Here is a 56,434-nt window from a genome sequence, read left to right as displayed (position 1 = left end):
GACGAGAATGGCAACAAAAAGCTCGACACGCTGATGGGCATTCCGCGCGAAGGTTTCGGCTTCAGCCGCAACCCGGCGATCGGTTTCGGCCCCCCCAAATTCGCCGCCGCGCGCTTTCCGCTCGATGATGCCGCAAAGCCACAACGAGTGCGGATGCGGTATCTGCTCTAGGGTTGCGGCACCGGCCCGCTCCCCCACCCTTGCCACCCACAGCGTATAATCGAATGGGTGGCCGGGGTGGGGGAGCGGGCCGGTGCCGAACAATAACAAAAGCGCTTGCATCCATTTGTGCGATGCGGCGTTGCGAACCTGAAACAATTTCAGGAAGTTGCCCGTATGCGTCTCGCTTTTGCCCTCCTCGCCGCTACTGCGTTCACCGCTCCCGCTTTCGCGCAGGACGCGCCGCCAGCTGAATCGGTGAACCCGTCCGGCGCGGCGGCCGAGCCGACCGACGCCACCCCGGAACAGGCGGCGGCGGCACAGGAGGGCGCGGCGCGCCTCAGCATCGGCGCTGGCGCGGCGTGGCTTCCCGATTATGAGGGCTCGGACGACAAGCGCTTCACCCCGCTGCCCGCCGCCAACGGCACGATTGCGGGAATGAGCTTCACCGTGCTCGGCAACCGCGCCAGCCTCGACGTGATCCCCGACATCGCCGGACCCGGCTGGAACTTCCAGCTCGGTCCGACCGCCGTCATCAACTTCAACCGCACCAACCGCGACGCGATCGAGGATCCGCGCGTCCGCGCACTGGGTGAGATCGACACGGCGGTCGAGGTCGGCGGCTATATCGGCATCGGCAAGACCGGCCTCATCACCAGCGATTACGACACGCTGTCGCTCAGCCTGTCCTACCGCCACGACGTGACCAAGATCCACAAGAGCGGCATTTTCACCCCCTCGGTGAACTACACGACGCCGCTCAGCACCAAGGCGCTGGTCGGCTTCTTCGCGTCGGCCGAGATCGTCGAGGATCGCTATGCCCGCACCTATTTCGGCGTGACGCCAACGGGCAGCGTCGCCAGCGGCCTGCCGGTGTTCACGCCAAAGGGCGGGCAGAAGAATATCAGCTATGGCGGCCTGTTCACCTATGCGCTGACCGGTGACCTGACCAAGGGCTTGGCGCTGGTCACCGGCTTCAACTACAGCAAGCTGCTCGGCGATTTCGCGGACTCGCCGCTGGTCAGCATCGCGGGCACGCGGCACCAGTGGACCGTGGGCGCAGGGCTGGCGCTGACGTTCTGAGCGACCACCCCGTCACGCCCGACGGACGTTATTTCGTCGTGCGTGGCCGCTTGTGGCGGACCAGCAATCCAGCGCTGTCCCCGGAACAACGCGAGCGCCTCGTCGCCGAACTCATGTCCGCCCGCCGCGCAGTTGGGGCGCGCGAACTCGACGCTCGCGCACGGGTGGATGCGGCCAAGCGCTCGCTGGGCGAGCGTGGCCCGGTGTGGTGGGACGACGGCGCGCCCGACTGGAACCGCCACCTCGCAAAGAACACGCCTTATGCGACCTGGTACGCGGCGCTCGACAAGGATGAGCGAGCCCCCTAGCCTTCCCGCAAAAGGTGGAGACAGGCGATTCCGCGTAGAAAATTGGCGGCGGCGATCAGCGTCTTCTTGCTCCTCGTCTCGGCGGGCGTGGCACATGCCACGCTGCAGGACCCACCGGCGTCCACCGATGGCGTCATTCGGCGGGAGGAGTTCACCGTGGGCGGCGACGCGCCGCTCCCTGAGGCTGTCCGCAAACATTTCGGCCTTCCGCCCGGCGCTACGGTCAAGGATTTACCCGTTCAAACGCTTCGGCGATTGCCATCCGCCAAACGCTATTTCCGCGCGCTCGAAAGCCTGGCGACGGAAACTGCGGCCGATGTTCCCGCCACGATCGATGCGATCATCGCGTGGGAACGGCTCGGCTTGACGCCGGAAGCATGGCAGCTCGACGCGCCGATCAAGCTCGGCAAGCCCCTGCGTGGCGAGGTTCCGGCAGGAACGATCCTCGTCCGCGAAATCAGGGATGCCGGCGGGCAAGAACTTTACTGCATCGAACGCGAACCGGGGAAGGCATTCGAACCCTTTGTCGATGAGCGGCGGACGATCTACCCGTCGCTTTGTCTGTTCGACAGCGACAAGGACGGGTCGCCCGATAGCATCAAGGCCGAACCGTATCGACCCGAAAACCCCGTTATCAGCCAGACGATCGGTCGGCCGGTGGCGTGGACGCCGCTATCCGCACGATCAACCGACCCGCGCTCGCTGGGATTCGTCCTGACACGGCAGCTCCGGGTCAAGTCGATCGATGCGCGGCACGTTACGCTTGCCTCGCGTTTGCACAGTCTGCCACGCGGGATGACCACGCCCATGGTTTCCGATTCCAGGCAAACGGTCGAACTGCCGCTGCGTGATGGCGAGCGGGTGACGATGGACGGGATTACCGTGACCGTCGCGCAAGTCGATGGCGCATGGTACTTGCGTGCCAGCGGACGCTTCGTGCCCTGGGCCGCGTTGAGCCCCGACCGGTTGGGCTATCGCATCCTGCCCAGTGAGGCATCGGAGCCCGAATGATAGACAAGCCCGATCCCCCCGCTTAAAGCTGTCCTATCCCCGGGGGAGCGCTATCCGGCGCTTGAGAGGGTGGCACGAGCCACCGACCCGCTGAACCTGATCCGGTTGACACCGGCGTAGGGAGTGGGCGGTCCTTCACCAGAAGCCCGTTTTCTCCCTGATTTGGAGAAGACAGATGGCCGACATCCCCGCCCGCACCGAACTGAAAGTCACCACCGGCCCAATCCGTGGCAGCCGCAAGGTGCATGTCGGCCCGCTCAACGTCGCGATGCGTGAGATCGACCTCGAACCCTCTTCGGGCGAGCCGCCCTTACGCGTCTACGACCCCAGCGGCCCCTATACCGACACCAACGCCCGCATCGACATCATGGCCGGCCTGCCCGAACTGCGCCGCGACTGGATCCGCGCACGCGGCGATGTCGAGGAAGTCGCCCAGCGCGAACTCCGCCCCGAGGATAACGGCCAGCTCGGCCCCGACCGTAGCGGTGGCGTCCAGCCCTTCCCCCGCGTCCGCAAGACCGTGCTGCGCGCCAAGCCCGGTGCCAATGTCAGCCAGATGTATTACGCCCGTCGCGGCATCATCACGCCCGAGATGGAATATGTCGCCACCCGCGAAAATCTGGGTCGCGAGCGTCTGTCCTCCTACATCCGCGACGGCGAGTCCTTCGGCGCCAGCATCCCCGATTACGTCACCCCGGAATTCGTCCGCGACGAGGTCGCCCGTGGCCGCGCGATCATCCCTAACAACATCAACCACCCCGAATCCGAGCCGATGGCGATTGGCCGCAACTTCCTGGTCAAGATCAACGCCAATATCGGCAACTCCGCCGTCGCCAGCGACGTGGCGAGCGAAGTCGACAAGCTCGTCTGGTCGATCCGCTGGGGCGCGGACACCGTCATGGACCTGTCCACCGGCCGCAACATCCACGACACCCGCGAATGGATCCTGCGCAACTCGCCGGTCCCGATCGGCACTGTGCCCATCTATCAGGCGCTGGAGAAGGTCGGCGGCGTCGCCGAAGACCTCACCTGGGAAATCTTCCGCGACACGCTGATCGAACAGGCCGAACAGGGCGTCGATTACTTCACCATCCACGCCGGCGTGCGCCTGGGCTACATCCCGATGGCGGCCAAGCGCGTCACCGGCATCGTCTCGCGCGGCGGCAGCATCATGGCCAAATGGTGCCTCGCCCACCATCAGGAAAGCTTCCTCTACGAGAAGTTCGACGAGATCACCGAGATCATGAAGGCGTATGACATCGCCTACAGCCTCGGCGACGGCCTGCGCCCCGGCAGCATCGCCGATGCGAATGACGAGGCACAGTTCAGCGAGCTCTACACGCTCGGCGAACTCACCCACCGCGCGTGGAAGAGCGACGTTCAGGTCATGATCGAAGGGCCCGGCCACGTGCCGATGCACAAGATCAAGGAGAATATGGACAAGCAGCTGGAGGTATGCGGCGAAGCCCCCTTCTACACGCTCGGACCGCTCACCACCGATATCGCGCCCGGATACGACCATATCACCAGCGGCATCGGCGCCGCGATGATCGGTTGGTACGGCACCGCGATGCTCTGCTACGTCACGCCCAAGGAGCATCTGGGCCTCCCCGACCGCGACGACGTGAAGGTCGGCGTCGTCACCTACAAACTCGCCGCCCACGCCGCCGACTTGGCGAAAGGCCACCCCGCCGCGCAAGCCCGCGACAACGCCCTGTCAAAGGCCCGCTTCGAATTCCGCTGGCGCGACCAGTTCAACCTGTCGCTCGACCCCGACACGGCCGAGGAATATCACGACCAGACGTTGCCAGCGGAGGGCGCCAAGACCGCCCATTTCTGCTCGATGTGCGGCCCAAAATTCTGCTCGATGCAGATCAGCCAGGAAGTCCGCGAATTCGCCTCAAAGCAAAACCAGGGCGTCGAAGGCTTCCTCGCCACCGGCCCCACCGGCGCTGAAACCGCAGCCGCCAGCAAGGCCGCCGCGCTTAAGGGCATGGAGGAGATGAGCCGGGTGTTCAAGGAGACGGGGAGCGAGTTGTATATGGGGGCTGGGGGTAGGGAGCATGATTGATAATAGGTGGTAGTCGAGCCGGTTCTCCACGCTTAACACGTTCATCGTTTTTCATGAGACGCCGGTTGACAGAATTAACTATCTAGTTTTGTTGCACCCTTCGATTCGAAGGGGGCAATATGGTCAAGTTTCAGCCAAGTCATGTAGGCAAGCGCGAATTAGTGGCTCGAGAAATTTCAAAGCGTCGGCTTCGGCGCGAGCGGGGCAAATTGAAAGAACAAGCGCGACGAAATCGCTAAAAGATTCGCGCAGGGAAAAAATAGTGAATCATTCGAGTCGCTTAGCTCTGCTTCATTTTTTGCCTAACTGTTTGTTTTATGGTATGATTCCTCAGGCAGGATGGAGCCTTGAGGATGACTACATACGGTGATTTTCAAAGTATATTTCAGTTAACCGCTGGATTGACCTTGGGTGTTTCTGGTTTGGTCACTTTGTTTGAGGATCCCATTGAGCGTGAGATCAGGCGATTTTCCAGACTCTGGAAAGTAAGCGATCGCCTTAATGTTCGGCATCCTAATCTTCCGCCCGACATAGTTGATCGTATCAACGGAATATCGAATCAAATAGAAGAGATTCAGGAACGTCTTTCCACTGATTTCGAGGCAGAAGAGCGTTTTAGAATAACTAAATTAGCGTCTTTTGTAGCCTCGGTTGTTGGTCTAGTTCTTTTAATATATTCGAGTGAGAAATCATCTGAAATAATCCCTTTTTCAGTTAAGTTATTGTCGTATGTATTGTTAGCTTACGTGCCAATTGCGGTAATTTTTATCGCCGGATCTTTACGATCAATAAGCTGGCCGTATCGACAACATCGTAAACAAATCGAGGAATCATACGTCAGCATTGTTAACTCCATTTGGGACTCGCCTGGGAAACAAGAAAATGAAGGTGGCAAGATGGGATAAGATAGCGATTTTGTCGGCACCGCTGCCGCAAAACGTCGCTCTTGTCAGCAAGTCCCTGGACAAGCTCAAATGTTTGTTTGTTGATGCGGATGACTACGATGATCTGAGATCGGCGTTATCAGCCATGGGATATCCAGTGATTAGTAAGTCGGGAACGACATCAATCTGGATAGTGATGTCTTGCGGATACTATAAAGTTCTAGTTGATGTTCGAGTAGATCGCGTTGTGTGTAAAGAAGGCCGATCTATTTAGTAAAAATCGCGGACGTCAGCACTCAATAATGATACCGGCAGCTCAGCACCTCCAGCGCCTGCGCCTGACCCGATCCGCTGACCCGATACACCAGCCGATGCTCGCGATCGATCCGCCGGGACCACCAGCTCGCCAGATTCCGCTTCAGTGGCTCGGGCTTTCCCGTCCCGCTAAACGGGTGACGCAGGCATTCGCCGATTAGCAGATTGATCCGCTCCAGCACCTTCGCATCCTCCGCCTGCCACGCGACATAGTCGCGCCAGCAGTCGGCCCGGAATACGATCTTCACGGCTGGATCAGCTCATGCTCCTCGCCGAGTCCGGCATCGAGTTCCCTGATGCCGTCGATCAGATGCTTGGCATTGGCGGGGGAGGACAACAGATACAGCGTCTCTTCGATCGACGCCCATTCGCTTTCGGAAATCAGCACCGCCCCTTCGCCGCGCTGACGGGTGATAGCGATCGGCGCGCGGTCGGCGACGACCTTGTCGATCACCGCCTTCAGATTCTCGCGGGCTTCGGAATAGCTGATTGCTTGCATATCACCGATATGGACAAAACGTCGTACAACGTCAATGCAACGCGACACCTGGCTCCGGTCGGCGCAACGCTCACGGAACCCATCCCACCCCCCGCCGTTGCCTCCCCCATGAAGCACATCCTCGCCGCAACCGCCCTCGCCCTCAGCCTCGCCGCCTGCTCGCCAACACCGGGCGACACACCGACCAACACGCCCGAAACGACCAACGAAAGCTGGTCGGGCGAAGCCGCGCTTAACGATGTAACCGCGACGCCCGTCGTCGAAACCCCGGCACCGACCCCCACGGCCTCCGCCACGCCCGCCGCTACAGCCGCCAATATCCTCACGCTCGAGGGCCTCGGCCCGATCAGGATCGGCCAACCCGTGCCCAAGGACAGCGGCTTTGCCTCACGCGGCGCGCAGATTTCGGACGCCTGCACCACGGTCACGTCGCTCAAATATCCCGGCGTCTATGTCATCGTTGAGCGCAACGCGGTTCGTCGCATCACCGTCGGGCGGCGCTCCAACGTCAAACTGGTCGAGGGGATCGGCATCGGCGCCACCGAAAAACAGGTGATGGCCGACTTCGCCGGGTTCCGAACCGCGCCGCACAAATATGTCGGGGCGCCAGGCAAATATCTCACCGCCCCCAATGCCGATAGCGGCGATCCGGCGCTGCGCTTCGAAATCGGCGCGGATGGCAAGGTCAGCCTGATTCATATCGGCACCATGCCCGTGCTCGGCTATGTCGAGGGCTGCGGGTAGGATGACCTATGCGTCGATCACGAGCCCGCAAACCGCGCATGCCGAACTCGACGGCAAGCGCGTTCACACCGCCGCCGATCTGCGCGTCACGCCGCTGGGATTGCTAGCGATCGGCGCGCTGGTCGCGGGCATCCTGCTTTGCGTTCCGCCGATCATCCGCGCCACCGCCAAAGCCCGTCGCGCGCCATCCTGAGCTAGCGTCCGCGATCCACCGCCGCGTCGATCGCCGCCAGCAATGCCGCCTTGTCCATCCCGGCTCGCCCTTCGATCCCCAGTTCCGTGGCCCGCTCGACCAGCATCGCCTTGGTCGGTCCGTCGCGCCTGATCCGGGCGATCTTGTCGCGCACGTCCTTGGGCTGCGTGCTGAACTGCTTGCCCTTCGCGCCGTCCGCCCGCTTCTTCGCGGTGCTGCGAGCGTATTCGGCATCGGTCAGCAGCATGCGGATGTCCCGCGGCAGATAGCGTTCGCCGCTCTTGCCACTGTCCGCGCCCGATGCCGTGCCCCATTTCGCCTGAGTCCATTGATGCAGGTCGGTTTCGTCCTGCGCCAGGCCGCTCTCCTCATAGTCGCCGCCGCGCCTTTTATATTCGGCGACGGCCATCTGCGCCTTGCGTGCCGACCATTGGCCGGGCTTGCCGCCCTTGTCGCCGGCGATCACTTCGGCCTTCACTTCTTCCCACAATCGCGGGTTGGTGCGTTCGGCAGTTTGCGCCATCGCTCATTCTCCCTGCCGGCACATCGATCGGCACGGCCAAGCGTTCCTTGAACGTCGCGCCTTCGTCAAATCGCCATCGTCCGCCGATTGTTGGATACATGTTGGAAACGGGATGCTTCATCCTGACGGATGACCTCGCCCGCCCCCCTCACCGCCGCGCCGCGCCGCGCAATTTGGACCCCCGCCAAACAGCGCATCTTCCTTGCTGCCCTGTTGGAAACCGGCAGTGTCGGGCGGGCCGCGCACGCGGCGGGGATGTCGCGGTCGAGCGCGCAGCGATTACGCCATCGCCTGATCGGCACGCCGTTCGATCGCAGTTGGGATCAGGTGCTGTCGGTCCATGCCCGCCGGCTCGCCGATCCGCTCGGCCCCGATCCGCTGGCGCCCGCCGCGCCATCGCCGCGTCGATGAGGCGTGCGTGCCGCGTACCTGGCGCAGTCCTGCTGCGAAACCGCGCGCTCATGCAGCGTCGGTGCCGCGTCGCTGTGACGTGGATGGCGCATGGAGGCCGCGTCGCTGCCGCGTTCCCGGCCCGAACCTGCCGCATAGCCGCCGCTTCCACCCGCAGCACCGCTCAAACCGTCAACGCATCAACCGCCGACCTCGCCGATCGCTTGTACGTGTCCTATCCGCATGATACACTCGCGTCCTGTTCAGGAGCCGTTGTCATGCGTTTCGTCCCCTTCTTTGCCGCGCTGTTCGCGCTGGCTGCCCCCGTCGCCGCGCAACAGCCCGACGGACCCGCGCCGGGTGAGGATGTACTGGTCGTTGGCCGGGCCGAGCGTGAGACGAAGCGCGAAGCGACCGAGTTCGTCCGCGCGCTGACCAGCATCCCCGGCAGCATCGATCCGGTCGCGCGGTTCGACTGGGCGCCGCTCTGCCCCGCCGCGGTCGGGCTGGCGGATGCTCAGAATGCCGCGATCACCGCCCGCATGCGTCGTGTCGCCACCGCGGCGCGCATCCCGCTTGCCGATGCCGGGTGCCGCCCCAACGCGCTGGTCATCGTCGCGGCGGACAAGAACGGCATGATCGACGCGCTGCGCCGCAAATTCCCGGCCTATTTCCTGACCGATGACAAGACGATGATGGATCCCGGCAAACAGCCCGGCCCTGCCACCGCCTGGCATTTGCGCGGGCGGCTGGATCGCAGCGGCACGCCGGTGTCCTCGGCACCGGGAGCAACCGTCAGCTCGCCGATCACGCCGTCACGGCTCAGTTCGATGATTCGCCCGATCTTCCTGGCCGCAGTGGTGGTGATCGAGCGCGATGCGGTGGTCGGGCTGACCACCACCCAGCTTGCCGATTATGCCGCGATGCGTGCCTATGGCGGGGCCGATCCCAAACGGCTGGGCGACACGCCGACCGCGACCATCCTCACCGTGCTCGATGCCGCGCCCTCGGCACAGGTGCCGGTGACGCTGACGCGCTGGGACATCGCCTTCCTGCGCGCGCTGTATGCGGTGGATGCGGATGATTTCGGCCCGCGTCAGCGCACCGCGATGCGCAGTCGCATGGCCGATGAAGTCGCCCGCTCGGACGCCGGATCGCCCGAGGAGTGATGCCGGCCGACGACGAACAGCCGCTCAGCCTCGACCGGCTGTCCACCGCCCCCGTCACGCCGGATCGCTCCGCGCCCGACGTGCGTCACCCGCCCTTCGTGTTCATTGCAATGGCGGCGGTGGCGGCGGCGGTGCTGGCGGTGGCGACGCTCGGCGCCACGATCAGTCGCGGTGCGCAGTTCGGGTTCGACCGCGCGATCATGCTGGGGCTGCGACAGGACGGCAATCCGGCGATCCCCGACGGTCCGGCCTGGCTGCGGCAAGTGATGATCGACATCACCGCGTTGGGCGGCGAGACGATCCTTACCCTGTTCGTTGCCATCACCATCGGCTTCCTGATTGCCTATCGCCATTTGCTGACCGCCGCGTTGGTGTTCGGCGGCACAGTCAGCGGGTCGATCGCGGTGGCGCTGACCAAGCTGATCGTCGGGCGCGAACGTCCGGCTTTGGTCGATCATCTGGTCGAGGTCGGCTCCGCCAGCTTCCCCAGCGGGCATGCCGCGAACAGCACGATCATCTATCTGACCATCGCCCTGGTATGCATGCAGATCGTCCAGCGCCGCGACGCCCGCTGGCTGATGTTCGGCAGCACGATCGCGCTGGTCACCACGATCGGGTTCAGCCGCATCTATCTCGGCGTCCACTGGCCCAGCGACGTCGCCGCCGGCTGGGCATTCGGGAGCTTATGGGCGCTGGCATGGTGGGCGCTGGGCGCGTGGCTGCGGGTGCGACTGCCCAACCGGCGTTGATCTCAACCCTTGATGGTGACGATGCCGACCGGATTGCCCTTGGTCGTGGGGTTGGATGCGTTGCCCTTGGGTGGCTTTTCCGCCTTGGGCTTGCGCACTTCGCGGCTCGTCTTCTTCTGGCCCTTGGCCATAATCGTTCCTTCGCGGAGCGGTTCGCCCCAGGCCACCCTAACCCGGTTGGCGGCATCCGCCTAATGTGCCCAGCGTTCGCCCAACACTTCGGCCTTGCCGCCCTGCCACTTCACTTCCATCGCCGGTTCCTTGGGGCTGCCGGGGGCGAACAGCTCATAGATCGTCGCGCCGTCCTCGACCTGACGGCTCTCGATCACCCGTTCGGGGGTGAAAGCATCCTTCTTCGCCGCGGCCGCTGCCACAACCGGCGCGGGGGCGGTGGTCCAGGCGATGTCACGCTGCACCTCAACCGCCGTCAGCTTCCCGTCGGCACCCGCCAGCACGTCGATCTCCACCTCCGTGCCGTCAGGGCGCGTTCCTTCGACATCGTAATAGACCCGCCCGTCGCGCTCCTTGCGCTCCGCTTCGGCGATCCGCATCCCCGGCACCGTCGCTTCGACCAGTTCAGCAAGACCCGCAGGCAGGTCGGACTGTGCCACATTGCTGATCGCGGTCTCTGGGCCAGCGGCAAGCACCCCGTTTTCTGCAGTGTTTGCAGCGTCAGGTGCCGGCGAGCAGGCAGCAAGGGCAAAGGTGGCGGCGAGGGAAATGGCGACGGCGCGCATAGAGACTCTCCGGGATAGGTAACCGGTGTCCATGGTGCGCTTCAACGTCATCGGACGCAACCGTCCGGGAAAGTGGGACCGCGCAGTTACGGTGCGCGGTCCCAGCCAATCCTAGCGGACGTTCTCCAGCCGAGCATCGTCGGCATCGTCGATCGCATCGGCCTTGGCCTCGCCGGCTTCCTCGACATTGTCCGCCTGGTCGTCGAGCGCGTCTTCCATCGTCTCGTTCGGTGCCATGTCGGCCTGGTTTTCCAGCGCATCGGCCTGATTCTCCGCCGCTGCCTCGACATTGTCCGCTGCCTTGTCGTCGGCATTGCCGCCGCACGCCGCCAGCGCGATCAGACCTGCACCGGCCATTGCGGCCTTTAGGATGGATTTCATGGTGTTACGCCTCCTGTTGGTTCAGCAGGCATGAATGAACGGCAGCGAAACGGGTTCCACGGCCCGTCGCATTGATGCGCCAAACCCTTAGGCGGCGGCGCGCAACTCCATGCGTTCCCAGATTTCGGCCAGCGCCTTGGTCAGTTCGCGCATCATCGCCTCGTCATGCGCCGGACCCGGCGTGAAGCGCAGCCGTTCGGTGCCGCGCGGCACGGTCGGGTAATTGATCGGCTGAACGTACACGCCGTATTCGGCGAGCAGGATGTCGCTGATCCGCTTGGCCTTGACCGGATCGCCCACCATCAGCGGGACGATGTGCGTGGTCGAATCCATCACTGGCAACCCGGCATCGGCAAACATTACCTTCAGCGTCGCCGCTGCCGCCTGTTGCCCGTCGCGCTCGACGCTCGACGCCTTCAAATGCCGCACGCTGGCCAGCGCACCGGCGACGAGCACGGGCGAAAGCGAGGTCGTAAAGATAAAGCCCGGCGCATAGCTGCGAATCACGTCGATGATCGTGCGGTCGGCCGCGATATAACCGCCCATCACGCCGAACGCCTTGCCCAGCGTCCCCTCAATGATCGTCAGCCGCGCCGCCGCGGCGTCGCGCTCCGAAATTCCGCCGCCGCGCGCGCCGTACATGCCGACGGCGTGGACTTCGTCGAGATAGGTCAGCGCATTATACTTGTCAGCCAGATCGCAGATCGCATGGATCGGCGCGACATCGCCGTCCATCGAATAGACGCTCTCGAACGCGATCAGCTTGGGCACGCTGGGGTCGTCCGCCGCCAGCAATTCCTCGAGATGCGCGAGGTCGTTGTGACGGAACACCCGCTTCTCGCACCCCGAATTGCGGATGCCCGCGATCATCGATGCGTGGTTCAGCTCGTCGGAATAGACGATGCAGCCCGGCAGCACCTTGGCCAGCGTCGACAGCGTCGCCTCGTTCGAGACATAGCCGCTGGTGAACAGCAGTGCCGCTTCCTTGTCGTGCAGGTCGGCCAGCTCGTTTTCGAGGTTGATATGGTAATGCGTGTTGCCGCCGATGTTGCGCGTACCGCCGGAACCTGCGCCAACATCGTGCAGCGCTTCCTCCATCGCCGCGATCACCGCCGGATGCTGGCCCATGGCGAGATAGTCGTTCGAGCACCACACCGTGATCGGCTTTGGCCCGTTATGGCCCGCAAAGCACCGCGCATTGGGATAAGACCCCTTGTTGCGCAGGATATCGATGAACACGCGATATCGCCCTTCGGCGTGAAGCCGGTCGATCGCGGACGAGAAAACGCGCGAATAATCGACTGCGCGTGCAGAACCGTCGGTCGTCATGGTGCGTCCCGATAGCCGGTTTGTCGCCCCGACGCCAGCACCCGTCCGCGCGATAATGTCGATCGAGCGATATGATTTGCGCGATGGGGGTTATCCTCGATCAACTCGTCGTCGGTTATTTCTGCTACACCGCATCATCGCAGGATCGGGACTCGAAGCATTCCTGCGGCTGAGAGACCCTTGTGCTCCCGCTCGGATCGAGGGAGAAGCGGTCGTGCAACGCAATGATTACGAATATTTTCGACAGCGCGAAGCCGAAGAGCGGCTGAATGCCGAGCGTGCGCAAGAGCAGACGGCGCGCCGCGCGCATCTGATGATGGCGGAACGCTATGCCGAACGTCACCGCGCCATGGCACCGCAACAGACGGTAAGCGCAGCCTAGCTGATTCGCCACCACGGCTGCGCGTCACGCACGTCGAGTCGGCAGACGCCGGTCAGCCGGTGGCTGGCGATGTAGCGCGCGGCGCGGGCGTCGTAATCGGGCTTTAGCGGATCGACGAACACCCAGTCCTTGGGCTGGAAGGTCGAATAGCCGCCCAATGTCGGCACGCGCCAGATTTGCGCGAGCAGCATCGCATCGTCGTTATGCGGGTGTTTCGCGTGCATCTCGGCATTGCGGTACAGCGGTTCGCCGACGCGCGTCTGCACCGCATAAAAGCTGCGGCATTCCGAGGGTGGCGCGGGAATGACGGTCAGCGGCGTCCACCAAGCCGAGCGGCTGAGCTGCGCGGCGGAGAAGCTGTTGAGCTGTTCGATCAACAGCAGTGCGACCACCCCCATGCCAAGTACGCGGCGCTCGGTCAGCAGCGCCGTCAACCGATCCCGAAACACCGCCGCGACCAGCAACAGGACAGGCAGGACGAGGAAGGTCTGATAGCGCAACACGACGCGCAGTCCCTTCGCCCCCGGCACGAGGTGGAAGATCGCGCCCCAAGGCGAGGCGACCCAGAGTTGCAATGTCAGTGCCCAGCTGACGACGATCGCCAGCGCATAGGCGAACAGCACCGGATCGGCGGGGATTCGCCGCCTCAACACGCGCCATGCTGCCGCCACCGTCAACACGAACAGGAATAGTGGGAACCCCGACTCATGCTCGCCGCCGAAAGCCCGACCCGGTGCCTTGGGATCGGGCGTGAACGCACCGAACAGCGCCTGAATGCCGCGATTGATCCAGCCCCAGATCAGATTGCCCGGCCCGGTGTTCACCAGATCGACCGGCGTGACGAGATAACCGAGCATCTTCCAGTAACCGTGCCCGCCCGACTCGCCCGCCTTGGGCAGATAGACCGACAAAAACGGGATCACGGCGACGACGAACGCGCTGCCGCACAGCGCCAGCGTGACCCAATGCGCTCGGAGCAGCGTCAGCACAGCGCGGGGTCGCCAGTTGCCGGTACCGATCAACCAGCACAGGATAAAAATGCACCCGAACCACAAGGTGAACCACGCCATATAGTAAGCGGTGATCAGCCACGCCGCCATTAGCAGCGCCAACGCGATGCCGAACCCTCGCGCGCGACTTGATGCCCCCGCGACCGCTGCCCGCACCGTGCCGATCGCCAGAATCATCGCCACCGGCAACAACCCGACGCTTTGAAGCTGCGCATGCACCGTATGGATCGCCATGCTGTTGTTGATCGTGAAAATCGCAGCGACCAGCAGCGCGACCGGTGCCTGCCAGCCGAGCGTTCGCCGCACCAGCCACCAGCTGGCAATGAAGCCCATCGTCTTGAACGTCGCGGCGTTCAGCGTGTCGGACAGAAACGGATCGAACCAGATGCGCCAGAAGGAATAGACGAGGCCGTAGAGGAAGTAGCCGTCATTATAGCCCAGCGTCCCGGTGTGCGGATGGAAGTATCCGGGCGTGTTCCACACCGCATGGCCGGTAAACACGTTGCGCCAATGCTCCAGCAGGCTGATCTCGATGATCCCGTCGGCGCGGTCCCCAAAGCCGAGGTCGAACCCGCTGAACACCGGGTCGCGGAATGCGACCAGCATTGCGGCAAGCCAAATCAACGCGACCCAGGGCAGTTCGCGCCGAACGTTCACAATGTTTCCAGCTTGGTAAGACCGTAGGTGGCGAGCGCCGGAATGAGCGACTTGTTGGCCTGACCGGTGAACACGGCCATGCCGAGTGATGGCGCTTCGGGCCAGTCCTGCCCTGCCGTCAGATGCACGACGCGGCGGGCAATGCCGGGGCCGCCATCGACGAAGCGCACCGGATGCGGCGCGGCAGCGGCAAGTTCATCGACCACCAGCGGAAAGTGTGTGCAGGCGTTGACGATCACGTCGATGCGGTCGCCGCCCGGCTGGCCAAACAGCCCGTCGAGCACCGCCCTGAACTGTGCAGGATCGGACGATTCGCCGCGCAATTTTGCCTCCGCCAGTTGCACCAGATCGGCGCTGCCGTGCCGAATCACCGTGCAATCGCCGGCGAACTCGGCGGCGAGATTGGCGACATAAGGCTGGCGCACGGTGGCATCTGTGCCGAGCACGCCGATGACGCGGGTGCGGGAGAGCAGGGCGGCGGGCTTGATCGCCGGGACCGTGCCGACAATGGGAATGTCGAGCGCGGCGCGGACATGCGTTAGCGCGATGGTCGACGCGGTGTTGCACGCGATGACGATCAGCCGGGGCCGATAGCGCTCCGCCAGCCGCCCGAGCAAAGCGGGGACGCGCGCCGCGATCTCCCCCTCGCTGCGAATACCATAGGGAAATCCCGCGCTGTCGGCGGCATAGACCAGCGGCGCATGCGGCAGCAGCGCGCGCGTGGGGGCCAGCACCGACAGCCCACCCACGCCCGAATCGAAGAATAGCAGAGGCCGGGAGTCGGTGATCGTGAATTCGCCTGATGGAGATTGTTGCGCCCGCTTACCGAAGGACTTAGCGTTGGCGCAAGTTAGGGGAATCATGACCACCGAAATCCTCTGGGTAACGCCGACGCTGGCGCTGCTGCTGGGCTATCTGCTCGGCTCGATCCCGTTCGGCGTGCTGCTGACACGCCTGGGCGGCGCGGGCGATCTGCGCACGATCGGGTCGGGCAATATCGGCGCGACCAACGTGCTGCGCACCGGGCGCAAGGGGCTGGCGGCGGCGACACTGCTGCTCGACATGGCCAAGGGTGCCGCCGCCGTACTGATCGCCGAAGGCTTGTGGCCCGGCAACGGCCCGATCGCGGCGGCGGGCGCGTTTTTCGGCCATTGCTATCCGGTGTGGCTGAAGTTCAACGGCGGCAAGGGCGTGGCGACGCTGATGGGCATCATACTCGCGCTGCACTGGCCGTCCGGCCTCATCTTCGCCGCCGTCTGGCTTGCGTTGCTGGGCGGGCTGCGCATCTCGTCGGTTGCTGGCATGGCGGCGGCAATCAGCGCGCCGGTCAGCGCCGCGGCCTTTGCGCGATTCGACCTTGTTCCGCTACTGATCGCGCTCGCTTTGGTCGTGCTGTGGAAGCACCGTGCCAATGTCGAGCGGCTGATGGCCGGAATGGAGCCGCGCATCGGCCGCAAGGATGGCTGACGACGCCGACGTCGCCCGACTCCGCCTGATCCGCAGCCCACGCATCGGCCCCGTCACTTATCGCCAGTTGATGACGCGGTTCGGCAGCGCGGAGGCGGCGTTGGAAGCGTTGCCCGCACTGGCGATACGCGGCGGCGGGCATATGCCGGTGATTGCCGACAGCGGCGCGGTGAAGCGGGAGATGGCGACGGCGGCGAAACTGGGCGCGCGCTATCTGTTCCTGGGCGATTCCGATTATCCGGAACTGCTTGCCGAACTGGAGAACGCCCCCGCCGCGATGCTGATACGCGGCGATGTCGCGCTGGTCCGGCGACCGTGCGTGGCGATGGTCGGCGCGCGCAACGCCTCGGCCGCCGCGTGCCGCTTTGCGCGGCAACTGGCGCAGGGGCTGGCGGAGGCAGGGGCGACATTGGTGTCGGGGCTGGCGCGGGGCATCGACACGGCGGCGCATATCGGTTCCATCGGTGGCGGCACTGTGGGCGTCATCGCCAGCGGCATCGACATCGCGTTCCCGCCCGAGAATCGCGATTTGCAGGAGCGCGTCGCCAATGAAGGCCTGCTGATCGCCGAACAGCCGCCCGGCACCGAACCGCTCGCGCGCCACTTCCCCTCACGCAACCGAATCATTGCGGGGCTGGCGCAGGGGACGGTGGTGGTCGAGGCGGCCCCGCGCTCCGGCTCTCTCATCACCGCGCGGATTGCGGGGGAGGCGGGGCGTGAGGTGATGGCGGTGCCGGGATCGCCCCTCGATCCGCGTGCGCAGGGTTGCAATCTGCTGATCCGAGAAGGCGCCACGTTGGTGCAGAGCGTCGACGACATCCTGGAAATGATCCGCCCGATCGACGCCCGCGCCGTGCGCTCACCGATCAGCGCGTTCGAGGGTGGCCCCGCGATCGACGCCAGTGCGGGCGAACGGCGCGATCTGGAGGGGTTGCTGGGTCCGGTACCGGTCGCGGTGGACGAACTGGTGCGCCAGTCGGGCCTGCCGCCCGCTTTGGTGCAGATGGTGCTGCTCGAACTCGAGCTGGGCGGGCGGCTGGAACGCCATGCCGGCGGCCGGGTCAGCCTGCGTTGAGTTTGGCCGACGCTTCGCGCAACGTGATCGTACCGCCACGCAGCGCGAGTGGATAAAGAACCTCATTCTCAATCCGCACCCGCGCCGACAGTGCCGACAGGATGATGGCGCTGTCTTCGATGAAACCGGTCGGATCGTCGGCGATCGCCGCTTCGCTCCAGTGATCGACATAGTTGCGCCAGTCGGCGGCGAGCGTGTCGAAATCGGCCATCGCGCTGGCGGCAGCGATCTGCTGGCTGGCGTCACCGGCGGCAAGCAACATCGGATAGACTTCGAGATCCTCGGTGCGGAGATGTGCCGCGAGCTGTGTATCGAGATCGACGAGCATGCCGCGCAACGACGCGGCATCCGCAACCGGAGCGGCACGCGACAACGCATCGGCCAGCGTTGCGATGGTCCTGTGTTCCAGGATCAGTCGTTCGATCGAGATCATTGCGGCAAGATCATAAGCGGGAACTCGAGGGCACTGTGTGCCCCTAGCGGCACGTGGGTTAACAAGCTCTATGCCCCCCTTGACGCCGCCCTTCGCCACTATCCATCCTCGCGCGTACACGTAAGGACCGCCGAAACCCCATGCAGCTTGTCATCGTCGAATCGCCCGCCAAGGCGAAAACCATCGAGAAATATCTGGGCAAGGCCTATCGCGTCCTCGCCTCATACGGCCATGTCCGCGATCTGCCGCCCAAAGACGGATCGGTAAATCCCGATGACGGTTTCGCGATGGAGTGGGAGCCCTATGCCGACAAGGCAAAGCAGCTAAAAGCGATCACCGATCTGGCGAAAACCGCTGACCGTCTGATCCTCGCCACCGATCCGGATCGTGAGGGCGAGGCGATCAGCTGGCATGTGCAGGAAGTGCTGGCGAAGAAAAAGGCGCTGCCCAAAGAGGTCGAGCGCGTGACCTTCAACGCGATCACCAAGGCGGCGGTGCTGGAGGCGATGGCCAATCCGCGCCAGCTGGATACCGACCTGATCGACGCGTATCGGGCGCGGCGGGCGCTGGATTATCTGGTGGGCTTCACGCTGTCGCCGGTGCTGTGGCGCAAGCTGCCGGGGGCGAAGTCGGCGGGGCGCGTGCAATCGGTTGCTTTGCGGCTGATCGTGCAACGCGAGCGCGAGATCGAAGTGTTCATTCCGCAGGAATATTGGTCGGTCGTTGCCCATCTGGAGCATGACGGCACGGCGTTCGACGCGCGACTGGCGCGGTTCGAAGGCAGGAAGATCGAACGGCTGACGATCGGCGATGCCGGCACGGCGGCCCGCGCCAAGGCGGCGGTCGAGCAGGGGCGGTTCACCGTTGCGTCGGTCGAGACCAAGCCCGCGACGCGCAACCCGCCGCCCCCGTTCACGACGTCGACGCTGCAGCAGGAGGCGGCGCGGAAACTCGGCTTCTCCGCCAGCCATACGATGCGCGTCGCACAGGCGCTCTACGAAGATGGCGCGATCACCTACATGCGGACCGATGGCGTCCAGATGGATCACAGCGCCATCGACGAAGCGCGCAAGGCGATCGTGAAACGCTATCAGCCGAGCTACATCCCGGACAAGCCGCGCCAGTATCAGACCAAGGCGAAGAATGCGCAGGAAGCGCATGAGGCGATCCGCCCGACCGATTTCACCAAGGACAAGGCCGGATCGGGTGACCACGCCCGCCTCTACGACCTGATCTGGAAGCGTGCGCTGGCGAGCCAGATGGCGAGCGCGCGAATGGAGCGCACGACGGTCGAGCTGGAAGAGCCGACCGGTCAGGACGCGTTGCGTGCGACCGGGCAGGTGGTTCTCTTCCCCGGCTATCTCGCGCTGTACGAAGAAGGCCGCGACGATGAGGGCGACGAGGATTCGCGCCGCCTCCCGGTGATCCGCAACGGAGACACGCCAGCCAAGAAGGGCGTCGATTCCGAACAGCATTTCACGCAGCCGCCGCCGCGCTTTTCGGAAGCGTCGCTGGTCAAGCGGCTCGAGGAACTGGGGATCGGGCGCCCCTCGACCTATGCCTCGATCATTCAGGTGCTGAAGGACCGCAACTATGTCCGCGTCGAGAAGAATCGCTTCTTCGCTGAGGAAACCGGACGGCTGCTGACGGCGTTCCTTGAACGCTTTTTCGAGAAATACGTGAATTACGACTTCACCGCCGGGCTTGAGGACGAGCTGGACGACGTGTCCGGCGGTCGCGCCGCGTGGCAAAGCGTGCTGGAGGCGTTCTGGAAGGATTTCAGCCCGCGCACCGCCGAAGTGATGGAGCAGAAGCCGAGCGAGATTACCGCTGCGCTCGACCTGTTCCTCGCGCCTTATCTATTTCCCGACAAGGGCGATGGCAGCGATCCGCGGCTGTGCCCTTCATGCGGTGAGGGCCAACTGGCGCTGCGTGGCGGCAAGTTCGGCGCGTTCGTCGCGTGCTCCAACTATCCCGAGTGCAAGTTCACGCGACGTTTCGGCCAGCCGGGCGGTGCGGATGGGGGCGACACCGGGCCGGAAGTGCTGGGGCAGGATCCGGAGACCGGCGAGGATATCAGCCGTCGTTCCGGGCGGTTCGGGCCATATATCCAGCGCGGCGAAGGCAAGGAAGCGGCGCGCGCGTCGATCCCGAAGGACATTCCCGAGCTGGACATGGAGTGGGCGGTCAAGCTGCTCAATCTGCCGCGCACGATCGGCACGCATCCGGAAAGCGGCAATCCGATCACGGCGTCGATCGGGCGCTATGGCCCGTATCTGGCGCATGACGGTAAATATGCGCGGCTGACCTCGACGGCGGATGTGTTCGAGACGGGCATGAACGCCGCGGTGGTCAAGCTGGCCGAAGCTGCGGCGGGCGGCGGACGTCCGCAGCGCGGGGCGCAGGCGCCGCTCAAGGTAATGGGGCCGCATCCGGTGTCGGGCGCTGAGATCAAGCTGATGGAGGGCCGCTATGGCCCCTATCTCACCGACGGTACGACCAACGCGACTCTGCCCAAGACGGTGGATCAGGCAGCGCTCACGCTGGACGAGGCAGTGCAACTGATCGACGCCAAGGCGGCGGCGGGGCCGGTCAAGAAAAAGGGCCGCAAGGCACCTGCCAAGAAACCGGCGGCGAAGAAGGCCGCGCCCAAAAAGGCGGCGGCGAAGAAGTAATTCAGGCCGCGCGCAGGGTCGTCATCTGAAGCCAGGCGCGCGCCTGTTTCTGCGCTTCGATGATCTCGCGCGCGGTCATGTCGTCGGCGATTTCGGCGCGCATGTAAGGGGCATTTTCGCTGCCCTTCAGTGCGGCGATGTTGAACCATTTATGCGCTTCGATCAGGTCGACATCGACACCGGCCGAACCGCTGGAATAGACCATGCCCAGTTCATAAGCCGCGTCGGCGTTGCCACGTGCGGCATCGGCCAGACGGCTGTCGATCAGGAATTGTGCGCTCTTGTAACTGCTGCCCATGACGATGCCCCACTTTTGATTTCTGTTCTCATGGGAACAGCGTGGGGCATTCATGGTAACCAAATCGTTAACGCTGATTATCCCGCTTCAACCGCGATATTGTCGATGAGGCGGGTGCCGCCGATCCGGGCGGCAGCGAGCAGGCGGCGTGGGCGACCGGCAATCGGCGCGGCCAGCGTTTCGGCATCGGCCAGCTCGACATAATCGACCTCAAACCCTGCTGCCGTCAGCGCGGTTCGAGCGGTGACAAGCACGGCGTCGGGATCATCCCCCTTCTCGATCGCGCGCGCCGCAACCCCCAGCGCGCGCGGCAGCGCCACCGCCGCCAAACGATCTTCGGGTGCGAGATATGCGTTGCGCGAGGACAGCGCGAGACCGTCATCGTCGCGCTGAGTCGGCACGCCGCGTATGTCGATATCGAAATCCAAGTCGATGACCATGCGGCGGATCACCGCAAGCTGCTGAAAATCTTTTTCGCCGAATAGCGCGATGTCAGGCGCGACCTGGTTGAACAACTTGGCGACAACGGTGGCGACCCCGTCGAAATGGCCGGGGCGGGCGGCACCGTCCAGCGGCTCACTGACGCCGGACACCGACACATTGGTCGAATGCCCCGCCGGGTACATCACCTCGACCGGCGGCAGCCACAGCAGGTCCACGCCTGCTTCGCTCAACATCCGCGAATCGACCGCCTCCCGCCGTGGATATTTCGCCAGATCCTCGGTCGGCGCGAACTGTTTCGGGTTGACGAAGATCGACACCACCACGCGCTGGGCGGCGTGCTTCGCCTCCGCCACCAGCGCCATATGCCCGGCATGCAGCGCGCCCATCGTCGGCACGAAGGCGACACGCTCACCCGCCAAACGGAATCCCGAAATGGCATCGCGGAGGTCGGCAAGCTGACGGATGGTTTGCACGCGCACAAGGCCTTGGATATGGACGGGGAAGCGCGGCCTTCTATGGGGGCTAGGTCGGGCAGACAATCACCTGGATTGGTATCGAGGAAGTTATCCGTTGGCGGAAGCATCGACCGGACTGCATGTGATCGTGTTCGCCAATGAAAAGGGCGGGACGGGCAAATCCACCACCGCCGTTCATACCGCCATCGCCCTGGCGGCAAAGGGCGCGCGCGTCGCTTGCCTCGACCTCGACCATCGCCAGCGCACGATGGGTCGCTATCTCGATAACCGAGCGGAGACGATCAAGCGTAGCGGGCGTGAACTGCCGATGCCACGCTACGAGACACATGATGGCGAAAATATCGCGCGTTTTTCCGAATCGCTGGAGCGGCTGGGGCAGGATACCGATTTCCTGATCGTCGATACGCCGGGGCGCGACGACAAGTTCGGGCGCATCGCCATCACCAATGCCGATACGCTGGTGACGCCGATGAACGACAGTTTCGTCGATTTCGACCTGATCGGACAGGTCGATCCCGACACGTACAAGGTCATTCGCCCCAGCTTCTATTCGGAACTGATCTGGGATTCGCGCAAGCGCCGCGCCAAGGCGGACGGGCAGACAATCGACTGGGTCGTTCTGCGCAACCGCATGCAGCATATCGAGGCGCGCAACATGAAGCGCGTGTCGGAGGCGATCGACCAGCTGGCCAAGCGAGTCGGTTTCCGCGTCATTCCCGGTCTGTCGGAGCGCGTGATCTATCGCGAGCTGTTCCCCAAGGGGCTGACGATGCTCGACAGCCGCGAGTTCGGCGGGATGGCACTGGCGCATGTCGCGGCGCGGCAGGAACTGCGTGAGATGATGGCCGGACTGGCGCTGCCCGAGACCGCCAGCACGATGCCGCTATTTGCATGAGGGCGCGGCCATGATCTTCAAGCTATTGATCGGCGCGCTGATCGGCTGGATCGGCTGGAAGCTGTGGCATGGCTTTGGCCGCCCGCTGCCCGGCACGCCGAAACCCGCCCCGCCGCCGCCGGTGCCGACCGGCCCGGATGCGGAGGCGCGCGCCATCCTGGGCGTCGGCACCGACGCCGGGCCGGAGGAAATCCGCGCCGCACATCGCCGCCTGATTACCACCGTCCACCCCGATCGCGGCGGCTCGCCGGAACTGACGCGACAGGTGAATGCCGCGCGCGACACGCTGCTTCGCAAACCCGACGATTGAACTTTCCGTCGGTCTCGCGGATTAGGCGCTCAAGAGATTCTCCGGGAGATAGCATGACGCATCGTTTCAATCCGACCTCGCTGCGCGAATACGATATCCGTGGGATCGTCGGCCAGACGCTGGGCGAGGATGACGCGCGGGCGATCGGGCGCGGTTTTGCGACATTGTTGCGCCGTGCGGGTGGCACGCGGGTGGCAGTGGGCCGCGACGGCCGCCTGTCCTCGCCATCGTTCGAGGCAGCACTGATCGACGGGCTGACGGCATCGGGCTGCGACGTGGTTCGCGTCGGCCTTGGTCCGACACCGATGCTCTATTATGCCGAGGCCACGCTAGAAGTGGATGGCGGCATACAGATAACCGGCAGCCATAATCCCGGCAATTACAATGGTTTCAAGATGGTGTTTCAACACCGCCCATTTTTTGGCGACGATATTCAGAATCTTGGGCGCTTGGCTGCCGAGGGCGACTGGGAAGAGGGCACCGGCACGGTCACCGACGCCGATATCATCGACGACTATGTCGGTCGGCTGTTCGCCGGTTACTCGGGCGGCTCGTATCGGATCGGCTGGGACGCCGGCAACGGCGCCGCTGGAGAGGTCATCGAAAAGCTCGTCAAGCTCCTGCCCGGCGAGCATCACACGTTGTTCACCGATATCGACGGCAATTTTCCGAACCATCATCCCGACCCCACTGAGGAGGCGAATCTTGCCGACCTGAAGGCGCTCGTCGCGGAGAAGAACCTCGATTTCGGACTGGCTTTCGACGGGGACGGCGACCGAATCGGCGCGATCGACGGCGAAGGCCGCGTCATTTGGGGCGATCAGCTTCTGTCCATTTTGGCCGTACCTGTGCTCAAGAAGCAACCGGGCGCGACGATCATCGCGGACGTCAAGGCTTCACAGATGCTGTTCGACCGCGTGTCCGAACTGGGTGGCGAGCCGCTGATGTGGAAAACGGGGCATTCGCTGGTCAAAACCAAGATGAAGGAAACCGGGTCGCCACTCGCGGGCGAGATGAGCGGCCATATCTTTTTCGCACAGGACTATTACGGGTTCGACGATGCGCAATATGCCGCCGTTCAGCTGATCGGCGCGGTCCACACGACTGGCCAGTCGCTGACCGAGTTGCGCGGGGCGATGCCTGCGTTCGTCAACACGCCGGAGATGCGTTTTCAGGTCGATGAAAGCCGCAAATTCGCGGTGATCGACGAAGTGCTGGAGCGGCTGAAGGCGAGCGGCGCCGACGTCAACGAAACCGATGGCGCGCGCGTAACCACGCCAGATGGCTGGTGGCTGCTGCGTGCGTCGAACACCCAGGACGTGCTGGTCGCCCGTGCCGAAGCGCTGAGCCAGGCGGCGCTCGACCGGCTCCTTGCGATGATCGACGAACAGCTGGCGGCCAGCGGGCTGGAGCGGGGGCCACAGGCGGCGCATTGAGCGCGGCCGCGGGAGTGTGGTCAGCGCGTCGGCGAAGCGCGCGACAAGTCCCACGCAGCGCGGACCTGTCCGATATAGAGTGGCGCGTTCCGCAACAATTCCGCCTGCGCGCCCGCCGAGAAGCCGGTAAACGATTGTAGCCGGAGCCGGGCGTCAGCCCCGGCGATGCGGAACAAGGTGCGGACCTCCGCCGGAGAGCGACCCTGCGCCTGAAGGTAGCGGGCGAGCGCTATGATGACGCGTGCGCGATCGGGATCCAGGGCGGAGGCACGGGCGAGCACGGCCAGTGCTTGCCGGTACATCGCCTCCGCCTCGGTACCTTTGCCCTGCTGTTCCAGAATAGCGGCCAGATAGGTGCGCCCTTTCGCGATCATCGGGTCATGCTCTCCAACGATCGGGATGGCCATTTTCAACCCCTTGCGAAACAGTGCCTCGCCCTCCGCGAGCCGCCCCTGCCCGGCGAGATTATAGGCAAGGTTGGTGTAAGTAACGGCAAGGTCGAGCTGTCCCTGGAGACTGGGGACCCCTTCGCGCGCATCGAATAACATTTTGTAGATCGGTTCAGCCTCCGCGAACCGTTGCTGGTCCTCCAGAAAATAGGCGATATCCTGCCACGTCTGAAGCAGCGCGGGGTCGCCGGCTGGTAACAGCTTCGTCCGGATGGCGAGCGCGGCGCGCATCGCCGCTTCCGCCTCTGCGGGGCGATTTTGCTCGTTTAGGTTCAACCCAAGCAGGCTGTAAGTGCTGGCCACGTCCAGCACCCTCGTCGGCTCGGCTTCGAGCAGCGCCAGTGCCTTGCGATAGAGCGGCTCTCCCTCCGTGAAACACGTCTGTAGATCCATCCACTCCGCCAACCGGAGATAGACGTCGGCGAACCATGCCGCACGGGGGCGAGTACCCCTGCTCTCGACGAACAGTGGCGCATAGGCTTCCGCTGTGGTCGCGTCGCCCACGTCTTGGCTGGCGACCACCAGATAGCCCCAGATCGACGCGCATCGGCTGGTCGGCACTGCACGGTCGCAATCGGCGAACGCGGTGCGCCGCGCGCTGATCAAGCGTGCCCGTTCGGCATCGCCCGCCGCAAAATCGAGGCAGCGCGGCCATGCCGGTCCGAGCTTCACGCCCGCGCTGGCCGGCACCGCGCAGGCGATCAGGAGTGCGGAAAGAAGGCAGCGGACCAGAAACATGGGTCGAGCATATCGCCGTTTCGGCTGGTCGCCAGTGACGATCTCTGACTCGCACGCCGGGGTGGCCAAACCGTGCGTGGATCGCCACATGGAGGCATGGCCCCACCGCCCCAGATCATCCGCGTCATCGACCTCGAAACCACCGGCGAGAAGCCGCCGCAGCATGGCGTGTGCGAAATCGGCTGGCAGGATGTCGCGATCGGCGCAGACGGGCGCTGGGAACTCTATGGCGAGGGCGGCAACCGGCTGGTCAATCCGGGACGTCCGATACCGCCGCTGACGATGGCGATTCATCATATCCGCGACGAGGATGTGGCGGACGCGCCGTGGTGGCACGACGTGACCGGCCCGATCCTGAACCCATGGCCGCGCCGCGTGGCGCTGGCGGCGCATCGCGCAAGTTTCGAGGAGCAGTTTTGCACGCCTGCGCTGACACGGGGTGCCGACTGGATCTGCACGTACAAATGCGCGCTAAGGCTGTGGACCGACAGTCCCGGATTTTCCAACCAATTCCTGCGCTATTACCGGATGCCGGAGGGGATGGAGCATGAGCGGGGCCTGCCTGCGCATCGCGCGTTCCCCGACGCCTATGTCACCGCATTCCACCTGCGCGACATGCTCAACACCGTCAGCGTCGCGCAACTGATCGAATGGTCGAAGCTGCCCGGCCTGTTGCCGCGCGTGCGCTATGGCCCCGATCGCGGCAAGGCGTGGAGCGAGATCGACGACGATTCGCTCGACAAGTTCCTGGCAGATCGCGATGTCGACATCCGCTACACGGCGGAGATCGAACTGGCACGGCGGCGTGGCGGCGCACCGGTCGAGCCGCCCAAGCGTCAGCCGCAGCTGTTCTGACGCGCGGACTCGACGCCACGCAAATCTCCATTAGTATTACTATATGTTCAGCAGCCATTTCCGCGCAGCGCTTGCGCTCGCCTTCGTCTTTCTCGCACCCGGTGCTGCCACTGCGCAACCGTCCCCAGTGGTCAGCGCAGGCTTTACCTTTGACACCGCGCCTTATCCCGAAGTTCATGCCTCGACGATCGTCGAAACGCGTGAGGGAACGATCATGGCGGCGTGGTTCGGGGGGACGAAGGAGCGCAATCCCGATGTCAGCATCTATATTGCGCGCTATGCTGACGGCCGCTGGCAGCGCGCGATCAAGGTGGCCGAGGGGGTCGCGCCGGGCAAACCGCGCCAGCCCGCGTGGAACCCGGTGCTGTTCCAGCCGAGCAACGGCCCGCTGACCCTGTTCTACAAAGTCGGACCCAGTCCGCAGACCTGGTGGGGCATGGTCATCACGTCGCCCGACGACGGGCGAACATGGAGTGCGCCGCGCCGCTTGCCCGACGGCATTCTCGGCCCGATCAAGAACAAGCCGGTCGAACTGGCGGACGGGACATGGTTGTCGCCGTCGAGTACCGAGGCGGCGGGCAATCGCTGGGCGCTGCATTTCGAACGCAGCGCGGATCGCGGCAAAAGCTGGCAGCGCTCGGCCCCGGTCGCCTCGCCCGAGCGGATCGACGCGATCCAGCCGAGCGTACTGCGGCATGCGGGCGGCAGGCTACAGGCGGTGGCGCGAACGCGACAGGGGATGCTGGCGACGACCTGGTCAAAGGACGGCGGCAAAAGCTGGTCGCCGCTCGCCGCGATCGACCTGCCCAATCCCAATTCCGGTACCGACGCGGTGACCTTGGCCGATGGGCGACAACTGATCGTCTATAACCACAGCAGCCATAGCCTGGAGCGGCCCGGCAAGGGCTTCCGCTATCCGATCAACGTCGCGCTGTCCGACGACGGGGTCAGCTGGCGCAGGGTGCTGACGCTGGAGAATGCGATGCTGCCGGCCGGCTATGCCTATCCGGCGGTGATGCAGGCGCGCGACGGGCGCGTCCACATCACCTACACGCACAACCGCAAACGCATCCGCCACATCATGCTCGATCCGGCACGGCTGCCCAAAGGGGATTGGGCGGATGCGCCCGCAGTCACCAGCCGGTAGCCGCGGGCATCACCTTCAATATCTGATCTGCGTCGTCTTGATCTTGCGCTTCTCCAGCATCGCCTGAACACTCTCGGCCCCGGCAAGGTGGCCCGCGCCGACCGCAACGAACACCACGCCCGGCTTGTCGAGCCGCGTGTCGATCCACTCGGCCCAGCGCGCATTGCGGTCGGCGAGCAGGATTTTCGACAGTTCGGGCGCAGCCTTCAGCCCGTCATTCATCAGCACCGCGAGACCGTCGGCATCGCCCGTTGCCCATTCACCGACCATCTTGTCGAGCGTGGCTGGCGCGTCGGCCAGCTGGTCGACCGTCTCGACCAGGAACTTGACCTGCGCCTCTTCCGGGATCGAATCGAAGAAGCCGAACTGTTGCTCGACCGTCTCCAGTCCTGTGATCGGCTTGTTCGCAGCCTTGGCGGCCTTGTTCAGCGCCTCCTCGACGCCGCTCGCCGGATCATAGCCAGCCTTGACCACCGCCAGCATCGACAGCTGAACCGCCGCGAGCCATGGATCGAAGCGGTCGGCTGCAGCCAGCGGCACGCCGGCATCGGCCATCGCCTTCGCAAAGGCGGCGCGTTTGCTCTCGGGCAGCTTTTCGGTCAGCGTCGGCCCGGTCATGCTGACCCCGTATTTGATGACCAAAGGCTGCATGGCGGCGGGATCGGGAGTCGCGCCGATTTCGGATACCAGCTCGCCGCTTTCGTCGAACGCCTTCTTTACCGCCTCGTCGAACCAGCTAAGGCCCGGCTTCAGGATATGGACGGTGCCGAACAGATAGATCGTGGTGTCCGCGTCCTTGACCACCCACAAAGCCGGATCGGCGTCCTTGGTCTCGACAGCTGGCGCGGGCACGGGGGCCGTTTGCGCGAGTGCGGCAGGCGATACGAAGAGCAGCGTGAGCGCGGTGCCCGCGCGCAGAAACAGGTTCGACATTCTCATCTCCAAGCATGAAGTTGCGTTGATTATCAGGGTTTTATCTTTTTGTAGCCATAGCTTGCCGCCATCGCCAGAAAGGTGATGACGAACATCGTCTGGTGGCTCGGTTCGGACATCAGTCCGCCGCGCCACCACAGATACCAGACCGGATAGGCTATCAAATAGACGTTGAGCGCCATCGCCGACGCCCAATAGCTGTCACGTCGGTCGAGTTCGTCGGTGGCAAGGTTGTAGCGCCAGCCGCCGAAGCCGATGGCGACGACCAGCATCACCGACGCCGCAATCGCCCATTCGGCGGGAATCCCCTCTAGGAACGCGCCGTCTTTCGTCTCCAGCATCGCCGACATGAAGCCGATCACGCCGCCGACGCCCATCAACAGCGCGATGATGAGATGCAGCCGGTTCCGCCGCTTGCGTGCTTCCGCCAGTCCGTCGCTTGCCTCACGCATCATCGAACACCTCCTCGATCGTCAGGTCGAACAGTCGCGCGATGCGGAAGGCGAGCGGGAGCGAGGGGTCGTATTTCCCCGTCTCGATCGCGTTCACGGCCTGACGCGACACGCCCAGATACCCGCCAAGCTCGGCTTGGCTCCAGTCGCGTTCGGCGCGCAGCACTTTCAACCTGTTTCGCATTACAACGTCATTCGTCCCTGACTTAGTGTCAGCTTATGGCGACTATATGTAATGGAAACCTGACTATGTCAATGCGGTTTTGCGGCCCGCCGGAATCGCCGCGACCAGCGCCGCGACCAATGTCCCGATGCACAGCTGATACGGGAAGGACAGCCCGGTCTGGCCGATCAGCCACGGCTGCATCAGCAGCACGGTGACGAACCCGGCAATCAGTGCGGCGATCACCGACGCACTGTTGCCGCGCCCCGTGAACACCGCGACGAAATAGACGCCGAGCAGCCCGGCATAGGCGAACACCATCACCTGCAACGCGAATTCCAGCAGCGGCATGTCGGTGTGCCGCTGCCAGTAGAAGCTCAGCACCGCCATCGCGAACATAGCGATGGCGACTGCGCCCATCCCCCAGCGCCCGGCGCGGACATAATGTTTCGGTTCGGCCCCGCCGCGACGATCCTTCCACGGCTTGTAAAAGTCGCTGATCATCACCGACGACATCGCGTTCAGCGCCGAATTGGTCGTCGCCACCGCCGCCGCCGTCACGCCGATCGTCACCAGCCCGCGCAGCCCCGGCGGCACCTGCGTCAGGATATAATGGACGAACACCGTGACCTTCTCGCCCGCGAAGCTGGTCGCAGCCTGGTTCTGTGCGCCCATCAAATCGGGGCGGTTGTAGAAGATGTAGAGCAGCAGCCCGATCGTCACGAACATCGCGATCAGCGGCACGCTTGCCAGTGCCGACAGGATCAGCCCGCGCGCGCCAGTCCTGGCATCGGGACTTGCGAGCAAGCGCTGCGTCGTGTCCTGATCGAGACCGGCATTGGCGGTGTTCAACAGGAACAGGCCGGTAAACAGCGCCAGCACCGTGAACGGCTTCGACAAATCGGTCGAGAAGTCGAACAGCCGCAGTTTGTTTCCCCCGTCCGGCGTGTTGCGCAGCGCGTCGATCAGCTCGGCGTTGCTTGCGGGGATTGAGGTATAGAGGAACACCAGCACGGCCAGCGCCGACCCGGCATAGATCACGAACTGGATCAAATCGTTCCAGATCACCGATTTCAGCCCGCCGTGAAAGGTGAACAGGAAGCTGACCAGCATGACGCCTGCGGCAGACAGGATGATCGCCTGCGCATCGATGCTGCCGAACGCCACCATCGCAATCGCAATCGCCGCCAGATAGACGCGCGCGCCGCCGGCCAGCACGCGCCCGATCAGGAACATGCCCCCCGCCGCGCGCATCGCCCGCGCATCGAACCGGTGTTCCAGCAGCTCGTAAACCGTCGTCGCGCGCATCGCGTAGAAGCGCGGGATCAGGACGTGCGCCACAAATAACGCGGCGAGGATCGGTGAGAGGACCACGCCCAGATAGGTATAGTCGCTGCGATAGCCGTAATCCGGCGCACCGAGGAACGTTGCAGCGGATTGCGTCGCCGACAGCACCGACACCGCCGCCAGCCATGCCGGAACGGTGCGGCCAGTAAGGAAGTAATCGCTCCCATCGTCGGCCTTGAACCGCGAAAACAGCCAGCCGCCGACCAGCAGCACGACGACGTAAAGGCCGACCACGATCCAGTCGAGCGTTGCGAATTGGGGTGTCATCGCCGGAAGCTATCAGAACAATCTGCGACGTCACGCTTTTGCTGGGGGAACGACTCCCGCGCTCACGCTTTGAATCGGCTTCGCAACGAGTGGGAACAAGATCATGGCAGCACGCGCCTATTGGCAGGGACAAATCCGCCTTGCGCTCGTCTCGATCCCGGTGGAGATTTACACCGCAACCAAGTCGGGCGCACAAGTCGCGTTCCACCAGATCCACGAACCCTCGGGCAAGCGCGTCAAGTACGAGAAGGTCGTACCCGGCCTCGGCGCGATTGATACCGACGAGATCATGAAGGGGTTCGAGGTCGAAAAGGGCGAATATGTCCTGCTCGATCAGGACGAGATCGACGCGGTCAAGCTCGAGTCGAAAAAGACGCTGGAACTGACCCAGTTCGTCGACGCGCATGAGATCGACGTGCTCTATTATGAGAAGCCCTATTTCGTGGTCCCCGCCGACGATCTGGCGGAAGAGGCGTTCGTGGTGCTGCGTGAGGCGCTGCGCCGGACGAAGAAGGTCGGCCTCGGCCAGCTGGCAATGCGCGGGCGCGAATATGTCGTCAGCCTGAAGCCATGCGGACGCGGTATGGTGCTGGAGACGCTGCGCTATGCCGATGAGGTGCACAAGGCGCAGGGCTATTTCCGCGACATTCCCGACATCGAGCCCGACGAGGATCTGTTGGGGCTGGCCGAATCGCTGATCCAGAAAAAGGCGGCGAAATTCGATCCGGCGACCTTCCATGATCGCTATGTCGATGCGCTGAAGGGGTTGATCGAGCGCAAGCAGAAGCAGAAAGGCAATCGCAAGATTATCGACGACAAGGACGCGTCGGCGGATTCGCGCGGATCGAATGTCGTGGACCTGATGGCCGCGCTCAAGAAGTCGCTGGAAAAGCCGGGGGCCAAGGCACCGGCGGCGGCAAAGAAGGCGCCGGCGAAGAAACCGCCGGCGAAGAAGCGGGCCTGAACCGATGGCGAAGGCCGACCCGCTCGAAAAATACAATGCGATGCGGGACTTTGCGAAGACCGCAGAACCAAAGGGCGAGATCGCGCCGGGTACGGGTCGCAAATTCATCGTCCAGAAGCATGACGCGACGCGGCTCCACTGGGATTTTCGGCTGGAAGTCGATGGCGTCCTAAAAAGCTGGGCGGTGACGCGCGGACCGAGTTCCGATCCTGGCGAAAAGCGGCTGGCGGTGCGGACCGAGGATCATCCGATGTCCTATGCGTCGTTCGAGGGCACGATCCCCGCGAAGGAATATGGCGGCGGCACGGTGATGCTGTGGGATCAGGGCGAATGGGCGCCGATCCCCGGCAAGAGCGCGAAGGATCTGGAGAAAGGTCATCTGCATTTCACCCTGACCGGCGAGCGAATGCAGGGCGAGTGGCTGCTGATCCGGCTGAAGCCGCGCCCCAAGGAAAAGCGCGAGAACTGGCTGTTGCGCAAGATCGACGACGGGTTTGTCGGCGCCACCGATGCGCTGGTCGAGACCGGGCTGACCAGTGTGACCACCGGGCGCACGATGCAGGAGATCGCCGATGGGGTGAAACCGCCAAAGACAGTGGAGAAGAACGCATCAGCCAAGGCCGCGACCGGCAAACTTCCAGCATTCCGCGAACCGCAGTTGGCGACGCTGGTGGATAGCGTACCCTCCGGCAATGGCTGGCTGCACGAGATGAAGTATGACGGCTATCGCGCGCTGATCGCGATCGGCAAGGGCGGACCAAAGGTTTACACGCGATCGGGACTGGACTGGACCGATCGCTTTCCCGGCATTGCCGAGGCCGCCGCCATGCTGCCGGTCAAATCGGCGCTGATCGACGGAGAAGCAGTGGCGTTCAAGGACGGGCGGCCCGATTTCTCGACCTTGCAGGACGCATTGTCGAACGGCGGCGCGGACCTCAGTTTTTTCGCCTTCGACCTCATAGAGGTGGATGGCGAGGATGTCGGCAAGCTGCCGCAGATCGAGCGCAAGGAGCGGTTGCGGGCGTTGCTCATAGGCGCGGATACGCGGTTGCTGTTTTCCGAACATGTGCTGGGCGCGGGCGAGAAATTGTTCGATGCGATGTGCGGCGCGGGACAGGAAGGGGTCGTGTCGAAGCGTGCCGATGCCCCTTATCGCGGCAAGCGCACGAAAAGCTGGCTGAAGACCAAGTGCACGCGGCGGCAGGAATTCGTGATTCTGGGCTGGCTTCCGAGCAGCGCGAAAGGACGCGGGCTGAAGTCGTTGTTGCTCGGGCTGAACGAGGATGGCGCGCTGCGTTATGCGGGCAAGGTCGGCACCGGTTTCAACGCCACGACGATGGACGATTTGGTCACGCGAATGGAAAAGATCGAGCGCAAGACGGCGCCGGTCGAAGCGCCCAAAGCGGCGGTGCGCGGCGCGCGCTGGGTGACGCCGAAGCTGGTGGCGGAAATTGCCTTTGCCGAATTCACCTCCGAAGGCGTCGTTCGTCACGCCAGCTTTACGGGTTTGCGTGAGGACAAGCCGGTCGATCAGATTGTCGCCGAAGTCGCGGCGACAACCCCCGACGTACCGGTCAGCGACGTAAAGATCAGCAGCCGCGAGCGCGTGATCTTTCCCGATTCGAACATCACCAAGGGGGAGCTCGCGGATTATTACGCGGCCGTGGCGCCGATCCTGCTGCCCTGGGTTTCGCACCGCCCGATCAGCCTGGTCCGCTGCCCGCAGGGGCGCGCCAAACAATGTTTTTTCCAGAAGCACGACGCGGGAAGCTTCGGCGATCATGTCCGTCAGGTCGATATTCGCGAGAAGGACGGCAGCGTCGAACCCTATCTGTATGTCGAGGATGTCGATGGCGTGATGGCGTGCGTACAGATGGGGACGATCGAGTTTCATGGTTGGGGTGCCCGCGTCGAGGATGTCGAAAAACCGGACCGGCTGGTGTTCGACCTCGACCCCGATGAGGGGCTGGTTTTCGAGATCGTGAAGAAGGCGGCGGATGATCTGAAACAGCATTTGGCCGATATGGGCCTGACCAGTTTCGCGTTGCTGTCGGGTGGCAAGGGGGTGCATGTGGTGGTGCCATTGACGCCCGAAGCCGAATGGCCCGCCGTCAAATCATTCGCCGACCGCTTTGCCCGCGCAATGACGCAGGCGGAGCCAGAACGATACACTGCGAGCATCCGCAAGATCGATCGGAAAGGCCGGATCTTTATCGACTATCTGCGCAATCAGCGGGGCGCGACGGCGGTGCTCCCCTATGTCGCCCGCGCGCGGCCCGGCGCGCCGGTCGCCGCGCCGGTCAGCTGGAGCGAGTTGCGCGACATCGACACGCCGCAATTGTTCAGCGTGCGCGACGCCGACACGCTGATTGAACGCGCCAACGGACGCGCGCTGAAAGGCTGGGGACAAGCCGCGCAAGTACTGCCCGACATTTGATCTTTGTTGCGCCGCACCCTGATTATAGCCACAACGTCGCCAAAGGGGTTGATATGGCGAGCGCAGCGGCGACGTCCTTGTTCGATGCAGCGACGATTGCCGCCCGCTGGGTCGCCGATTATCGCGCGGCTACGCCCGCCACCGATGTGCTCTACGCCGCCGGACTCGATGATCCGTCCTGGGGCGCGGTGTTCGAGGAGCTGGCCGGGCGTTCTGGCGACGATCTCGATCATGTGCGCGAACGCGCGCAGCGCCATGCCGAGGATATCGGCACCGGATTCCGCATCGCGGGCGAAGGTGAGGAACGCCCCTGGCCGCTGTCGCCAGTACCGTTGCTGATCGACAAGAACGAATGGGACGGCATCGTCGCGGGCGTGGCGCAGCGCGCTGATTTGCTCGAGGCGATCCTGGCGGATTGCTATGGCGATCAGAAACTGGTGTCGGGCGGCTATATCCCCGCCGCGTTGGTGACGGGCAGCCCGTTCTTTCTGCGCCCGATGATGGGGCTGATCCCGCCGGGTGGCTATCACCTCAATTTCGTCGCGGTCGACCTGTGTCGCGGGCCGACCGGCGAGTGGCGCGTGCTGGCGGATCAGCTGCGCGCCCCGGTGGGCGCGGGCTATGCACTGGAGAACCGGCTGGCGATGTCGCGGATGCTGGGGGGATTGCAGAGCCGCCTGAACATCGAACGCCACGCGCCGTTTTTCGCCGCGTTCCGTGACGGGCTGGCGGCACGTTGCCGCCGTGCCGAGCCGCGCATCGGGCTGCTGACACCGGGCCGATTCAACCCCAGCTATGCTGAACAGGCACATCTGGCGCGCTATCTGGGCTTTTTGCTGGTCGAGGGTGGCGATCTCGCCGTCCGCGACGACCGCGTTTACCTTCGCACCATTGCCGGCCTCAAGCGCATCGACGCACTGTGGCGGCGGGTCGATCCGCGGATGCTCGATCCGCTGGCGTTTGATTCGCATTCGACGATCGGCGTGCCCGGGCTGGTTGACGCGATGGCGGCGGACGAAGTGGTGGTCGCCAATGCGCCGGGTGCGGCGATGCTGGAGGCGCTTGCCTTTGCCGCGTTCCTGCCGCGCCTCTGCACGCGGCTGACCGGCGAAAACCTCAAGCTCGCCAATATTGCGACCTGGTGGTGCGGACAGGAACGCGAGCGCGCTGAAGTGGCGGACGATCTCGACAATATGTTGATCGCGTCCGCGTTCGGCGTCGCCACCAACGTGCTGAGCGATGGTGCGGCCGTTCTGGGGTCGAACATGCTGCCGCAGCAACGTGCCGCACTGCTCGCCGATTTCGAGCGGCGGCCGCAGGATTATGTCGGTCAGGAAGTCGTGCGGCTGTCGACCATGCCGGTGGTCGCCGATGGTGGCCTTGCCGCGCGACCCTTCACCGTGCGCGTGTTCGCGGCGCGTGGTCCTGACGGCAGCTGGCATGTGCTTCCCGGCGGCTTCGCACAGATCGGCGAGCACCCCGACGCGCGCGCGGCGGTGATGGGTGAGGGCAGCTGGTCGGCGGACGTCGTCATCCATGGCAGCGATGCGGTGCCGCCGGTAACCCTGCTGGCATCCGACGACACCACGCAGCTGCGCCGCAATCCCGGGACATTGCCAAGCCGGGTGGCCGACAATCTATTCTGGCTGGCCCGCTATCTGGAGCGTGGCGAGGCGCTGCTCGGGCTGATCCGATCGTTGCTTGGCCATTCGATCAGCGCGGATACCGGTGCGGCGCTGTCGGTGGCGACGGTTCAGCAATTGGTGAACCTCGTCGTCGGATCGGGGGCGGCCCCGGCCCCGCCCAGCCTCAAGCGCGTCGATCTCACCCGCTTCGCCAGCGCCGCGATGGAAGCAGTCGAAGGGTCCAGCGTGCGCGCGATCAACCGTCAGGCGCGCGGGATCGGCGCGGTCAGCCGCGACCGCCTGTCCGCCGACATGATCCGGCTGCTCGACGCGCCCTATCCAGCCAAGGGCGGTGCGCTCGATCGGGCGGGATCGTTGCAGCGGCGCTATTATGCGCTGGCCGGACTTGGCGCGGAACATCTCGGGCGCACCGATGCGTGGCGATTTCACGATCTGGGCCGCCGGATCGAGCGCGCGATGGCGGCGATTCGCGCGATCCACGCCTTCGGTCACCCGGGCGCGACCAGCGACGATCTGTCCACGTTACTCGATCTCGCGGACAGCCAGATCAGCTATCGCCAGCGCTATCTGACCGGAATCGCGCGCGTGCCGGTGCTCGACCTGGTCGCGCTCGACCCCGGCAATCCGCGCGGCATCGCGTTTCAGGTGGCGGCAATTTGCGACCATATGCGCGATTTGCCGGTGTTGTCCGACGACGGTTTGGCCGAACCGCAACAGGCGCTGGCGGCAAAGCTGTCCGCCGCGGTCACGACCGCCCACGCGTCGGCGCTGGACGACGGGCGGCTGATCGAGATTGGCAATCTGCTGGGCTCGTTGTCCGACGCGGTGGCGCGGCGCTATTTCCTGCAGGGCGCGGAACCGTTGCGTGCGGCGGGGCTTGTCTTCGCCTGATGTTATACTCAATCCGCCACGTCACCCGGTTCGACTATGCGAAGCCGGTCGGGTTCGCACGCTGCAACTTGCGGCTGAAACCGATCCACTGGTCGGGCCAGACGCTCCACGACTATGATCTGACGGTGGTACCAGGCGGGCATGTCGCGCCGGCGCGGGCGGAGGCGGGGCTGGCCAATGTCGTGCGGCTGGTGGTTTCGGACGCATCGAAAAGCCTGACGATCGAGAGCAAATGCCGGATTACCGTCGATCGCCCGATCCCGTTTCCCTCGCCAAGCGATCCAACGCTGACAGAGGTCGCGGCACTGGCACGTAACAGCCGCGATGCCGGACCGGGCAGTCCGGCGGCCTATCTGTTTCCCTCACCGCTGATCCCGCTGGATGCCGAGATTGCGGCGTGGTGCGCGAAAGACCTCGATCCGACGCGCGGCGTGCTGGAGGCTGGCTTTGCGCTGGCCAAGCGCATTCAGGACGAGTTCGATTTCGACCCGACCGCAACACTGGTGGATACCCCTCCGCGCGAAGCCTTCGATAAGCGCGGCGGGGTGTGTCAGGATTTCGCCCAGATCATGATCTCCGGCCTGCGCGCCGCTGGCCTTCCCGCCGCCTATGCCTCGGGCTATCTGCGCACCCTGCCCCCACCCGGCCAGCCGCGGCTGGTGGGGGCGGATGCGACGCATGCCTGGGTATTGCTGTGGGGCGGACTCGATCTCGGCTGGGTCGGGGTCGATCCGACCAACGGTATCTGGATGGCGAGCGATCACATCATCGTCGCGGTCGGGCGCGATTATACCGATATCGCGCCGATCGATGGCATCGTGCTCGGCTCCGGCGCGCAGAATATGAAAGTTTCGGTAGATGTTGAGCCGCTTGAAGTATCGGCCTGACTTGCAACGCGGACGTTGCGCGCCGATGTAGCGCAGTAACACGCCAATAAGATTAAACCGGGGAAAACATGGCCGATCCGTACGCAACCTTGGGAGTCTCGCGCGGGGCGAGCCCGGACGAGGTGAAGAAGGCGTACCGCAAGCTCGCCAAGGAACTGCACCCCGACCGCAACAAGGACAATCCGAAGGCGACCGAACGCTTTGGTATCGTGACCCAGGCCTATGACCTGTTGATGGACAAGGACAAGCGCGCGCGCTTCGATCGTGGAGAGATCGACGGCGACGGCAATCCGACTTCGCCGTTCGGCGGCGGCTTTGCCGGCGGCGGACGGCCGCAGGGCGGGTTTCGCCCGGACTTTGGCGGCGGCGGTGGCGGCGAGCCGGATATCGGCGATATTTTCGAGGGGCTGTTCGGCGGCCGCGCGGGCGGCGGCCCCGGTGGCTTTTCCAGCGGGTTCGGGCGACGGTCACCCCCGGCAAAGGGGGCCAATGTCGCCTATCGGCTGCGCGTGCCGTTCGACGATGCGGCGGCGTTGAAACCGCAGCGTATCCAGCTGCGCGACGGATCGACGATCGACCTGAAGCTGCCCAAGGGGGTCGAGACCGGCACGCAGATGCGGCTGGGCGGCAAAGGCGATGCCGGCCCCGGCGGCAATGGCGACGCGATCGTGACGATCGAGGTCGAACCGCACCGTTTCTTCACGCGCGACGGCGACCATATCCGGATCGACCTGCCGATAACGCTGAAGGAAGCCGTGGCGGGGGCCGAAGTGCGGGTGCCGACACCCGAAGGGGCGTTGAGCGTCAAGGTTCCGATGGGATCGTCGTCGGGCAAGACATTGCGGCTGAAGGGGCGCGGCTTTCACGGCAAGGCGGCGCGCGGCGATCTGCTGGTCACGCTGGCGATCGAGATTCCGGCTGACGATGCGGCATTGACCGATTTTGTCGGCGGGTGGGAAGACACGAGCAACCCGCGCGCACGTCTGGGCGTTTGACGGACTTAGTGAGCGAACCGATTTCCCCAGAATCGCCCGAAGCGCGGCGGCATGGCTTTCACAAAAGGCTGTCGGATCTGGGCGTCACCGAGCGGGCGATCGAGGTCACCAAGCGTGTGGCGATCGGTGCGTTCAACGACGGGTTCACCCATGCCGGGAATCTGGCGTATCTGAGCCTGGTCACGCTGTTCCCGTTTTTTATCGTCGCCACCGCGATCGCACGGCTGGTCGGGCGGACGAGCGACGGGTTGCAGGCAGTGGTCGCATTCTTGCGGACATTGCCGCCGGAAGTTGCCGAACTCCTCCGGCCCGCGATCCTGGAGGTGCTGGCGGGGCGATCCGGCTCGCTGTTATGGCTCGGCGCGCTGGTCGGGCTGTGGACGACATCCGGGTTCATCGAAACGATCCGCGATATCCTGCGCAAGGCCTATGGCATTCCGTCCGCTTCGCCGTTCTGGCGGTTGAAGCTGGGCGCAATCGGCATGGTCATCGCATCGGTGATTCTGGCGATGATGGCGTTCAGTTTTCAGGTCGTGCTGATCGGCGCGGAGCAGTTCATCTGGCGGGTGATTCCCTATGCGTCGGACGCGGCGCGGATCGTATCCGTCACCCGGCTGGCCCCGGCGGTCGCGTTATTCGGTGCCATGTATATCCTGTTCTACACGCTCACCCCGTCGCGTTATCGCAAGTCCGATTGCCCGAAATGGCCGGGACCGGCATTCGTCACTTGCTGGTGGATGGCCTGCACGGCCGCCCTGCCGTGGGTGATCGGCAGTTTCGGCGGCTATGGCCTCACCTATGGCAGCCTGGCGGGGGTGATGGTGGCGCTGATCTTCTTCTTCCTCATCGGCTTTGGTGTCGTTATCGGGGCGGAACTAAATGCCGCGCTGGCGGAAGTGCCGGAGAAAGCGCTAGAACAACGCGCGCTAGAGGAGCGGCAGGAAGTGCCGGAGGGTAAGACGTGACGGGATTGATGGAAGGCAAGCGGGGACTCATCATGGGCCTCGCCAATGATCGCTCGCTCGCGTGGGGCATTGCGAAGAAATTGCGCGAGCATGGCGCGGAGCTGGCGTTCAGCTATCAGGGCGAGGCGCTGGAGAAGCGCGTGCGCCCGCTGGCCGAGGAACTGGGCAGCGATTTCCTGATCGACTGCGACGTCAGCGACATGGCCGAACTGGACAAGAGTTTCGAGACACTGGCGGCGCGCTGGCCGACGATCGACTTCGTCGTCCATGCGATCGGCTTTTCGGACAAGAACGAGCTGCGCGGCGGCTATGTCGATACCAGCCTCGACAATTTCCTGATGACGATGAACATCAGCGTCTATTCGTTCGTCGCGGTGTGCAAGCGTGCGGCGGCGATGATGCCGAATGGCGGATCGCTGCTGACGCTGAGCTATTACGGCGCGGAGAAGGTGATCCCGCATTATAACGTGATGGGCGTGGCGAAGGCGGCGCTGGAGACCAGCGTGCAATATCTCGCGGTCGATCTGGGCCGCGACAATATCCGCGTGAATGCAATCTCGGCGGGACCGATCAAGACGCTGGCGGCATCGGGCATCGGCGATTTCCGCCTGATCCTGAAGTGGAACGAGTTGAACGCGCCGCTGAAGCGCAATGTGACGATCGAGGATGTCGGCGGTGCTGGCCTGTATTTCCTGAGCGATCTGGCGAGCGGCGTGACCGGCGAGACGCATCATGTCGATGCCGGATATCATGTCATCGGCATGAAGGCCGAGGACGCGCCGGATATCACGCTGGCCTGATGACCATCGCAATCCGTCCGGCCACCGGCGGCGACGTGGCGGCGATCGACGCGTTGCTGCGGCGCAGTTTCCCGGCACCTGACGAAGCGTTGCTCGTGCAGCGGCTGTGCGTCGATGGCGATATGGTGCTGACGTTGGTGGCGGATGATGACGAGAGCGGCGAACTGGCCGGGGTCGTGGTGTTCAGCCGCATGACGGCAGAGGCGGGCGGCAAGGTGATCCCCGCCGTCGCGCTGGCCCCGGTTGCGGTCGGCGCGGTGTATCGACGACAGGGGGTAGCAGAGGCGCTGATCCAGGCAGGACTCGACCATCTGGGCGATGCCGGGGCGGCTTTGTGCTTCGTGCTGGGCGATCCGTCCTATTATGGACGGTTCGGGTTTTCAGCGGCGCATGCCGAGGGGTTTGCCTCGCCCTATGCTGGCGACTATTTCATGGCGGTGCCGTTACAGGGCGGTAAGCTGGCATGCGGCGCGCGTGGCAAGGCGGCGCATGCAGTGGCATTCTCGATGCTGGGCGAACACGCGCAGTCATGATCGCCGCGCTGCTCGATGTCATGCGCAGCGATCCGGGTTTCGCGGCTTTTGCGTTCATATCGTTGCTAGGGGCCGTCTATATCCCGCTGTCGGACGATCGCTGGGCGGCAGGCGCCTATCGCTATTTTCAAACCGCTGTGGGGGCGTTTGGCTGGATGCTGCTGCACTGGCTTTGGCTGGTGCCCGCCATCGCCCTCGTCGCAATCGTCAACCGCCCCCTTCTGAGCGCGCTGGGAACGCCGCTGCCGCGCGGGGCGGCCTATGTGCTTTGGGGCAGCTACGCGCTGCTGTTCTTTCTGATCCGGTTTTTCGCGCTGAAGTTCTTGCGCAGGCGGATGGAACGTCGCATCGCCGTGCTGAGGACGACGGCGCTGCTCGGCGCCTATGTGGCGTCCACGACGGAAGGCGACGCCGGGGAATGAGCTTCAACACTTTCGGACGCGTGTTCCGCTTCACCACCTGGGGCGAGAGCCATGGCCCGGCGATCGGCGCAGTGGTGGACGGGTGTCCGCCGGGATTGATGCTGTCCGAAGCCGATATTCAGCCGTATCTCGACAAACGTCGCCCCGGCCAGTCGCGTTTCACCACACAGCGACAGGAGCCGGACGCGGTGCGCATCCTGTCGGGCGTGTTCGAGGGCAAGACGACGGGCACGCCGATCAGCCTGATGATCGAGAATGTCGACCAGCGATCGAAGGATTATTCGGAGGTCGCGGTCGCCTATCGCCCCGGCCATGCCGATTATGCCTATGACGCCAAATACGGCTTTCGCGACTATCGCGGCGGCGGGCGATCGTCGGCGCGCGAAACCGCGATGCGGGTCGCGGCGGGTAGCGTTGCACGGCTGGTGATCCCGGAGGTGACGATCACCGCCTGGGTCGAGGCGATTGGCGGCGATGCGATCGACTATGCCAATTTCGACGCCGCGGAGATCGGCAACAACCCGTTTTTCTGCCCCGATGCGACGGCAGCGGCACGTTGGGAGACGCTGGTCGATAACGCGCGCAAGGCGGGGTCGTCGCTGGGCGCGGTGATCGCGTGCGAGGCGACCGGCGTGCCTGCCGGTTGGGGGGCGCCGCTTTATGCCAAGCTCGATAGCGAACTGGCGGCGGCGATGATGTCGATCAACGCAGTGAAAGGCGTCGAGATTGGTGACGGTTTCGCCGCCGCTGCGCTGGCCGGTGAGGGCAATGCCGATCCGATGCGACCCGGCGTCGACGGCCCCCAATTCCTCGCCAACCATGCTGGCGGCATTGCGGGCGGGATATCGACCGGACAGCCGGTGCGGGTGCGCGTGGCGTTCAAGCCGACCAGCTCGATTCTGACGCCGGTCGAGACGATCGACCGCGAAGGGAATGCGGCCGATATCCGCACCAAGGGTCGCCACGACCCGTGTGTCGGCATTCGCGGCGTTCCGGTGGTCGAGGCGATGATGGCACTGGTGCTGGCCGATCAGAAATTACTGCATCGCGCGCAAATCGGCTGATCGCCTCATCCCGCGAAGCATGCGGGTGGAGGGCGAGGCGAAGCGGATCGGGGACGGGGCGAGGAGCGCCGCTGCGACTATGTTGGCAAGGGCGCGTTTCTCCTGTGCCACATAACCAGGAGTTACCTCATGCGCCACAAGACGCTGTTCAGCCTTATCGTCCTTTGCGGTTCGACCGCAGCGCTCGCGCATATGGCGCCCGGCAGCCAGACCGAGGCACCGCTGCAAAACGAAGTGACCAATCAGGCCGTGCCGCCTGTCGACACGACTGGCAACGACACGTCGTCGAACGAGAGTTCGCCGAGCACCGAACCAACCGATCCCACGGATAACGGCACCGAGACTGCGCCGGAACCGAATGCCACCAGCTATTGAGCGGGGCTTCGTCCTCCCGGATGCGGCATGGGCCGTGTCCGGGATGACGAAGATCTTCAGTCTGCGAACGGATCTCGGACGAGGATCGTGTCCTCACGTTCCGGGCTCGTCGAAACCAGCGTAACCGGACAGCCGACGAGCTCCTCGATCCGCCGGATATATTTGATCGCCTGTGCCGGAAGCTGTGCCCAGCTGCGCGCGCCTGCCGTCGATTCGCTCCAGCCGTCAAATTCCTCGTAGATCGGCTCGACGCGTGCCTGATCCTGTGGGGCGGGCGGCAGATAGTCGTAATGCTTGTCACCGACCTTGTAGCCCGTGCAGATGCGCAGCCGGTCCATCCCGTCGAGGATGTCGAGCTTGGTCAGCGCGATCCCGGTGATGCCGCTGACCGCGACCGATTGGCGGACCAGCACCGCGTCGAACCAGCCGCAGCGACGCTTGCGCCCGGTAACGACGCCGAATTCGCGCCCCCTAGTACCGAGCAACTCCCCAATCTCGTTATCCTGTTCGGTGGGGAACGGGCCGGAACCGACACGCGTCGTATAGGCTTTGGTAATCCCCAGCACGAACCCGACCGAGCCAGGGCCGAGGCCGGAGCCGGATGCGGCCGATCCGCTAACCGTGTTCGACGAGGTCACGAACGGATAGGTGCCGTGATCGACGTCGAGCAGCACGCCCTGCGCACCCTCGAACAGGATGCGGCGACCCTTTTCCTTGGCGGCCTTCAGCGTCAGCCAAACCGGCGCGGCATAGGGCAGCAACGACGGGGCGATCTCACGCAATTCCTCGATCAGGCGGGCGCGGTCGATCGGCGGTTTGCCAAACCCGGCACGCAGCGCATCGTGATGCGCGCAGACGCGGTCGAGCTGCGCTTCGAGATCGTCGAGGTGCGCGAGGTCGCACACGCGGATCGCGCGACGGCCGACCTTGTCCTCATAGGCCGGGCCGATGCCGCGGCGGGTGGTGCCGATTTTCCCCGCGCCGCTGGCATCCTCTCGCAATGCATCGAGGTCGCGGTGGAACGGCAGGATCAGCGGTGCGGTCTCAGCGACCTGAAGATTCTCCGGGGTAATCTCGACGCCCTGCGCACGCAGCCGTTCGATCTCGTCGCGGAAATGCCACGGGTCGAACACGACGCCGTTGCCGATCAGCGACAGCGTGCCGCGCACGAGCCCGGACGGGAGCAGCGACAATTTATAGGTGGTGTTGCCGACGACCAATGTGTGGCCGGCGTTATGCCCGCCCTGGAACCGCACCACCAGATCGGCGCGGCTGGCCAGCCAGTCGACGATCTTGCCCTTGCCCTCATCGCCCCATTGGGCACCAATCACCGCAACGTTCGCCAACTACCGGTCCTTCCTGGCTATGCGCGGTTCCCCTAGAGCGCGGCGCTGCCCCCGTCCAGTTCACCTGTCGAGCGCGGCGCGGACCTTCTCCGCCAGCGCATCGACGCCAAAGGGTTTGGGCAACAGCGCACCGGTCGCATCAAGCCGTTCGGCGATCGCGGCTTCGTCGGGCGTGTAACCGCTGGTGAACAATATTTTCAGGCCGGGCTGGCGGCTCCGTGCGACGCGAGCGAGTTCGTCGCCGGTCATCTCCGGCATCACGACATCGGTGAACAACAGCGACACGCGCTGGCCGCGATCGAGCAGGCGCAGCGCCTCAATCCCGTCAGGGGCCTGCAATACGGTATAGCCCAGCTCGCGTAGCGCCTCGACCGAATAGTTGCGCACCCGCTCCTCATCCTCGACGACCAGGATGACCTCGTCGATCGACCCCTGCGCAATCGCGACGGGGCGTTCGGTGGTTGGCTGTGCTGCAAGCGGCGATTCGCGGCTGGGCAGCAGCAGGCTTACGCGCGTCCCGCGCCCCGGCGCGGTATCGATCGTGACATGCCCGTCGGACTGGCGCGCGAACCCGAACACCTGGCTTAGGCCAAGTCCGGTCCCCTTGCCGACCCCCTTGGTCGTGAAGAACGGGTCAAAGGCACGCGCGGCCGTCTCCTGCGACATGCCGGAGCCGGTATCGGCGACAGTCAGTTCGACATAGTCGCCGGGCTGAATCCCCATCCCCGCAGCGATCGCGTCGGCGATCGTCCGGTTGACGGTGGCGATGGTCAGCGTCCCGCCACCGGGCATCGCATCGCGCGCGTTGACGCACAGATTGAGGACGACGTTCTCGAGCTGGTTAGGGTCGGCCAGCGCCGCATCGAGTGTCGGCGTCAGATGAGTTTCGATCGTCACGTCTTCGCCCAAGGTGCGCATCAGCAGCTCGATCATCCCCAGCACATGGCTGTTAATGTCGAGCGCGGTCGGCGCCAGCGGCTGCTGTCGGGCAAAGCCGAGCAGGCGCTGAGTCAGTGCCGCTGCGCGCGTGGCCCCGTCCTTCGCCGCGACGATATAGCGGTCCAGTTCGGTGCTGCCTTGCGCGATGCGCCGCTCCAGCATGTCGAGCGCGCCGATCACCACCGCCAGCATATTGTTGAAATCATGCGCAATGCCACCGGTCAGCTGGCCGACCGCCTCCATCTTGTGCGCCTGCCGCAAGCGCTCTTCGGCGGCCATCAGCTGCCCGGTGCGCTCCGCCACGGCCTGTTCGAGTTCGACCCGCGACCGGGCGAGAACCTCCCGCGCATCGACGATTTCCTGAATATCGGTGCAGGTGCCGAACCAGCGGGTGATGTTACCGTCATCGTCGCGCACCGCCTGTGCCCGGCCCAGCACCCAGCGATAGACGCCGCTATAATGGCGCAGCCGATATTCGATATGATAGGGTTCGCCCGTATCCAGGCTGTACCGCCACTTTCCCCAAGCGCGATCCTGATCGTCGGGATGGAACATGTCGTTCCACGCCTCGCCGTCGGTGGTGCCATAGGGGACACCGGTATATTCGTACCAACGGTCGTTATAATAATCGTGATAGCCATCGGGCCGGGTCGACCAGATCATGTGATCGATTGAATTGGCGATGCCGCGGAACTTGGCCTCGCTTTCGCGCAATGCGGTAACGGCGGCGGCCCGCTCGACCGCGTCCCACGCAATCTCCGCCACCGCTTCGATGAAGCTCACTTCTTCGGGCCTCCACGCACGCGGGACGGCGGTGTTCGCGTAAAGCGTCGCCACCCAAATGCCACCGCGCATCAACGGCACGCCCACCGCCGATGGCGACAGCCGCGCGAACTCGGTGGCGGCATAGGCCGGGTCGGTGGCCGAATCGCCCACCACCACGGTCCGCCCCTGTCGATAGGAGTCCAGCGCGGGACCCAGGTTTTCAGCTGGAATCACACCCTTCGCGTCTGGCAGCTTGCCGTTGTTGATGGACGGGCCGAAGTTCACATTTCCGTCCGCGCCGACACGATAGAAGCCGACCCGGTCGATCTTCAGCCGGCGGGCCAGCGCGGTCGCGCTCAACCGCATGATCGCGTCGGGCGAGTCGAGGGCGCGCTGACGATCGACCAGGCCGTAGATGAACGCCTGTTCCTCGGTCGCGGCCTTGAGATCGGCGGCGGCGCGGTGGGCGGCTTCTTCGGCATTGCGCCGTTCGGTCACATCGAAGCTGACGCCGGGGAAGCGCGTCGGCCTGCCCACATCGTCATAGCCGCACCGCCCCTGTGCGGTGACCCAGCGCATCGACCCGTCCGGCTGGACCAGCCGATATTCGGCCTCGAACCGGTCGCCGCTGCGGATCGCCTGATCGATCGCGGTCTTTACCCGCGCGATGTCATCGGGGTGGACTGCGGCAAAGAAGGTTTCGATGGCCCCGCCCTGCTCCGCGAGCACGGGATCGACGCCGTACAGGCGTGCGAAGCGCGCGTCGGCGCGCACGAGATTGGCAGGAACATCCCAGTCCCATGTACCGACGCCGTGCGATGCGTCGAGGGCCAGCTGCAGCCGCTCTTCGCTCTCGCGCAGCCGCGCTTCGGTCATGGCCCGCTCGGTCACGTCATTGGCTTCGACAAAAATGTCGGTGGTGACGCCGTTGGCATCCTTGATCGGCTGATAGACAAAGTCGAGCAGCCGAGTCTCGATCGCGCCACCGCGTTCAAGCATGATCGGCGTCTCGCTGGCACGATATGCCGTGCCTGAGGCGAACACCTGATCGAGCAGATCGACAAAGCCCTGATCGACGATTTCGGGCAACACCTCGCCCACCGGCTTGTTCAGCACCGAACGGTTGCCCACCAGTTCCAGATAGGCCGGGTTGGCCAGTTCAAAGACATGCGCTGGCCCGTGCAACAGCGCGACGGCGGCGGGCGATTGCTGGAACAGTTCGCGCAGCCGCCCCACTTCCGCCAGCCGGGCGCGTTCGCCCAGCACGGCGCGGGTTGTCTCATTCCCCTGATTGAGAATGCCGACGACCGCGCCGAACTCGTCGCGGATCGGGGTGAAGCTGTAATTCCAGTAGGTTTCGTGCGTGCGTCCACCGCGCATCATGTCGAGCCGCTGGTCATAGGCGGCGAACCCCTCCCCGGTCTCGATCACGCGCGCGAATTGTGGGCCGACAACGGCCCAGATTTCGGGAAATACATCGGCACCGCGCTGCCCCAGCGCCCAGGGATGACGCTCCGCGGGGATCGTCGCCCAGGCGTCGTTGTAGAACAGCCGCAGGTCCGACCCCCAATAGATGGCGGTGGGGAATTCGGACCCCATGCAGATGCCCAGCGCAAAGCGCAGCGGCTGTGGCCAGGTGTCGATTTCGCCAAGCGGATTGGCGTGCCAGTCATGCGCCCGGATCAGGCGACCCATCTCGCCGCCATGTTCGAGGAATCGCAACTCGGAGTACATGGGTATAGCGTTGCGATGGGCGACCCGTGGTGTCAATGCGCCGCACGCCCCTCGACACCTGAAATCAGCCGCTTATGCTGGTCGTCCAGGAGCAGGAGAAGAAGCGTGAAACTCGCCAGTCTGAAGAATGGCCGCGATGGCCGGCTCGTCGTCGTGTCCACCGACCTCGCCTGGTATGCCGATGCCGCGCATATCGCGCCGACATTGCAGGCCGCGCTGGACAATTGGGGCCAGGTCGAGAGCGATCTGCGCAACCTCGCCACCGATCTCGACCATGAAGCGATCCCGATGATGCGCTTTCACGAACGTCAGGCGGCGGCACCGCTGCCGCGCGCCTACCAATGGGCCGACGGATCGGCCTATGTGAATCATGTCGCGCTGGTGCGGCAGGCGCGCGGGGCGGAGATGCCCGAGACATTCTGGACCGAGCCGCTGATGTATCAAGGCGGAAGTGACGGTTTTCTCGGCCCGCGCGATCCGATCCCGCTGAAGGACGAGAGCTGGGGTTGCGACCTCGAGGCGGAAGTGGTGGTGGTGACCGGCGACGTACCGCTGGGCGCGAGCCGCGAGGAAGCGCTGGCTGCGATCCGGCTGGTCGGGCTGACCAATGATGTTTCGCTGCGGAATTTGATCCCCGAGGAACTGGCCAAGGGGTTCGGCTTCTTTCAGTCCAAGCCCGCCAGCGCATTTTCGCCCGTCTTCGTCACGCCCGACGCGCTGGGTGTGTGGTGGCAGGACGGCAAGCTGCACCGCAAGCTGATGGTCGATCTCAACGGCCAGCCGTTCGGTCGGGCCGAGGCGGCGGTCGATATGACCTTCGATTTCGGCACGTTGATCGCGCATGCGGCAAAGACGCGTGCGCTGGGCGCGGGGACCATCATCGGATCAGGCACGGTTTCCAACCGCGATGCGGACGGCGGCCCGGGCAAGCCGATCGCCGAGGGCGGCGTCGGCTATTCCTGCCTGGCCGAAGTCCGCACCGTGGAAACGATCAACGGCGGCAAGGCGGTCACCCCGTTCCTGAAGACCGGCGACACCGTCCGCATCTGGGCCGAGGACGACAAGCACCACGCGATCTTCGGCACGATCGAGCAGACCGTCGGGGGATAGGCATCTCGAGCGGTTATCACATATTCGAGACCGTGGCCGGTTTCGCTGCGATTGGCTGGAACGGGAAAGGCGTCAGCAGCTTCCGCCTCCCGGCGGGCACAGTGCAAGCGGCGGAGCTGGCGCTACTTCGGCGTTCGCCCGCAGCGAAAGCGGTATTGCCACCGCCATTGGTGCAGGCTGTGATCGACGACGCGCAGCGCTATTTCGTCGGCGGATGCGTCGATTTTACCGGCGTGCCCGTCGATCTCGGGGCGCAGCAGCCCTTTTTCGAGCGCGTCTACGGTGTCGTGCGCCAACTCGGCTGGGGCGAGACGGCGACCTATGGTGTGATCGCCAAGAGGCTCGAAGCGGGGCCGGAATTCGCCCGTGATGTCGGCCAGGCAATGGCGGCCAACCCGGTGCCGCTGATCATTCCGTGCCATCGCGTGACGGCTGCGAACGGGCAGATCGGCGGCTTTTCGGCACCCGGCGGATCGCTGTCCAAGGCGCGCATGCTCGAGATCGAGGGCGTCGAGGTGAAGGCCGGTATCGTCACCCGCGACACGCCGCAGCTGGGGCTGGGTTTCTGAGCAGCGCGATCAGAATGCGAACATGCCCTGCCGGTCGATCAGCGGCCAGCGGCCATGCTCGATATGCCGCCCGCTCCCGCTTTCGATCAGCAGGATTTCCTCGACCGGCCATTCGATGGGCGGCAAGCGCGCGCACCGGAGCGATGCGCCGCCATAAGCGAGGTTGAGGTGCAGACTGAACGCGTAGTCGGGTAGCATTACGCCGCAACGCGCGATCCGTGCTGCCAGCGCACGCTGGAAATATCCCGGTGTGCGTTGACCTTTGCGGGGCTTGAGCGTGTCGCCCTCGATATGGTCGAAGGCGACCGAAAACGGTGCGGCGTCGAACGTTTCAAGCGCGCGATGCACCGCATCGATCGCCGCCGATGCGGTTTCGCCGATGGGCAGGAGCGTTCCGTGCCAGCGTTCGGGCGCGTAGCCGATCTCGATGCCCAGCGCCGCGCACAGCCGGATGAGGCGGGCGCGCTCGCGCGGTGGCGGCTTGAACATCATGTACAGCGGCCGTTCGGCGCGGCGAGTCACCTGCCCGGCCATCAGTGAAAATCCCGCGACTTGACCGGAATCCGGTCGGCATCGCGCCAGTGGTTGCTGTCATAGGGTTGCGGCCAGCCGACCTTTCGGTCGCGCGGGTCGATCGTCCCGCCATGCGTTGCACCGTCGCCGGGCATGGTCATGCGTGGCAGATCGAGATCGCCGACATCGCGCAGCATGCCCGTCAGATCGGTCAGATGATCGACGACGACATGGATCACCAGCCCCTCGCGCTGCACCCGCCCGCGAATACCGAGCATCGTCGCTGACATCACCGTGCGCCGGTTGGCCTCGAACCGGTCGGGCCACAGCACGGCATTGGCGATGCCGGTCTCGTCCTCCAGCGTGATGAATACCACGCCCTTGGCACTGCCGGGTCGCTGGCGAACGAGGATCAGTCCGGCGACTTCCACCCGCTGCCCGTCCTTCATTCTCGCCAGATCGCCACACGGCACCCTGCCTGCCGCCGCCAGCCGATCGCGCAGGAAATGGACGGGGTGATTGCGCAGACTGAGTTGCGTGGCGCGATAATCCTCCACCACCTCGCGCCCCGCCGTCAGCGGGGTGAGCATGACCGGTTCCTCGACCACTTCAGGCTGCACTCTGCCCGCATGTGCGTCCATCGTTGCGAACAGCGGCAACGGCGCTTCCCGCAGCGCCTTCACCGCCCATAATGCGTGTCGCCGGTCGAGACCCAACGACTGGAACGCATCCGCGCGCGCCAGCCGTTCCAGCGCCGCCGGTTTCACCCCGGACCGCCGCCACACTTCCTCGATCGACGCGAACGGCCCACCTGTCGCCCGCGTAGCGAGGATGTGTTCGGCGTCCATCTGTGCCAGCCCCTGCACGATCCGCATCCCTAACCGCAGTGGATGCAGGCTCGCCCAGTCCGCATCGTCCCCGCAAAACCCTGCAGCGCGCGGCCGCAGATTCGGCCCGCCGGGGATCATCCGCGTATCCCAACCGCTGTCGTTGATGCACACCGGCAGCGCCTCCACGCCATGCCCGCGCGCGTCGCGCACGATCTGCGCGGGGGCATAGAAACCCATCGGCTGTGCGTTGAGCAAGGCTGCACAGAACACATCCGGATGCCGACACTTCATCCATGACGAGGCATAGGCGATCTTGGCGAAGCTGGCGGCGTGGCTTTCGGGAAAGCCGTAATTGCTGAACCCTTCGATCTGCGCGACCAGCCGCTGCGCAAATTCGTCGCTGATGTTGTTCGCGCGCATGCCGGCGAGCAGCTTGGGACCGAACTCACCAATGCCGCCGGTGGATTTGAACGTCGCCATGGCGCGACGTAGCCGGTCGGCCTCGCTCGCGGGGAAACCGGCTCCAATGATCGCTACCTGCATCGCCTGTTCCTGAAACAGTGGCACGCCCAGCGTCTTTTTCAACACGGCTTTGAGCGCGGGCGAGGGGTAATCGACCAGATGCGGATTCTGCCGTCGCTTCAGATAAGGATGAACCATGTTGCCCTGGATCGGGCCGGGCCGGACAATCGCGACCTGAATCGCGATGTCATAGAAGTTGATCGGTTTCATGCGCGGCAGCATCGACATCTGCGCCCGGCTTTCGATCTGGAAAACGCCCAGCGTATCGGCCTTGCGGATCATCCTGAATGTAGGTTCGTCATTCTCCTGCATCACGGGGGAGGCCATCGTGATCGATATGCTCTTGTGTTTGGCCAGCAAGTCGAACGACCGGCGCAGGCAGCCGAGCATGCCGAGGCCGAGAATATCGACCTTCATGAAGCCCAGATATTCGAGATCGACCTTTTCCCATTCGATGACGTGACGATCGACCATCGCGGCAGGTTCGACCGGAATCAGGTCGTGCAGCTTATCGCGCGTAAGCACGAAACCGCCGGGATGTTGCGACAAATGCCGGGGCGTGCCGAGCAAGGCCTTTGACAGCTCCAGCGTCAGCGCCAGCCGATGGTCGCTATTGTCGAGATTAAGCGCGGCGACATGCGCGTCGGGCACGCCTTCGTTCGACCAGCCCCAGACCTGACTCGCCAGCGCGCCGGTCAGGTCTTCGGGCAAGCCCAGCGCCTTGCCCACTTCACGCACCGCGCCGCGCGAGCGGAAGCGGCTGACGACAGCGGTCAGCGCGGCATGATCGCGGCCATAGCTGTCATAGATCCACTGGATCACTTCCTCGCGCCGTTCATGCTCGAAATCGACGTCGATGTCGGGCGGCTCCTTACGCTCGGTGCTGATGAAGCGTTCAAACAGCAACTGGTGCTTGACCGGATCAATCGATGTGATGCCAAGCGCAAAACAGATGACAGAATTCGCAGCGGACCCGCGGCCCTGACACAATATCTGCTGGCTAATCGCGTACTGCACGATCGAGTTCACGGTCAGGAAATAGGGTGCATAGTCCATCTGCTCGACCAGTCCGAGTTCGTGGGTCAGCAGGTCGCAATGTGCCTGTGAAGGTTTACCGCCAAAGCGTTGCCGCAAGCCGTTCCATGCCAGTTTTTGCAGCGCCTGTTGCGGCGACTGGCCGTGCAGGACTTCCTCTTCCGGATATTGATGGTTCAGGTCGCGCAGTGAGAAGGCGCAGCGTTCGGTGATCGCTTCACTGGCAAGCAACGCATCAGGGTAATGCGCAAAGCGGCGTAGCATTTCGTCCGGCGATTTAAGGTGTCGATCAGCATTGCGCTCACGCCTGAAACCAAGTTCATCGATTGTGCATTTGTTGCGAATTGCGGTGACGACATCCTGAAGCATACGCTGATCGGGATGGTGATAGAGGACGTCGCCGGTGGCGAGCGGCATCAGGGCATAGCGATGCGCTGTTTCATATGTTTCGTACAGGCGCACAGCCTCGCCCGGGCGCCGCTGATGGGTGAGGCAAACATGACCGTGTGCGCCGAACAGGTCGGCCATCCACTGCAGGTCGCCATCGACGCCACGTGGGACCAATGCGGCAACCAGGCCTGAGCAATGGGTGGAAATATCTTCCCAGTAGAGAAAGCATTTCCCCTTCTCGCCAGCTTGCGGATCGGCACGCGATTTGCCGAGCGTGATCAGCCGCGTGAGGCGGCTCCAGGCGGCGCGATCTTCCGGCCAGACCAGCAATGAAGCGCCATCGACAAGGTCCAGCCGACAGCCGGTGACGGGGCGAATCGTCACACCCTGCTTGGCAAGTTCGTCGCAAGCAAACAGCGCCTGCACCACACCGGCGAGCGAGTTGCGATCGGTGACGCCGAGCGCGGAGTAGCCCATCAACGCGGCATATTCGAACAGCTGTGTGGGTGCCGACGCGCCGCGCAGGAATGAGAAATGCGTCGTCACCTGAAGCTCGACGTAACTCATCCGAACAGCCCGTGCAGATACCAGCTAAGATCGCCGGTCACGCCGCGTTCGCCATCCCCCCTGCGGAACAGCCAGTAGCGGCGGCCTGCATCGTCCTCGACGCGAAAATAGTCGCGCACGGCATGCGTCTCCGCCGCACGTCGCCACCATTCGCCCGTGATGCGTTCGGGGCCATCGGCGTGCATCACGTGGATGACGCTGCCGCGCCAGGTGAAGCGGCGTGGCGGCTGGTCGGGGAGCGCGGCCAGCACATGATCGAGCCGTTCGGGCTGCCGCAACAGCCGCACCGGACGGGGCCAGTCGATGCGCCACGGGTCAGGCACGGTACTGCGATCGAGCTGGCCGACATCGCCGGGTTTCAGTCTTGCGCCGCGCCGCGCCGGTGCATCCAGCACGCCGTCGCGGGCGACGCTGCGTTCGGGGACGTCGCTTTCGACCGGACGCCGTCGTGACAGCCGTGCCAGCCCGATCCGGGTCGCCAGCGTATCGACCAGCGGGGCCAGGTCGGGCTTGGTATCCTCATCCAACCGTTCGTCGAATGGTTGCGCGGTGAGTGGTTCGGCGCGGCGGACGTAGAGGGTGATGGCGTCGATGCCATAGCCGGGCTCGACATCCTCGATCCGCCGCGCGATCAGGCGAACCAAATGCATCGGGTCGCGGGTCGCACGGGCGAGGCCGACGCGGATGCGTTGCGGGACGCCGTCCACGCGATCCGCGACCAGCTCGACTGCGCGCGCGCCCAGCCCTTCGCTCTCAAGCGCGGCGCAGAGTTCGGGGACGAGCGCGCCGATCCAGTGCGCGATCCCCTCGGCCGTCGCCACCGGATCGATGAAACGGCGCACGACCATGATGGCTTCGCGCGGAATCACCGGGGCAAGCGGTTCGGGCAAGCTTCCCAGCGCCTGTTCGAGCCGCGTCACCAGCGTTGCGCCAAAACGCCGGGTGAGGGGTGCGCGCGGCATTGCGGCAAGCTGGCCGATCGTGTCGATGCCCAGCCGGCGGAGAAGTTCGACTGATTTTGTGTCAGCGCGAAGGGCAGGAATGGGCAAGGCAGCGATTGCCTTTGCCTGCTCGGTTGCCGACAGAATGCTTACGGGATCGCGGCCATGATGTGCGAGCGCCCATGCCGCGCCGACCGTGTCGGCAATCGCTATCCGCGCCGAATAGCCCCGCCGCCTGAGCAGCCGGACGATCCGCCGCGCCATCATCGCTTCACCGCCGTGCAAATGTGCGGTGCCGGTGATGTCGATCAGTAAGGTATCCGTTCCCTCGACCGCGACGATCGGCGACCAGCGCCGCGCGGCGAACAGCGCCAGCGCGTTGAGTACGGCGAGATCGCCATCGGGATCGGCGGGGCGGATGTCGAGGCCGGACACTTGTGCTCGTGCCTGAGTGACCGGCATGCCGGATCGGATTCCGGCGGCACGCGCTTCGGCAGAGGCGGCGGCGATGACGATACGGCTGCCCTCACGGATCGTAGTGACCAAACCGCCCTGAACAGGCTGTGGTGGTGGCGTGACGGCAACGCGCGCTGGCTTGTCCGGCTTTCCCGCCGGAATCTGCTTGCCGACCTCGTCCGATTGCATTGGGCGAAAGGGATTGCCTGCTGCCTCGTCGCGCCGCCCCAACTCGCGCCGGGATGGGCGCTGATGTGCGGGCAGCGCGGCAATTTGTGCGTCGCGTTCCGCTCGCGCCCATTTCGCGCCCGGTCGCCAGCCGCCGCCGCGCGGCACCGAACAGGCATGCACCTGCTCAGCCGCTGCCGCCGCCCGCAACGGTTCGATCGATGCGAGGACTGCCAGATCGGATGGCCGCTCAGGCTGCTTCGCGGTTCGCTCCACCTGCCGCAGCCTTTCGATGGGCCAGTCGGGCAGGAAGAGCGCAGCGACCCGTTTCATCGCACGCCTCCACCAATTGTTGAAAACCCTCACCTCCCTTTTGCCGCGCCAGCGTCAGTCGCCAGCGGGCGCGGCCCACCCCCTCCACGGGCAATGGCGTCGAGGGTGCGCAGGCCACGCGCCAGCGGGTGACGGCGGCGGAGGGCGCGCCAAGCGGGTCGCCCGCGTAACGCGGATGGCGTTTCATCAGCAGCGCGATCGTGCGCCCGCCCTCCGCCGCCAATTGTAGCCGCCGCGTCGCCGGCATGCCCACCCGCTGCGCCTCCCCCACCACCGCGCCCAGGCCACGATGGCGCAGCCCTTCCTCCATGATCGCCAGCAATTCTGCGTCGTCCGCCGCCTCGGCATAAAGCACGCGTTTCGGGGCCAGTCCCGCCTGATACAGGCCGGGTGCGAACAGGTCGCGCCGCCGCACCACCCATAAAACCGGCCCCCATGCCCGCGCCGCAATCCCCGCGACGAACAGGGTGGCGGCGGCATCGTCGGTCAGATCGGCGGTGTCGCCGGCGATTTCGTGCAACGCATCGAGCCTGAGCCCGCCATCGGTCAGCCGCGTGTCGATCTTGTCCAACCCGAACGGCAACACCGGACGGCGGCGATATCCACTGCCCTGGATCGCATTCAGCGTCTCACGCAACTGGCTGATGACGGCAGGGTCGGCCACAACGGGGTGCTCAACAAATCGACTCGGGATGATTGTTCCTATTTTGTTCTAATTTTCGTCCGAGTCAACTTGCCAATCCTGACCGCAGAGGCGTATCGTCCTGCTATCACACCTGTTTTAGGGAATTCCGATGAAGCCCGTTTCCGGCGCGATTCTGCTCGCCACCACCTCGCTCCTTTCCGTCAATGCACAGGCTCAACCCATGCCAAAAGCCGCGTCCGCCCCTGCCCAGGCCGCCACCCCTGCTCCCGATGCCGCACCGATGCTGGCACAATGGCCCGGCCCGTTCGACGGGGTGCCGCAGTGGGACAAGGTGACCCCCGCAATGTTCGGTCCCGCGTTCGAGGCGGGCATGGCCGAGGCACGCGCGGAGTTCGCCAAGGTCCGTGACAACCCCGAAGCGCCGACCTTTGCCAACACGATCGAAGCGCCGATGAAATCGACCACGTCGCTCAGCCGTGTGTTCCCGGTGTGGGGCGTCTATACCAGCAACCTCGCCACGCCCGAGGTGCAGAAGATCGCCACCGAATGGAGCCCGAAACTGTCGGCTTTCTCGACCGAACTCAGCCTCGACCCCAAGATGTTCGCGCGGGTCAAGACGCTCTATGACAAGCGCCAGACGCTCGGCCTCAATCCCCAGCAGATGCGCCTGCTCGAACGCAGCTATCGCGGTTACGTGACCTCGGGCGCGCTTCTCAACGAAGCGCAGAAGGGCGAGATCAAGCGCATCAACGGCGAGCTGTCGAAAGCCTATACCGAGTTCAGCAAGCGCGTGCTGGCAGACGAGGAAACCGCGATCATCCTGACCAGCGAAGCCGAGCTTGCGGGGCTGTCCGACAGCTTCAAGGCAAGTCTGGCGGATGAGGCGAAGGCGCGCGGCCAGGCAGGCAAATGGGCGGTCAAGAACACGCGTTCGTCGATGCAGCCGTTTTTGATGTACTCGACCCGCCGCGACCTGCGCGAGAAGGTGTACAACGCCTATATCAATCGCGGCGATAACGGCGACGCGAACGATACCAATGCGATCATCGCCAGCATCCTGAAGCTGCGGCAGGAACGCGCGGTGGTGCTGGGGTTCAAGAACCACGCCGCCTATCGCATGGACGACACGATGGCGGA

Annotated in this window: 57 protein-coding genes and 1 riboswitch (2 of these 58 cut by a window edge); of the genes, 34 read left to right on the top strand and 23 right to left on the bottom strand. The window is 64.5% G+C overall.

From position 1 onward, the window contains the following. The 6 genes from U1702_RS14800 to U1702_RS14775 all read left to right on the top strand — a co-directional run. Positions 1–171: the final stretch of a DUF2141 domain-containing protein gene (locus tag U1702_RS14800; protein WP_332725952.1), read on the top strand. 222 nt of this gene lie to the left of the window's left edge; the window shows 171 of its 393 coding nt (coding positions 223–393); its start codon lies off the left edge, out of view; the stop codon is at positions 169–171. A 165-nt stretch (positions 172–336) separates the two neighbouring features. Continuing rightward, positions 337–1,242, top strand: coding sequence for a MipA/OmpV family protein (locus tag U1702_RS14795; RefSeq protein ID WP_332725951.1), 906 nt, complete (start codon positions 337–339; stop codon positions 1,240–1,242). A 38-nt stretch (positions 1,243–1,280) separates the two neighbouring features. Next, entirely contained in the window at positions 1,281–1,550 is a 270-nt protein-coding gene (locus U1702_RS14790) for a hypothetical protein (protein WP_332725950.1), read from the top strand. Between the two features lie 66 nt (positions 1,551–1,616). Then, positions 1,617–2,561, top strand: coding sequence for a hypothetical protein (locus tag U1702_RS14785; RefSeq protein ID WP_332725949.1), 945 nt, complete (start codon positions 1,617–1,619; stop codon positions 2,559–2,561). Between the two features lie 31 nt (positions 2,562–2,592). Beyond that, a riboswitch (TPP riboswitch) is annotated at positions 2,593–2,701 on the top strand. Positions 2,702–2,736: 35 nt separating this feature from the next. Further along, a complete protein-coding gene (thiC, locus tag U1702_RS14780; protein WP_332725948.1) occupies positions 2,737–4,632 on the top strand; it encodes a phosphomethylpyrimidine synthase ThiC in 1,896 nt (631 codons plus the stop codon). Between the two features lie 353 nt (positions 4,633–4,985). Further along, on the top strand, positions 4,986–5,537 hold the full coding sequence (locus tag U1702_RS14775) for a hypothetical protein (RefSeq protein WP_332725947.1): 552 nt from the start codon (positions 4,986–4,988) through the stop codon (positions 5,535–5,537). A 275-nt stretch (positions 5,538–5,812) separates the two neighbouring features. Here U1702_RS14775 and U1702_RS14770 read toward each other — a convergent pair whose 3' ends face one another. Together U1702_RS14770 and U1702_RS14765 are read right to left on the bottom strand one after the other, a co-directional pair. After that, positions 5,813–6,079, bottom strand: coding sequence for a Txe/YoeB family addiction module toxin (locus tag U1702_RS14770; protein WP_332725946.1), 267 nt, complete (start codon positions 6,077–6,079; stop codon positions 5,813–5,815). Further along, entirely contained in the window at positions 6,076–6,330 is a 255-nt protein-coding gene (locus U1702_RS14765) for a type II toxin-antitoxin system Phd/YefM family antitoxin (RefSeq protein WP_332725945.1), read from the bottom strand. Before U1702_RS14765 ends, U1702_RS14770 begins: the two co-directional genes overlap by 4 nt. Positions 6,331–6,438: 108 nt before the next feature. On the opposite strand from U1702_RS14765, the gene U1702_RS14760 reads away from it, so the two are divergent. After that, positions 6,439–7,074, top strand: a complete 636-nt coding sequence (locus U1702_RS14760; RefSeq protein WP_332725944.1) for a hypothetical protein — start codon at positions 6,439–6,441, stop codon at positions 7,072–7,074. Between the two features lies 1 nt (position 7,075). Beyond that, positions 7,076–7,267: a hypothetical protein gene (locus U1702_RS14755; RefSeq protein ID WP_332725943.1), complete on the top strand. Its 192-nt coding sequence runs from the start codon at positions 7,076–7,078 to the stop codon at positions 7,265–7,267. A gap of 1 nt (position 7,268) precedes the next feature. On the opposite strand, the gene U1702_RS14750 is transcribed toward U1702_RS14755, so the two are convergent. Beyond that, positions 7,269–7,790, bottom strand: coding sequence for a DUF5872 domain-containing protein (locus tag U1702_RS14750; protein ID WP_332725942.1), 522 nt, complete (start codon positions 7,788–7,790; stop codon positions 7,269–7,271). A gap of 129 nt (positions 7,791–7,919) precedes the next feature. Here U1702_RS14750 and U1702_RS14745 point away from each other — a divergent pair, with 129 nt between their 5' ends. From U1702_RS14745 to U1702_RS14735, 3 genes are all read left to right on the top strand, one after another. After that, the gene (locus tag U1702_RS14745) at positions 7,920–8,201 is read left to right on the top strand and encodes a LysR family transcriptional regulator (protein ID WP_332725941.1); all 282 of its coding nucleotides are present in this window, start codon (positions 7,920–7,922) and stop codon (positions 8,199–8,201) included. 257 nt (positions 8,202–8,458) lie between these two features. After that, positions 8,459–9,349, top strand: a complete 891-nt coding sequence (locus tag U1702_RS14740) for a hypothetical protein (RefSeq protein WP_332725940.1) — start codon at positions 8,459–8,461, stop codon at positions 9,347–9,349. After that, positions 9,349–10,098 carry a phosphatase PAP2 family protein gene (locus U1702_RS14735; protein WP_332725939.1) on the top strand — a complete coding sequence of 250 codons (750 nt, stop codon included), beginning with the start codon at positions 9,349–9,351 and terminating at the stop codon, positions 10,096–10,098. The genes U1702_RS14740 and U1702_RS14735 overlap by 1 nt, the downstream gene beginning before the upstream one ends. A 2-nt stretch (positions 10,099–10,100) precedes the next feature. Here U1702_RS14735 and U1702_RS14730 read toward each other — a convergent pair whose 3' ends face one another. The 4 genes from U1702_RS14730 to hemA form a co-directional block, all read right to left on the bottom strand. Next, on the bottom strand, positions 10,101–10,229 hold the full coding sequence (locus U1702_RS14730; protein WP_332725938.1) for a hypothetical protein: 129 nt from the start codon (positions 10,227–10,229) through the stop codon (positions 10,101–10,103). A gap of 60 nt (positions 10,230–10,289) precedes the next feature. Continuing rightward, complete coding sequence (locus U1702_RS14725) at positions 10,290–10,835, bottom strand: PepSY domain-containing protein (protein ID WP_332725937.1); 546 nt, start codon at positions 10,833–10,835, stop codon at positions 10,290–10,292. Between the two features lie 111 nt (positions 10,836–10,946). Continuing rightward, positions 10,947–11,216: a hypothetical protein gene (locus tag U1702_RS14720; RefSeq protein WP_332725936.1), complete on the bottom strand. Its 270-nt coding sequence runs from the start codon at positions 11,214–11,216 to the stop codon at positions 10,947–10,949. An 87-nt stretch (positions 11,217–11,303) separates the two neighbouring features. Continuing rightward, positions 11,304–12,545 (bottom strand): 5-aminolevulinate synthase, encoded by a 1,242-nt coding sequence (gene hemA, locus U1702_RS14715; protein ID WP_332725935.1) that lies wholly within the window; start codon positions 12,543–12,545, stop codon positions 11,304–11,306. Between the two features lie 214 nt (positions 12,546–12,759). On the opposite strand from hemA, the gene U1702_RS14710 reads away from it, so the two are divergent. Continuing rightward, positions 12,760–12,927 (top strand): hypothetical protein, encoded by a 168-nt coding sequence (locus U1702_RS14710; protein ID WP_332725934.1) that lies wholly within the window; start codon positions 12,760–12,762, stop codon positions 12,925–12,927. Here U1702_RS14710 and U1702_RS14705 read toward each other — a convergent pair. Both U1702_RS14705 and murI read right to left on the bottom strand, forming a co-directional pair. Next, positions 12,924–14,561, bottom strand: a complete 1,638-nt coding sequence (locus U1702_RS14705) for a hypothetical protein (protein ID WP_332725932.1) — start codon at positions 14,559–14,561, stop codon at positions 12,924–12,926. The genes U1702_RS14710 and U1702_RS14705 overlap by 4 nt on opposite strands. A 29-nt stretch (positions 14,562–14,590) precedes the next feature. Further along, entirely contained in the window at positions 14,591–15,382 is a 792-nt protein-coding gene (gene murI / locus U1702_RS14700; RefSeq protein WP_332726398.1) for a glutamate racemase, read from the bottom strand. Between the two features lie 73 nt (positions 15,383–15,455). On the opposite strand from murI, the gene plsY reads away from it, so the two are divergent. After that, entirely contained in the window at positions 15,456–16,061 is a 606-nt protein-coding gene (gene plsY, locus U1702_RS14695; RefSeq protein WP_332725930.1) for a glycerol-3-phosphate 1-O-acyltransferase PlsY, read from the top strand. Continuing rightward, entirely contained in the window at positions 16,054–17,136 is a 1,083-nt protein-coding gene (dprA, locus tag U1702_RS14690) for a DNA-processing protein DprA (RefSeq protein ID WP_332725928.1), read from the top strand. The genes plsY and dprA overlap by 8 nt, the downstream gene beginning before the upstream one ends. Here the strand turns inward: dprA and U1702_RS14685 are convergent. After that, positions 17,123–17,569 (bottom strand): hemerythrin domain-containing protein, encoded by a 447-nt coding sequence (locus U1702_RS14685; protein ID WP_332725925.1) that lies wholly within the window; start codon positions 17,567–17,569, stop codon positions 17,123–17,125. The genes dprA and U1702_RS14685 overlap by 14 nt on opposite strands. A 140-nt stretch (positions 17,570–17,709) precedes the next feature. Between U1702_RS14685 and topA the strand changes: the two genes are divergently transcribed. Further along, on the top strand, positions 17,710–20,244 hold the full coding sequence (gene topA / locus U1702_RS14680; RefSeq protein WP_332725923.1) for a type I DNA topoisomerase: 2,535 nt from the start codon (positions 17,710–17,712) through the stop codon (positions 20,242–20,244). Position 20,245: 1 nt separating this feature from the next. Here the strand turns inward: topA and U1702_RS14675 are convergent, their stop codons facing one another. Continuing rightward, positions 20,246–20,542 carry an SEL1-like repeat protein gene (locus tag U1702_RS14675; protein WP_332725921.1) on the bottom strand — a complete coding sequence of 99 codons (297 nt, stop codon included), beginning with the start codon at positions 20,540–20,542 and terminating at the stop codon, positions 20,246–20,248. 77 nt (positions 20,543–20,619) lie between these two features. Further along, complete coding sequence (panC, locus tag U1702_RS14670; RefSeq protein ID WP_332725919.1) at positions 20,620–21,459, bottom strand: pantoate--beta-alanine ligase; 840 nt, start codon at positions 21,457–21,459, stop codon at positions 20,620–20,622. A 97-nt stretch (positions 21,460–21,556) separates the two neighbouring features. On the opposite strand from panC, the gene U1702_RS14665 reads away from it, so the two are divergent. Genes U1702_RS14665 through pgmG form a run of 3 tightly spaced genes read left to right on the top strand, consistent with a single transcriptional unit; the run spans position 21,557 to position 24,103 of the window. Further along, positions 21,557–22,357 carry a division plane positioning ATPase MipZ gene (locus U1702_RS14665; protein ID WP_332725917.1) on the top strand — a complete coding sequence of 267 codons (801 nt, stop codon included), beginning with the start codon at positions 21,557–21,559 and terminating at the stop codon, positions 22,355–22,357. A 10-nt stretch (positions 22,358–22,367) separates the two neighbouring features. After that, positions 22,368–22,667 (top strand): J domain-containing protein, encoded by a 300-nt coding sequence (locus U1702_RS14660; protein WP_332725915.1) that lies wholly within the window; start codon positions 22,368–22,370, stop codon positions 22,665–22,667. 53 nt (positions 22,668–22,720) lie between these two features. Then, on the top strand, positions 22,721–24,103 hold the full coding sequence (pgmG, locus tag U1702_RS14655) for a phosphoglucomutase/phosphomannomutase PgmG (RefSeq protein ID WP_332725913.1): 1,383 nt from the start codon (positions 22,721–22,723) through the stop codon (positions 24,101–24,103). Between the two features lie 20 nt (positions 24,104–24,123). Here pgmG and U1702_RS14650 read toward each other — a convergent pair whose 3' ends face one another. After that, positions 24,124–25,290, bottom strand: coding sequence for a tetratricopeptide repeat protein (locus tag U1702_RS14650; RefSeq protein ID WP_332725911.1), 1,167 nt, complete (start codon positions 25,288–25,290; stop codon positions 24,124–24,126). Positions 25,291–25,386: 96 nt separating this feature from the next. On the opposite strand from U1702_RS14650, the gene U1702_RS14645 reads away from it, so the two are divergent. Both U1702_RS14645 and U1702_RS14640 read left to right on the top strand, forming a co-directional pair. Next, a complete protein-coding gene (locus U1702_RS14645; RefSeq protein ID WP_332725909.1) occupies positions 25,387–26,145 on the top strand; it encodes an exonuclease domain-containing protein in 759 nt (252 codons plus the stop codon). A 43-nt stretch (positions 26,146–26,188) separates the two neighbouring features. Then, a complete protein-coding gene (locus U1702_RS14640; RefSeq protein WP_332725907.1) occupies positions 26,189–27,292 on the top strand; it encodes a sialidase family protein in 1,104 nt (367 codons plus the stop codon). Positions 27,293–27,307: 15 nt separating this feature from the next. Here U1702_RS14640 and U1702_RS14635 read toward each other — a convergent pair whose 3' ends face one another. From U1702_RS14635 to U1702_RS14620, 4 genes are all read right to left on the bottom strand, one after another. Next, the gene (locus tag U1702_RS14635; protein ID WP_332725905.1) at positions 27,308–28,225 is read right to left on the bottom strand and encodes a TraB/GumN family protein; all 918 of its coding nucleotides are present in this window, start codon (positions 28,223–28,225) and stop codon (positions 27,308–27,310) included. A gap of 32 nt (positions 28,226–28,257) precedes the next feature. Continuing rightward, positions 28,258–28,680 (bottom strand): hypothetical protein, encoded by a 423-nt coding sequence (locus U1702_RS14630; protein WP_332725903.1) that lies wholly within the window; start codon positions 28,678–28,680, stop codon positions 28,258–28,260. After that, positions 28,670–28,861, bottom strand: a complete 192-nt coding sequence (locus U1702_RS14625) for a helix-turn-helix transcriptional regulator (protein ID WP_332725901.1) — start codon at positions 28,859–28,861, stop codon at positions 28,670–28,672. The genes U1702_RS14630 and U1702_RS14625 overlap by 11 nt, the downstream gene beginning before the upstream one ends. A 63-nt stretch (positions 28,862–28,924) precedes the next feature. Beyond that, on the bottom strand, positions 28,925–30,454 hold the full coding sequence (locus U1702_RS14620) for a sodium:solute symporter family transporter (protein WP_332725899.1): 1,530 nt from the start codon (positions 30,452–30,454) through the stop codon (positions 28,925–28,927). 103 nt (positions 30,455–30,557) lie between these two features. Here U1702_RS14620 and ku point away from each other — a divergent pair, with 103 nt between their 5' ends. The 11 genes from ku (at position 30,558) to U1702_RS14565 (ending at position 42,433) form a co-directional block, all read left to right on the top strand. Then, positions 30,558–31,418 carry a non-homologous end joining protein Ku gene (gene ku / locus U1702_RS14615; protein ID WP_332725897.1) on the top strand — a complete coding sequence of 287 codons (861 nt, stop codon included), beginning with the start codon at positions 30,558–30,560 and terminating at the stop codon, positions 31,416–31,418. Between the two features lie 4 nt (positions 31,419–31,422). Then, the gene (ligD, locus tag U1702_RS14610; protein ID WP_332725895.1) at positions 31,423–33,855 is read left to right on the top strand and encodes a DNA ligase D; all 2,433 of its coding nucleotides are present in this window, start codon (positions 31,423–31,425) and stop codon (positions 33,853–33,855) included. Between the two features lie 53 nt (positions 33,856–33,908). Continuing rightward, positions 33,909–36,392 carry a circularly permuted type 2 ATP-grasp protein gene (locus U1702_RS14605; RefSeq protein ID WP_332725893.1) on the top strand — a complete coding sequence of 828 codons (2,484 nt, stop codon included), beginning with the start codon at positions 33,909–33,911 and terminating at the stop codon, positions 36,390–36,392. Then, positions 36,392–37,279: a transglutaminase family protein gene (locus tag U1702_RS14600; RefSeq protein WP_332725891.1), complete on the top strand. Its 888-nt coding sequence runs from the start codon at positions 36,392–36,394 to the stop codon at positions 37,277–37,279. The genes U1702_RS14605 and U1702_RS14600 overlap by 1 nt, the downstream gene beginning before the upstream one ends. Positions 37,280–37,347: 68 nt before the next feature. Further along, positions 37,348–38,274, top strand: a complete 927-nt coding sequence (locus U1702_RS14595; RefSeq protein WP_332725889.1) for a DnaJ C-terminal domain-containing protein — start codon at positions 37,348–37,350, stop codon at positions 38,272–38,274. An 8-nt stretch (positions 38,275–38,282) separates the two neighbouring features. Next, a complete protein-coding gene (locus U1702_RS14590) occupies positions 38,283–39,239 on the top strand; it encodes a YihY/virulence factor BrkB family protein (protein WP_332725887.1) in 957 nt (318 codons plus the stop codon). Further along, entirely contained in the window at positions 39,236–40,039 is an 804-nt protein-coding gene (gene fabI, locus U1702_RS14585) for an enoyl-ACP reductase FabI (RefSeq protein WP_332725885.1), read from the top strand. The genes U1702_RS14590 and fabI overlap by 4 nt, the downstream gene beginning before the upstream one ends. Further along, entirely contained in the window at positions 40,039–40,572 is a 534-nt protein-coding gene (locus tag U1702_RS14580; RefSeq protein ID WP_332725883.1) for a GNAT family N-acetyltransferase, read from the top strand. The genes fabI and U1702_RS14580 overlap by 1 nt, the downstream gene beginning before the upstream one ends. Beyond that, positions 40,569–40,994 (top strand): hypothetical protein, encoded by a 426-nt coding sequence (locus U1702_RS14575; protein ID WP_332725881.1) that lies wholly within the window; start codon positions 40,569–40,571, stop codon positions 40,992–40,994. The genes U1702_RS14580 and U1702_RS14575 overlap by 4 nt, the downstream gene beginning before the upstream one ends. Beyond that, the gene (gene aroC, locus U1702_RS14570; protein ID WP_332725879.1) at positions 40,991–42,058 is read left to right on the top strand and encodes a chorismate synthase; all 1,068 of its coding nucleotides are present in this window, start codon (positions 40,991–40,993) and stop codon (positions 42,056–42,058) included. Before U1702_RS14575 ends, aroC begins: the two co-directional genes overlap by 4 nt. 129 nt (positions 42,059–42,187) lie before the next feature. Continuing rightward, on the top strand, positions 42,188–42,433 hold the full coding sequence (locus U1702_RS14565; protein WP_332725877.1) for a hypothetical protein: 246 nt from the start codon (positions 42,188–42,190) through the stop codon (positions 42,431–42,433). A 56-nt stretch (positions 42,434–42,489) separates the two neighbouring features. Here U1702_RS14565 and U1702_RS14560 read toward each other — a convergent pair whose 3' ends face one another. Together U1702_RS14560 and U1702_RS14555 are read right to left on the bottom strand one after the other, a co-directional pair. Further along, a complete protein-coding gene (locus U1702_RS14560; protein ID WP_332725875.1) occupies positions 42,490–43,779 on the bottom strand; it encodes an adenylosuccinate synthase in 1,290 nt (429 codons plus the stop codon). Positions 43,780–43,839: 60 nt separating this feature from the next. Further along, positions 43,840–47,217, bottom strand: a complete 3,378-nt coding sequence (locus U1702_RS14555; RefSeq protein WP_332725873.1) for a PAS domain-containing protein — start codon at positions 47,215–47,217, stop codon at positions 43,840–43,842. 105 nt (positions 47,218–47,322) lie between these two features. Between U1702_RS14555 and U1702_RS14550 the strand changes: the two genes are divergently transcribed. Together U1702_RS14550 and U1702_RS14545 are read left to right on the top strand one after the other, a co-directional pair. Next, the gene (locus U1702_RS14550; protein WP_332725871.1) at positions 47,323–48,327 is read left to right on the top strand and encodes a fumarylacetoacetate hydrolase family protein; all 1,005 of its coding nucleotides are present in this window, start codon (positions 47,323–47,325) and stop codon (positions 48,325–48,327) included. A 32-nt stretch (positions 48,328–48,359) separates the two neighbouring features. Further along, entirely contained in the window at positions 48,360–48,896 is a 537-nt protein-coding gene (locus U1702_RS14545) for a methylated-DNA--[protein]-cysteine S-methyltransferase (RefSeq protein WP_332725869.1), read from the top strand. A 9-nt stretch (positions 48,897–48,905) separates the two neighbouring features. On the opposite strand, the gene U1702_RS14540 is transcribed toward U1702_RS14545, so the two are convergent. Genes U1702_RS14540 through U1702_RS14525 form a run of 4 tightly spaced genes read right to left on the bottom strand, consistent with a single transcriptional unit; the run spans position 48,906 to position 55,315 of the window. Further along, positions 48,906–49,430, bottom strand: a complete 525-nt coding sequence (locus tag U1702_RS14540) for a 2'-5' RNA ligase family protein (RefSeq protein WP_332725867.1) — start codon at positions 49,428–49,430, stop codon at positions 48,906–48,908. After that, positions 49,430–52,753, bottom strand: coding sequence for an error-prone DNA polymerase (locus tag U1702_RS14535; protein ID WP_332725865.1), 3,324 nt, complete (start codon positions 52,751–52,753; stop codon positions 49,430–49,432). The genes U1702_RS14540 and U1702_RS14535 overlap by 1 nt, the downstream gene beginning before the upstream one ends. Beyond that, on the bottom strand, positions 52,750–54,651 hold the full coding sequence (locus tag U1702_RS14530) for a Y-family DNA polymerase (protein ID WP_332725863.1): 1,902 nt from the start codon (positions 54,649–54,651) through the stop codon (positions 52,750–52,752). Before U1702_RS14530 ends, U1702_RS14535 begins: the two co-directional genes overlap by 4 nt. Then, on the bottom strand, positions 54,569–55,315 hold the full coding sequence (locus U1702_RS14525; protein ID WP_332725861.1) for an ImuA family protein: 747 nt from the start codon (positions 55,313–55,315) through the stop codon (positions 54,569–54,571). The genes U1702_RS14530 and U1702_RS14525 overlap by 83 nt, the downstream gene beginning before the upstream one ends. Positions 55,316–55,445: 130 nt before the next feature. Between U1702_RS14525 and U1702_RS14520 the strand changes: the two genes are divergently transcribed. Next, a protein-coding gene (locus U1702_RS14520; RefSeq protein ID WP_332725859.1) for a M3 family metallopeptidase crosses the window boundary here: on the top strand, positions 55,446–56,434 show its start. The gene runs 1,165 nt beyond the window's last position; only the first 989 of its 2,154 coding nucleotides appear in the window; the start codon lies at positions 55,446–55,448; its stop codon lies beyond the right edge, outside the window.

Origin of the sequence: Sphingomonas sp. LT1P40, from assembly GCF_036663835.1 — a bacterium.
In the GTDB taxonomy this organism is placed as follows: domain Bacteria; phylum Pseudomonadota; class Alphaproteobacteria; order Sphingomonadales; family Sphingomonadaceae; genus Sphingomonas.
This window is presented reverse-complemented; position numbering and strand designations above follow the sequence as displayed.

What these genes read in the sequence shown, in the direction of transcription:
- U1702_RS14685 (WP_332725925.1), bottom strand. Translation starts at nt 17,569, where the DNA reads ATGATCTCGATCGAACGACTGATCCTGGAACACAGGACCATCGCAACG.
- topA (WP_332725923.1), top strand. Translation starts at nt 17,710, where the DNA reads ATGCAGCTTGTCATCGTCGAATCGCCCGCCAAGGCGAAAACCATCGAG.
- ku (WP_332725897.1), top strand. Translation starts at nt 30,558, where the DNA reads ATGGCAGCACGCGCCTATTGGCAGGGACAAATCCGCCTTGCGCTCGTC.
- U1702_RS14650 (WP_332725911.1), bottom strand. Translation starts at nt 25,290, where the DNA reads ATGTTTCTGGTCCGCTGCCTTCTTTCCGCACTCCTGATCGCCTGCGCG.
- U1702_RS14760 (WP_332725944.1), top strand. Translation starts at nt 6,439, where the DNA reads ATGAAGCACATCCTCGCCGCAACCGCCCTCGCCCTCAGCCTCGCCGCC.
- U1702_RS14555 (WP_332725873.1), bottom strand. Translation starts at nt 47,217, where the DNA reads ATGTACTCCGAGTTGCGATTCCTCGAACATGGCGGCGAGATGGGTCGC.
- U1702_RS14730 (WP_332725938.1), bottom strand. Translation starts at nt 10,229, where the DNA reads ATGGCCAAGGGCCAGAAGAAGACGAGCCGCGAAGTGCGCAAGCCCAAG.
- U1702_RS14605 (WP_332725893.1), top strand. Translation starts at nt 33,909, where the DNA reads ATGGCGAGCGCAGCGGCGACGTCCTTGTTCGATGCAGCGACGATTGCC.
- U1702_RS14565 (WP_332725877.1), top strand. Translation starts at nt 42,188, where the DNA reads ATGCGCCACAAGACGCTGTTCAGCCTTATCGTCCTTTGCGGTTCGACC.
- U1702_RS14675 (WP_332725921.1), bottom strand. Translation starts at nt 20,542, where the DNA reads ATGGGCAGCAGTTACAAGAGCGCACAATTCCTGATCGACAGCCGTCTG.
- thiC (WP_332725948.1), top strand. Translation starts at nt 2,737, where the DNA reads ATGGCCGACATCCCCGCCCGCACCGAACTGAAAGTCACCACCGGCCCA.
- U1702_RS14740 (WP_332725940.1), top strand. Translation starts at nt 8,459, where the DNA reads ATGCGTTTCGTCCCCTTCTTTGCCGCGCTGTTCGCGCTGGCTGCCCCC.
- U1702_RS14630 (WP_332725903.1), bottom strand. Translation starts at nt 28,680, where the DNA reads ATGATGCGTGAGGCAAGCGACGGACTGGCGGAAGCACGCAAGCGGCGG.
- U1702_RS14635 (WP_332725905.1), bottom strand. Translation starts at nt 28,225, where the DNA reads ATGTCGAACCTGTTTCTGCGCGCGGGCACCGCGCTCACGCTGCTCTTC.
- U1702_RS14620 (WP_332725899.1), bottom strand. Translation starts at nt 30,454, where the DNA reads ATGACACCCCAATTCGCAACGCTCGACTGGATCGTGGTCGGCCTTTAC.
- U1702_RS14755 (WP_332725943.1), top strand. Translation starts at nt 7,076, where the DNA reads ATGACCTATGCGTCGATCACGAGCCCGCAAACCGCGCATGCCGAACTC.
- ligD (WP_332725895.1), top strand. Translation starts at nt 31,423, where the DNA reads ATGGCGAAGGCCGACCCGCTCGAAAAATACAATGCGATGCGGGACTTT.
- U1702_RS14765 (WP_332725945.1), bottom strand. Translation starts at nt 6,330, where the DNA reads ATGCAAGCAATCAGCTATTCCGAAGCCCGCGAGAATCTGAAGGCGGTG.
- U1702_RS14535 (WP_332725865.1), bottom strand. Translation starts at nt 52,753, where the DNA reads ATGAGTTACGTCGAGCTTCAGGTGACGACGCATTTCTCATTCCTGCGC.
- U1702_RS14575 (WP_332725881.1), top strand. Translation starts at nt 40,569, where the DNA reads ATGATCGCCGCGCTGCTCGATGTCATGCGCAGCGATCCGGGTTTCGCG.
- plsY (WP_332725930.1), top strand. Translation starts at nt 15,456, where the DNA reads ATGACCACCGAAATCCTCTGGGTAACGCCGACGCTGGCGCTGCTGCTG.
- U1702_RS14625 (WP_332725901.1), bottom strand. Translation starts at nt 28,861, where the DNA reads ATGCGAAACAGGTTGAAAGTGCTGCGCGCCGAACGCGACTGGAGCCAA.
- U1702_RS14645 (WP_332725909.1), top strand. Translation starts at nt 25,387, where the DNA reads ATGGCCCCACCGCCCCAGATCATCCGCGTCATCGACCTCGAAACCACC.
- pgmG (WP_332725913.1), top strand. Translation starts at nt 22,721, where the DNA reads ATGACGCATCGTTTCAATCCGACCTCGCTGCGCGAATACGATATCCGT.
- U1702_RS14725 (WP_332725937.1), bottom strand. Translation starts at nt 10,835, where the DNA reads ATGCGCGCCGTCGCCATTTCCCTCGCCGCCACCTTTGCCCTTGCTGCC.
- U1702_RS14735 (WP_332725939.1), top strand. Translation starts at nt 9,349, where the DNA reads ATGCCGGCCGACGACGAACAGCCGCTCAGCCTCGACCGGCTGTCCACC.
- U1702_RS14660 (WP_332725915.1), top strand. Translation starts at nt 22,368, where the DNA reads ATGATCTTCAAGCTATTGATCGGCGCGCTGATCGGCTGGATCGGCTGG.
- U1702_RS14795 (WP_332725951.1), top strand. Translation starts at nt 337, where the DNA reads ATGCGTCTCGCTTTTGCCCTCCTCGCCGCTACTGCGTTCACCGCTCCC.
- U1702_RS14530 (WP_332725863.1), bottom strand. Translation starts at nt 54,651, where the DNA reads ATGAAACGGGTCGCTGCGCTCTTCCTGCCCGACTGGCCCATCGAAAGG.
- U1702_RS14580 (WP_332725883.1), top strand. Translation starts at nt 40,039, where the DNA reads ATGACCATCGCAATCCGTCCGGCCACCGGCGGCGACGTGGCGGCGATC.
- U1702_RS14745 (WP_332725941.1), top strand. Translation starts at nt 7,920, where the DNA reads ATGACCTCGCCCGCCCCCCTCACCGCCGCGCCGCGCCGCGCAATTTGG.
- U1702_RS14595 (WP_332725889.1), top strand. Translation starts at nt 37,348, where the DNA reads ATGGCCGATCCGTACGCAACCTTGGGAGTCTCGCGCGGGGCGAGCCCG.
- aroC (WP_332725879.1), top strand. Translation starts at nt 40,991, where the DNA reads ATGAGCTTCAACACTTTCGGACGCGTGTTCCGCTTCACCACCTGGGGC.
- U1702_RS14600 (WP_332725891.1), top strand. Translation starts at nt 36,392, where the DNA reads ATGTTATACTCAATCCGCCACGTCACCCGGTTCGACTATGCGAAGCCG.
- U1702_RS14750 (WP_332725942.1), bottom strand. Translation starts at nt 7,790, where the DNA reads ATGGCGCAAACTGCCGAACGCACCAACCCGCGATTGTGGGAAGAAGTG.
- hemA (WP_332725935.1), bottom strand. Translation starts at nt 12,545, where the DNA reads ATGACGACCGACGGTTCTGCACGCGCAGTCGATTATTCGCGCGTTTTC.
- U1702_RS14720 (WP_332725936.1), bottom strand. Translation starts at nt 11,216, where the DNA reads ATGAAATCCATCCTAAAGGCCGCAATGGCCGGTGCAGGTCTGATCGCG.
- U1702_RS14775 (WP_332725947.1), top strand. Translation starts at nt 4,986, where the DNA reads ATGACTACATACGGTGATTTTCAAAGTATATTTCAGTTAACCGCTGGA.
- U1702_RS14540 (WP_332725867.1), bottom strand. Translation starts at nt 49,430, where the DNA reads ATGGCCGGGCAGGTGACTCGCCGCGCCGAACGGCCGCTGTACATGATG.
- dprA (WP_332725928.1), top strand. Translation starts at nt 16,054, where the DNA reads ATGGCTGACGACGCCGACGTCGCCCGACTCCGCCTGATCCGCAGCCCA.
- U1702_RS14640 (WP_332725907.1), top strand. Translation starts at nt 26,189, where the DNA reads ATGTTCAGCAGCCATTTCCGCGCAGCGCTTGCGCTCGCCTTCGTCTTT.